At 63.3% G+C, this 55,913-nt stretch carries 55 protein-coding genes (2 of these 55 cut by a window edge); 29 read left to right on the plus strand and 26 right to left on the minus strand.

Features of this window, described 5'->3' with window-relative positions; genetic code table 11:
* From ACFQ3C_RS15830 to ACFQ3C_RS15855, 6 genes are all read left to right on the plus strand, one after another.
* Window positions 1-337, plus strand: the final stretch of a protein-coding gene (locus ACFQ3C_RS15830; RefSeq protein ID WP_380793784.1) for a class I adenylate-forming enzyme family protein. 1,190 nt of this gene lie to the left of the window's left edge; only the last 337 of its 1,527 coding nucleotides appear in the window; its start codon lies off the left edge, out of view; it ends in the stop codon at window positions 335-337.
* Complete coding sequence (locus ACFQ3C_RS15835; protein WP_380793786.1) at window positions 324-980, plus strand: DsbA family oxidoreductase; 657 nt, start codon at window positions 324-326, stop codon at window positions 978-980. The genes ACFQ3C_RS15830 and ACFQ3C_RS15835 overlap by 14 nt, the downstream gene beginning before the upstream one ends.
* A gap of 7 nt (window positions 981-987) precedes the next feature.
* A complete protein-coding gene (locus ACFQ3C_RS15840) occupies window positions 988-2,259 on the plus strand; it encodes a multidrug effflux MFS transporter (protein ID WP_380793789.1) in 1,272 nt (423 codons plus the stop codon).
* A 96-nt stretch (window positions 2,260-2,355) separates the two neighbouring features.
* A complete protein-coding gene (locus tag ACFQ3C_RS15845; protein ID WP_380793791.1) occupies window positions 2,356-3,570 on the plus strand; it encodes an NADP-dependent isocitrate dehydrogenase in 1,215 nt (404 codons plus the stop codon).
* A 187-nt stretch (window positions 3,571-3,757) separates the two neighbouring features.
* A complete protein-coding gene (locus ACFQ3C_RS15850) occupies window positions 3,758-4,603 on the plus strand; it encodes a hypothetical protein (RefSeq protein ID WP_380793793.1) in 846 nt (281 codons plus the stop codon).
* 76 nt (window positions 4,604-4,679) lie between these two features.
* Entirely contained in the window at window positions 4,680-5,009 is a 330-nt protein-coding gene (locus tag ACFQ3C_RS15855) for an SMR family transporter (RefSeq protein WP_380793795.1), read from the plus strand.
* A gap of 48 nt (window positions 5,010-5,057) precedes the next feature.
* On the opposite strand, the gene ACFQ3C_RS15860 is transcribed toward ACFQ3C_RS15855, so the two are convergent.
* Window positions 5,058-5,930: an NAD(P)-dependent oxidoreductase gene (locus ACFQ3C_RS15860; RefSeq protein WP_380793798.1), complete on the minus strand. Its 873-nt coding sequence runs from the start codon at window positions 5,928-5,930 to the stop codon at window positions 5,058-5,060.
* An 84-nt stretch (window positions 5,931-6,014) separates the two neighbouring features.
* Between ACFQ3C_RS15860 and ACFQ3C_RS15865 the strand changes: the two genes are divergently transcribed.
* Together ACFQ3C_RS15865 and ACFQ3C_RS15870 are read left to right on the plus strand one after the other, a co-directional pair.
* Window positions 6,015-8,492: a penicillin acylase family protein gene (locus ACFQ3C_RS15865; RefSeq protein WP_380793801.1), complete on the plus strand. Its 2,478-nt coding sequence runs from the start codon at window positions 6,015-6,017 to the stop codon at window positions 8,490-8,492.
* A 264-nt stretch (window positions 8,493-8,756) separates the two neighbouring features.
* A complete protein-coding gene (locus tag ACFQ3C_RS15870; RefSeq protein ID WP_380793803.1) occupies window positions 8,757-9,734 on the plus strand; it encodes a fatty acid desaturase in 978 nt (325 codons plus the stop codon).
* A 161-nt stretch (window positions 9,735-9,895) separates the two neighbouring features.
* Here the strand turns inward: ACFQ3C_RS15870 and hflX are convergent, their stop codons facing one another.
* The 4 genes from hflX to trkA form a co-directional block, all read right to left on the minus strand.
* Entirely contained in the window at window positions 9,896-11,170 is a 1,275-nt protein-coding gene (gene hflX, locus ACFQ3C_RS15875) for a GTPase HflX (protein WP_380793805.1), read from the minus strand.
* A complete protein-coding gene (gene hfq / locus ACFQ3C_RS15880) occupies window positions 11,170-11,409 on the minus strand; it encodes an RNA chaperone Hfq (RefSeq protein WP_068289798.1) in 240 nt (79 codons plus the stop codon). The genes hflX and hfq overlap by 1 nt, the downstream gene beginning before the upstream one ends.
* Window positions 11,410-11,582: 173 nt before the next feature.
* The gene (locus ACFQ3C_RS15885) at window positions 11,583-13,097 is read right to left on the minus strand and encodes a potassium transporter TrkG (protein WP_380793808.1); all 1,515 of its coding nucleotides are present in this window, start codon (window positions 13,095-13,097) and stop codon (window positions 11,583-11,585) included.
* Window positions 13,098-13,109: 12 nt separating this feature from the next.
* A complete protein-coding gene (trkA, locus tag ACFQ3C_RS15890) occupies window positions 13,110-14,486 on the minus strand; it encodes a Trk system potassium transporter TrkA (RefSeq protein WP_380793810.1) in 1,377 nt (458 codons plus the stop codon).
* 122 nt (window positions 14,487-14,608) lie between these two features.
* On the opposite strand from trkA, the gene ACFQ3C_RS15895 reads away from it, so the two are divergent.
* On the plus strand, window positions 14,609-15,112 hold the full coding sequence (locus ACFQ3C_RS15895) for a hypothetical protein (protein ID WP_380793812.1): 504 nt from the start codon (window positions 14,609-14,611) through the stop codon (window positions 15,110-15,112).
* An 84-nt stretch (window positions 15,113-15,196) separates the two neighbouring features.
* On the opposite strand, the gene ntrX is transcribed toward ACFQ3C_RS15895, so the two are convergent.
* From ntrX to dusB, 5 genes are all read right to left on the minus strand, one after another.
* Window positions 15,197-16,621 carry a nitrogen assimilation response regulator NtrX gene (gene ntrX / locus ACFQ3C_RS15900; RefSeq protein WP_380793814.1) on the minus strand — a complete coding sequence of 475 codons (1,425 nt, stop codon included), beginning with the start codon at window positions 16,619-16,621 and terminating at the stop codon, window positions 15,197-15,199.
* Window positions 16,622-18,955 carry a sensor histidine kinase NtrY-like gene (locus tag ACFQ3C_RS15905; RefSeq protein ID WP_380793816.1) on the minus strand — a complete coding sequence of 778 codons (2,334 nt, stop codon included), beginning with the start codon at window positions 18,953-18,955 and terminating at the stop codon, window positions 16,622-16,624.
* A gap of 100 nt (window positions 18,956-19,055) precedes the next feature.
* The gene (locus ACFQ3C_RS15910) at window positions 19,056-20,429 is read right to left on the minus strand and encodes a response regulator (RefSeq protein ID WP_380793818.1); all 1,374 of its coding nucleotides are present in this window, start codon (window positions 20,427-20,429) and stop codon (window positions 19,056-19,058) included.
* Between the two features lie 6 nt (window positions 20,430-20,435).
* Window positions 20,436-21,542, minus strand: coding sequence for a two-component system sensor histidine kinase NtrB (locus tag ACFQ3C_RS15915; RefSeq protein ID WP_068289821.1), 1,107 nt, complete (start codon window positions 21,540-21,542; stop codon window positions 20,436-20,438).
* Window positions 21,539-22,549 (minus strand): tRNA dihydrouridine synthase DusB, encoded by a 1,011-nt coding sequence (gene dusB, locus ACFQ3C_RS15920; protein WP_380793821.1) that lies wholly within the window; start codon window positions 22,547-22,549, stop codon window positions 21,539-21,541. The genes ACFQ3C_RS15915 and dusB overlap by 4 nt, the downstream gene beginning before the upstream one ends.
* 241 nt (window positions 22,550-22,790) lie before the next feature.
* Here dusB and ACFQ3C_RS15925 point away from each other — a divergent pair, with 241 nt between their 5' ends.
* Genes ACFQ3C_RS15925 through ACFQ3C_RS15935 form a run of 3 tightly spaced genes read left to right on the plus strand, consistent with a single transcriptional unit; the run spans window position 22,791 to window position 24,908 of the window.
* The gene (locus ACFQ3C_RS15925) at window positions 22,791-23,930 is read left to right on the plus strand and encodes a bifunctional 2-C-methyl-D-erythritol 4-phosphate cytidylyltransferase/2-C-methyl-D-erythritol 2,4-cyclodiphosphate synthase (RefSeq protein ID WP_380793823.1); all 1,140 of its coding nucleotides are present in this window, start codon (window positions 22,791-22,793) and stop codon (window positions 23,928-23,930) included.
* Complete coding sequence (locus tag ACFQ3C_RS15930) at window positions 23,927-24,427, plus strand: phosphatidylglycerophosphatase A family protein (RefSeq protein WP_380793825.1); 501 nt, start codon at window positions 23,927-23,929, stop codon at window positions 24,425-24,427. Before ACFQ3C_RS15925 ends, ACFQ3C_RS15930 begins: the two co-directional genes overlap by 4 nt.
* A 1-nt stretch (window position 24,428) precedes the next feature.
* Complete coding sequence (locus tag ACFQ3C_RS15935; protein ID WP_380793827.1) at window positions 24,429-24,908, plus strand: CinA family protein; 480 nt, start codon at window positions 24,429-24,431, stop codon at window positions 24,906-24,908.
* A 21-nt stretch (window positions 24,909-24,929) separates the two neighbouring features.
* Here ACFQ3C_RS15935 and ACFQ3C_RS15940 read toward each other — a convergent pair whose 3' ends face one another.
* Complete coding sequence (locus tag ACFQ3C_RS15940; RefSeq protein WP_380793829.1) at window positions 24,930-26,228, minus strand: MmgE/PrpD family protein; 1,299 nt, start codon at window positions 26,226-26,228, stop codon at window positions 24,930-24,932.
* 40 nt (window positions 26,229-26,268) lie between these two features.
* The gene (locus ACFQ3C_RS15945) at window positions 26,269-26,721 is read right to left on the minus strand and encodes a type II toxin-antitoxin system RatA family toxin (protein ID WP_380793831.1); all 453 of its coding nucleotides are present in this window, start codon (window positions 26,719-26,721) and stop codon (window positions 26,269-26,271) included.
* Window positions 26,722-26,815: 94 nt separating this feature from the next.
* Here ACFQ3C_RS15945 and hpt point away from each other — a divergent pair, with 94 nt between their 5' ends.
* A complete protein-coding gene (hpt, locus tag ACFQ3C_RS15950; RefSeq protein WP_380793834.1) occupies window positions 26,816-27,358 on the plus strand; it encodes a hypoxanthine phosphoribosyltransferase in 543 nt (180 codons plus the stop codon).
* A 46-nt stretch (window positions 27,359-27,404) separates the two neighbouring features.
* Here the strand turns inward: hpt and lipA are convergent, their stop codons facing one another.
* The 4 genes from lipA to ACFQ3C_RS15970 all read right to left on the minus strand — a co-directional run bounded on the left by lipA (window position 27,405) and on the right by ACFQ3C_RS15970 (window position 31,480).
* Window positions 27,405-28,355 carry a lipoyl synthase gene (gene lipA / locus ACFQ3C_RS15955; protein ID WP_380793836.1) on the minus strand — a complete coding sequence of 317 codons (951 nt, stop codon included), beginning with the start codon at window positions 28,353-28,355 and terminating at the stop codon, window positions 27,405-27,407.
* Between the two features lie 81 nt (window positions 28,356-28,436).
* On the minus strand, window positions 28,437-29,369 hold the full coding sequence (locus ACFQ3C_RS15960) for a LysR substrate-binding domain-containing protein (RefSeq protein ID WP_380793838.1): 933 nt from the start codon (window positions 29,367-29,369) through the stop codon (window positions 28,437-28,439).
* A 61-nt stretch (window positions 29,370-29,430) separates the two neighbouring features.
* A complete protein-coding gene (locus tag ACFQ3C_RS15965) occupies window positions 29,431-30,069 on the minus strand; it encodes a hypothetical protein (RefSeq protein WP_380793840.1) in 639 nt (212 codons plus the stop codon).
* A gap of 79 nt (window positions 30,070-30,148) precedes the next feature.
* On the minus strand, window positions 30,149-31,480 hold the full coding sequence (locus ACFQ3C_RS15970; RefSeq protein ID WP_380793842.1) for a DUF6456 domain-containing protein: 1,332 nt from the start codon (window positions 31,478-31,480) through the stop codon (window positions 30,149-30,151).
* A 235-nt stretch (window positions 31,481-31,715) separates the two neighbouring features.
* Here ACFQ3C_RS15970 and ACFQ3C_RS15975 point away from each other — a divergent pair, with 235 nt between their 5' ends.
* On the plus strand, window positions 31,716-32,078 hold the full coding sequence (locus ACFQ3C_RS15975) for a DUF6477 family protein (RefSeq protein ID WP_380793844.1): 363 nt from the start codon (window positions 31,716-31,718) through the stop codon (window positions 32,076-32,078).
* 81 nt (window positions 32,079-32,159) lie between these two features.
* On the opposite strand, the gene ACFQ3C_RS15980 is transcribed toward ACFQ3C_RS15975, so the two are convergent.
* Window positions 32,160-33,704 (minus strand): trimethylamine methyltransferase family protein, encoded by a 1,545-nt coding sequence (locus ACFQ3C_RS15980; protein WP_380793846.1) that lies wholly within the window; start codon window positions 33,702-33,704, stop codon window positions 32,160-32,162.
* Between the two features lie 189 nt (window positions 33,705-33,893).
* Here ACFQ3C_RS15980 and guaA point away from each other — a divergent pair, with 189 nt between their 5' ends.
* The 10 genes from guaA to ACFQ3C_RS16030 all read left to right on the plus strand — a co-directional run bounded on the left by guaA (window position 33,894) and on the right by ACFQ3C_RS16030 (window position 42,971).
* The gene (gene guaA / locus ACFQ3C_RS15985) at window positions 33,894-35,456 is read left to right on the plus strand and encodes a glutamine-hydrolyzing GMP synthase (RefSeq protein ID WP_380793848.1); all 1,563 of its coding nucleotides are present in this window, start codon (window positions 33,894-33,896) and stop codon (window positions 35,454-35,456) included.
* Window positions 35,453-35,734: a putative quinol monooxygenase gene (locus tag ACFQ3C_RS15990; RefSeq protein ID WP_380793850.1), complete on the plus strand. Its 282-nt coding sequence runs from the start codon at window positions 35,453-35,455 to the stop codon at window positions 35,732-35,734. Before guaA ends, ACFQ3C_RS15990 begins: the two co-directional genes overlap by 4 nt.
* Window positions 35,731-36,627, plus strand: coding sequence for a DMT family transporter (locus ACFQ3C_RS15995; protein ID WP_380793852.1), 897 nt, complete (start codon window positions 35,731-35,733; stop codon window positions 36,625-36,627). Before ACFQ3C_RS15990 ends, ACFQ3C_RS15995 begins: the two co-directional genes overlap by 4 nt.
* Window positions 36,628-36,688: 61 nt before the next feature.
* Window positions 36,689-37,618 carry a DMT family transporter gene (locus ACFQ3C_RS16000; protein ID WP_380793854.1) on the plus strand — a complete coding sequence of 310 codons (930 nt, stop codon included), beginning with the start codon at window positions 36,689-36,691 and terminating at the stop codon, window positions 37,616-37,618.
* Between the two features lie 68 nt (window positions 37,619-37,686).
* Entirely contained in the window at window positions 37,687-38,547 is an 861-nt protein-coding gene (locus ACFQ3C_RS16005; RefSeq protein WP_380793856.1) for an ATPase, read from the plus strand.
* A 65-nt stretch (window positions 38,548-38,612) separates the two neighbouring features.
* Entirely contained in the window at window positions 38,613-39,536 is a 924-nt protein-coding gene (metA, locus tag ACFQ3C_RS16010) for a homoserine O-acetyltransferase MetA (RefSeq protein WP_380793858.1), read from the plus strand.
* On the plus strand, window positions 39,520-40,509 hold the full coding sequence (locus tag ACFQ3C_RS16015; protein ID WP_380793860.1) for an alpha/beta fold hydrolase: 990 nt from the start codon (window positions 39,520-39,522) through the stop codon (window positions 40,507-40,509). The genes metA and ACFQ3C_RS16015 overlap by 17 nt, the downstream gene beginning before the upstream one ends.
* Before the next feature lie 46 nt (window positions 40,510-40,555).
* Window positions 40,556-41,425 (plus strand): polyphosphate kinase 2, encoded by an 870-nt coding sequence (gene ppk2 / locus ACFQ3C_RS16020; RefSeq protein WP_380793862.1) that lies wholly within the window; start codon window positions 40,556-40,558, stop codon window positions 41,423-41,425.
* Window positions 41,418-42,035 carry a TetR/AcrR family transcriptional regulator gene (locus ACFQ3C_RS16025; RefSeq protein WP_380793864.1) on the plus strand — a complete coding sequence of 206 codons (618 nt, stop codon included), beginning with the start codon at window positions 41,418-41,420 and terminating at the stop codon, window positions 42,033-42,035. Before ppk2 ends, ACFQ3C_RS16025 begins: the two co-directional genes overlap by 8 nt.
* Window positions 42,036-42,329: 294 nt before the next feature.
* Window positions 42,330-42,971: a hypothetical protein gene (locus tag ACFQ3C_RS16030; protein ID WP_380793866.1), complete on the plus strand. Its 642-nt coding sequence runs from the start codon at window positions 42,330-42,332 to the stop codon at window positions 42,969-42,971.
* A 151-nt stretch (window positions 42,972-43,122) separates the two neighbouring features.
* Here the strand turns inward: ACFQ3C_RS16030 and rpsI are convergent, their stop codons facing one another.
* The 3 genes from rpsI to ACFQ3C_RS16045 all read right to left on the minus strand — a co-directional run bounded on the left by rpsI (window position 43,123) and on the right by ACFQ3C_RS16045 (window position 44,660).
* Complete coding sequence (gene rpsI, locus ACFQ3C_RS16035) at window positions 43,123-43,611, minus strand: 30S ribosomal protein S9 (RefSeq protein ID WP_380793868.1); 489 nt, start codon at window positions 43,609-43,611, stop codon at window positions 43,123-43,125.
* A 2-nt stretch (window positions 43,612-43,613) separates the two neighbouring features.
* Window positions 43,614-44,075 (minus strand): 50S ribosomal protein L13, encoded by a 462-nt coding sequence (gene rplM, locus ACFQ3C_RS16040; protein WP_380793870.1) that lies wholly within the window; start codon window positions 44,073-44,075, stop codon window positions 43,614-43,616.
* A 162-nt stretch (window positions 44,076-44,237) separates the two neighbouring features.
* Window positions 44,238-44,660, minus strand: coding sequence for a PaaI family thioesterase (locus tag ACFQ3C_RS16045; protein WP_380793872.1), 423 nt, complete (start codon window positions 44,658-44,660; stop codon window positions 44,238-44,240).
* 58 nt (window positions 44,661-44,718) lie between these two features.
* On the opposite strand from ACFQ3C_RS16045, the gene ACFQ3C_RS16050 reads away from it, so the two are divergent.
* From ACFQ3C_RS16050 to gluQRS, 3 genes are all read left to right on the plus strand, one after another.
* On the plus strand, window positions 44,719-45,504 hold the full coding sequence (locus ACFQ3C_RS16050) for an enoyl-CoA hydratase (RefSeq protein WP_380793874.1): 786 nt from the start codon (window positions 44,719-44,721) through the stop codon (window positions 45,502-45,504).
* A 336-nt stretch (window positions 45,505-45,840) separates the two neighbouring features.
* Complete coding sequence (gene trmFO, locus ACFQ3C_RS16055) at window positions 45,841-47,199, plus strand: methylenetetrahydrofolate--tRNA-(uracil(54)-C(5))-methyltransferase (FADH(2)-oxidizing) TrmFO (RefSeq protein WP_380793876.1); 1,359 nt, start codon at window positions 45,841-45,843, stop codon at window positions 47,197-47,199.
* Between the two features lie 43 nt (window positions 47,200-47,242).
* The gene (gluQRS, locus tag ACFQ3C_RS16060) at window positions 47,243-48,112 is read left to right on the plus strand and encodes a tRNA glutamyl-Q(34) synthetase GluQRS (RefSeq protein WP_380793878.1); all 870 of its coding nucleotides are present in this window, start codon (window positions 47,243-47,245) and stop codon (window positions 48,110-48,112) included.
* A 37-nt stretch (window positions 48,113-48,149) separates the two neighbouring features.
* On the opposite strand, the gene hisI is transcribed toward gluQRS, so the two are convergent.
* A complete protein-coding gene (gene hisI, locus ACFQ3C_RS16065) occupies window positions 48,150-48,512 on the minus strand; it encodes a phosphoribosyl-AMP cyclohydrolase (protein WP_380793880.1) in 363 nt (120 codons plus the stop codon).
* Between the two features lie 81 nt (window positions 48,513-48,593).
* Here hisI and ACFQ3C_RS16070 point away from each other — a divergent pair, with 81 nt between their 5' ends.
* Entirely contained in the window at window positions 48,594-49,046 is a 453-nt protein-coding gene (locus ACFQ3C_RS16070; RefSeq protein ID WP_380793882.1) for an iron-sulfur cluster assembly scaffold protein, read from the plus strand.
* 236 nt (window positions 49,047-49,282) lie between these two features.
* On the opposite strand, the gene ACFQ3C_RS16075 is transcribed toward ACFQ3C_RS16070, so the two are convergent.
* From ACFQ3C_RS16075 to sciP, 5 genes are all read right to left on the minus strand, one after another.
* Entirely contained in the window at window positions 49,283-49,405 is a 123-nt protein-coding gene (locus tag ACFQ3C_RS16075; protein WP_380793884.1) for a hypothetical protein, read from the minus strand.
* 124 nt (window positions 49,406-49,529) lie between these two features.
* Window positions 49,530-51,620: an ATP-dependent DNA helicase RecG gene (gene recG, locus ACFQ3C_RS16080; RefSeq protein ID WP_380793886.1), complete on the minus strand. Its 2,091-nt coding sequence runs from the start codon at window positions 51,618-51,620 to the stop codon at window positions 49,530-49,532.
* A complete protein-coding gene (ligA, locus tag ACFQ3C_RS16085; protein ID WP_380794122.1) occupies window positions 51,617-53,737 on the minus strand; it encodes an NAD-dependent DNA ligase LigA in 2,121 nt (706 codons plus the stop codon). Before ligA ends, recG begins: the two co-directional genes overlap by 4 nt.
* Window positions 53,738-53,910: 173 nt before the next feature.
* The gene (ctrA, locus tag ACFQ3C_RS16090; RefSeq protein WP_380793888.1) at window positions 53,911-54,627 is read right to left on the minus strand and encodes a response regulator transcription factor CtrA; all 717 of its coding nucleotides are present in this window, start codon (window positions 54,625-54,627) and stop codon (window positions 53,911-53,913) included.
* A 93-nt stretch (window positions 54,628-54,720) separates the two neighbouring features.
* On the minus strand, window positions 54,721-54,999 hold the full coding sequence (gene sciP / locus ACFQ3C_RS16095; protein ID WP_380793890.1) for a CtrA inhibitor SciP: 279 nt from the start codon (window positions 54,997-54,999) through the stop codon (window positions 54,721-54,723).
* Between the two features lie 161 nt (window positions 55,000-55,160).
* On the opposite strand from sciP, the gene mnmA reads away from it, so the two are divergent.
* On the plus strand, window positions 55,161-55,913 hold the 5' portion of the coding sequence (gene mnmA, locus ACFQ3C_RS16100) for a tRNA 2-thiouridine(34) synthase MnmA (protein ID WP_380793892.1). 390 nt of this gene lie beyond the right edge of the window; only the first 753 of its 1,143 coding nucleotides appear in the window; its start codon is at window positions 55,161-55,163; the stop codon falls past the right edge of the window.

Raw genomic sequence — 55,913 nt, forward strand, 5'->3', positions numbered from 1 at the left:
GATCACCTATCTGGGCCGCGCCGATGACATGATGAATGCAGGCGGCTACCGCGTCTCACCGCTGGAGGTCGAGGCGGCGCTGCTGGCCCATCCCGCGATCCGCGAGGTCGGCGTCACCGATATCGAGGTCAGGCATGACGCCCGCATCATAGCCGCCTTCTACGTGGGCGATCCGGCGGATGAGGCCGAATTGAAAGCCTTTGCCGAAGAACGCCTTGCCCGCTACAAACAACCGCGGGTATACATCCGCCTTGATGCGCTGCCCTCCGGGGCCAATGGCAAGATCCTGCGCCGCGCCCTGAAACCGTTATATGAGGCCCGCCATGGTCAAGCTTGATATCCTTTCCGATCCCATCTGCCCCTGGTGCCTGATCGGAAAGGCCCAACTGGAACGCGCGCTGGAGGCCCGGCCCAACCATCCTTTCGTGATCGAATGGCATCCCTTCCAGCTGAACCCCGACATGCCGCCCGAAGGCATGGACCGGCGCGCCTATCTGGAAGAGAAATTCGGCGGCAAGGACCGCGCCGTGCAGATCTATGCACGGATCGCGCAGAACGCCGAAGCCGCCGGGATCGCCATCAATTTCGAAGGGATCACCCGCACGCCCAATACGCTTGACGCGCACCGCCTGATCCATTGGGCCGGGATCGAGGGGGCGCAGCATGCTGTCGTGACCGCCCTCATGCGCGCCTATTTCCAGCAAGGCCGCGACATCGGCGACCGTGACGTGCTGGCCGATATTGCCGACAGCGCCGGGCTGGACGCGGCCGTGATCCGCAAGCTGCTGGACAGCCCCGCCGACCGGGACGAGATCAGCGCCCGCGACCAGGCCGCGCGCGACATGGGCGTGAACGCGGTGCCCACCTTCATCGTTGCCGGCAAACATGCCGTGCCGGGCGCGCAACCGACCGAGGTCTGGCTGAAAGTGATCGACGAGATCATGGCCCAATCCCCCGATGACGACGATGGTGCGGACTGACACCTGCATGGTCTCTCCTCGTACCAGTGACCGGCCCGGTTCGGGCCTGAAAAGGGCGCCCTCGCGCGCGGAATTCATCGCTCTGATCGCGATGCTTTTCGCCATCATCGCCTTTTCCATAGATGCGATGCTTCCGGCACTGCCGCAGATCGGCGCGGAACTCAGCCCGGCTGATCCGAACCGCGCGCAGCTGATCGTGATCGCTTTCGTGCTGGGGATGGGCGGGGCCACCCTGTTTGCCGGCCCGATGTCCGATGCGCTGGGGCGCAAACCCATGATCATCGGCGGAACCGCGCTTTATATCCTGGGCGCGGCGCTGGCCTGGGCCGCGCCTTCGCTGGAATGGCTGCTGCTGGGGCGGGTCATCCAGGGCGTGGGCGCGGCAGGCCCGCGGGTTGTGGGCATGGCCATCGTGCGCGACCTTTACAGCGGGCGCGACATGGCGCGCATCCTGTCGTTCGTGATGATGGTCTTCATGCTGGTCCCCGCCATCGCGCCGCTTGTCGGCAGCGGGATCATTGCCGCCGCGGGCTGGCGCGCGCTGTTCGGGGCTTTCGTGCTTTTCGCCGGGATCGCAACCCTCTGGCTGGCCCTGCGCCTGCCGGAAACCCTGCCCCGCGATGCCCGCCGCCCGATGCGCCTGCAGATCATCGCCGCGGCGACGCGCGAGGTTCTGACCCATCCGGTGGTCCGCCTGTCGATCATGGCGCAGACCATGGGCTATGTGCTGCTGTTCACCTCGATCAGCCTGATCCAGCCGGTCTTCGATCAGGTCTTTCAGCGCGCGGATCAGTTTCCGCTGTGGTTCGCGGGCATGGCCCTGATCTCGGGCAGCGCGTCGATCCTGAATGCCGCGCTGGTCATGCGGCTGGGCATGCAGCGCCTGGCGGGCTTTGCCTTCGGCATGCAGATCCTGTTGTCGGGGGGCATCACGGCCTGCTGGCTGGCGGGGCTGCGGGGCGACGCGATGTTCGCCATCTACCTGATCTGGCAATGCACGGTCCTGTTCCAGTCCGGCCTGACCGTGGGCAACCTCAATGCCATCGCGATGGAACCGATGGCCCATATCGCGGGCACGGCGGCCAGCGTGATCGGCGCCATCGCCACCATCTGCGGCGCGCTGATCGCGGCCCCGATCGCGCTGAGCTTCAACGCCACCCTGCTGCCGATGACCCTGGGCGTGGGCGGCGCCTCGGTGGTGGCCTTCGTGCTGCTGTGGCGCCTGCTTCGCATCGACAGGCGGACCCGGCGCATGGGACAGGCGGAAATGTTCAAATAATATCTGTATACAGTCGCATACCGTCTTTGCAGAAGCCCTGCTTTACGCTATGACCCGGCGCGAGAGCCGATTCACCAGAACAAGGGGATTTCCCACATGACCAAGATCAAGGTAGCCAACCCTGTCGTCGAACTCGACGGCGACGAGATGACCCGCATCATCTGGGATTTCATCAAGACGAAGCTTATCCTGCCCTACCTGGACATCGACCTGAAATATTACGACCTGGGCATCGAAGAGCGTGACCGCACCGATGACCAGATCACCGTGGACGCCGCCCATGCGATCAAGAAATACGGCGTCGGCGTCAAATGCGCGACCATCACGCCGGACGAGCAGCGGGTCGAGGAATTCGGCCTCAAGCAGATGTGGCGCAGCCCCAACGGCACGATCCGCAACATCCTGGGCGGCGTGATCTTCCGCGAGCCGATCATCTGCCAGAACGTGCCGCGCCTTGTGCCGGGCTGGACCCAGCCCATCGTGGTGGGCCGTCACGCCTTTGGCGATCAGTACCGCGCGACCGACTTCCGCTTTCCGGGCGCAGGCAAGCTGACGATCAAGTTCGTGGGCGAGGATGGCACCGTGATCGAACGCGAAGTGTTCGACGCCCCCGGCGCCGGTGTCGCCATGGCGATGTACAACCTGGACCAGTCGATCATCGACTTCGCGCGCGCGTCCATGAACTATGGCCTGGTCAAGGGCTGGCCGGTGTACCTGTCCACCAAGAACACGATCCTGAAAGCCTATGACGGCCGCTTCAAGGACCTGTTCCAGCAGGTGTTTGACGAGGAATTCGCGGACAAGTTCAAGGCCGCGGGCATCACCTATGAGCACCGCCTGATCGACGACATGGTGGCCTCGGCTATGAAATGGTCGGGCGGCTATGTCTGGGCCTGCAAGAACTACGACGGCGATGTGCAGTCGGATACCGTGGCGCAGGGCTTCGGCTCGCTGGGCCTGATGACATCCGTGCTGATGACCCCCGATGGACAGACGGTCGAGGCGGAAGCCGCCCACGGCACCGTGACGCGCCACTACCGCCAGCACCAGCAGGGCAAGGAAACCTCGACCAACTCGATCGCGTCGATCTTTGCCTGGACCGGTGGCCTGAAGCACCGCGCGAAACTGGACGGCAACGCCGAACTCGCGCGCTTCGCCGAAACGCTGGAGAAGGTGACGGTGCAGACGGTCGAGGACGGTTTCATGACCAAGGACCTCGCCCTGCTGGTCGGCCCCGACCAGAAATGGCTGAGCACCATCGGCTATCTGGAGAAGGTGGACGAGTATCTGAACAAGGCGCTGGCTGGCTGATTATCTCGGCTGAGGCTGTAGTTGGAGGGGGTCGCCGTTGGGCGGCCCCTTTTGCGTTTTGGGGAGCAACGCATAAAGAAAGCGAGAAAAAATGCTACAAACATTGATAATTGGTGTATTTGTTGACTGCGAGAGACGCGCGTGTAGGTTAGAGATTTGCTCCGTTACGTAATCAGGAAGTGTTTCTATGACAGAAGTAAAGCCTTTTGCCTTCGTTCTTATGCCATTTAGCCGAGATTTTGACGATATTTATCAATATGGGATAAAGCAGGTCTGCTCCGAAATAGGAATAATTGCGGAGCGAGTTGATGAGCAATTTTATTCTGAAACAATGCTTGAAAGAATTTATCGACAAATTGAGAACGCCGACTTCATAATTGCAGACATGACTGGAAAAAATCCAAACGTTTTTTATGAAGTTGGGTATGCACATGCAAAGAATAAACTATGCGCCCTTATAACTCAAAGTTCACAGGATATCCCATTTGACCTACAGCATCATTTTCATTTTATTTATGACGGCAACATAGGAGAGTTAAGATCCCAACTAATGCCAAGGCTAAGTTGGATGAAGGAAGAACTCACGCGGGCAAAACGAGAAACTTTCTCTGTGAGCATCGAGCCAACCATTGGTAACCTTGATGTAAATGAATTTTGGCACAATGGGGAATTCACACTTAAAATATTAATTAAAAATGTTTCAGGCGCAAGAAGTCCTGAGATAGACAATATATCCATCGCCGCAAACAATTCATGGAGGCTTTTTTCAAAAGGAGTTGAGTGTGTTTCAGAGGAGTTTGCAGATAAATTAAGAAGACTTTATGTGCCTGTTCCAAATGCCCGGATCGCGCCTGGTGCTCTGAGTCAGGCTGAGGTAGTTTTTAAGAAACAGTTTTGGTCAAAGTGGTCAGGAGCCGAAAAGAGTGAGAAGTATAGAGCGAAAGGGAGTTTGACAGTAGAAATTGCAACTGCTGAAGGCCTTTTACCATTTAACTTCGATTTAGATGTTGAGTTTTCTGAATTGCCTTTTTAAGTGAATTCATCTCTGTAAATTATTTGAAATTTGACTTTTGTCCCCCTGCCCCGACTCAACACAAAGGACCGCCGCCATGCCCTATCTCCTCCTCCTCCTTGCCGTGGTGGCGGAAACCATTGGCACGTCGGCGCTGCATGCCTCTCAGCAGTTCACGCGGCCCTGGCCCTCGGTTCTGGTGGTGGTGGCTTACGGCATCAGTTTCTACCTGCTGGCGCAGACGCTGGCCTTCATGCCGGTGGGCGTGGTCTATGCGCTGTGGTCGGGGTTGGGGATCGTGCTGATCGCGGTGATCGGGTTTGCCGTCTTCGGGCAAAGGCTGGATCTGCCCGCCGTGATCGGCATGGCGATGATCCTGGGCGGGATCGTGGTGATCCACCTGTTTTCAAAAGCCTCGCCGCATTGAGGGGCGACGAGGCTTTCTTGAGTATTTGAAGAACGATGAAAGGGCGGTTTACCCCATCGCGCGCAGGCGCTTGATCAGGGATGAGGTGTCCCAGCGCCCGCCGCCCAGTTTCTGCACGTCCTTGTAGAACTGATCGACCAGCGCCGTGACCGGCAGGCTGGCGCCGTTCTCATCCGCCGTATCAAGGCAGATGCCCAGGTCCTTGCGCATCCAGTCCACGGCAAAGCCGAAGTCGAACTGATCCGCGACCATGGTCTTGTAGCGGTTCGACATCTGCCAGCTGCCTGCGGCGCCCTGGCTGATCACCTCGACCACGGCCTCTCCGTCAAGGCCCGCTTTTTCGGCGAAATGCAGCGCCTCGGACAGGCCCTGCACCAGGCCCGCGATGGCGATCTGGTTGCACATCTTGGTCAGCTGGCCCGCGCCGCTGTCACCGATCCGGCGGCAGATGCGCGCATAGGCGGCGATCACCGGCTCTGCCGCGTCGAATTGCGCCTGCACCCCGCCGCACATGACCGAGAGCACGCCGTTTTCCGCGCCCGCCTGACCGCCCGACACGGGCGCATCGACAAAGCCCAGGCCAAGCGTTTCGGCGGCGGCGAACATCTCGCGCGTGACGGCGGCCGACACGGTGGTGTGATCGACAAAGACCGCGCCCCTGGTCATGCCCGCGAAGGCGCCATCCGGCCCGGTGCAGACCGCGCGCAGGTCATCGTCATTGCCGACGCAGGCCATCACGAAATCGGCGCCCTTTGCCGCGTCGCGCGGAGTGGTCGCCATCGCGCCGCCATGCTGCTTCACCCAGGCTTCGGCCTTGGCGGCGGTGCGGTTGTAGACCGTTACCTCATGCCCCTTGGCGGCCAGGTGCCCCGCCATCGGATAGCCCATTACCCCCAGACCCAGAAATGCCAGTTTTGCCATCAGCCTCTTCCCTTGCGTGATTGTCTTCCCTCTGTTTTGTGTCTAGCTAACGGGCGGAATGCAAGGGGCAAGGGTGGTTTCAGAATGGTGCGGGTCATCCAGTGGTTGCTGCGGATTGCCGGGGGGCTGATCATCCTGGCGGTGGCCGGCATCGCGCTGGTCTACTGGTTTGCCAGCCGTTCCTTGCCGGATTACGACCGTGTCGTCACGATCCCCGAGGGGGTCGCGCAGCCTGCGGCCGCGGTCGAGATCGTGCGCGACAATGCCAATGTGCCCCATATCTTCGGAGCCAGCGATGCGGATGTGTTCTATGGTCTGGGCTATGCCCATGCACAGGACCGGCTGTGGCAGATGATGACCATGCGCCGCACGGTGCAGGGGCGCCTGTCCGAGATTTTCGGCCCCCGCACCCTGCCCATCGACACGCTGATCCGGCGGCTGGATCTTTACACGCTGGCCCAGCGATCGGTCGAGGTGCAGGATACCCGCACCGCCGCGGCGCTTGTGGCCTATGCCAATGGCGTCAACGCCCGCCTGGCCGAGATCAATGAGGGCGCATTGGGGCGCGGCGCGCCCGAGATGTTCCTGTTCAACGCCCCCGTGGCGCCCTGGCAGCCCGCGGATTCCATCGCTATGATCAAGCTGATGGCCTTGCAGCTGTCGGGCCATATGGCCGCCGAGATCAAGCGCGCGCGCACCTCTCTGGCGCTGCCCGATCCGGCGCGGCTGGTTGATATTTTGCCCGATGCGCCGGGCAGCGGCGTGGCGGCCCTGCCCTCCTATGCCAACCTGTTCGAGGCCGATCTGCCGCGCTTTGCCATGACGGGCGAGATGCCCGCCGACCGGCTTTCCCCGTTTCACAGTTTCGAGATGGCCGGCGCGTCGAACGCCTGGGCGGCGGCGGGGCAGCGCTCGGCCAATGGCGGCACGCTGCTGGCCTCGGACCCGCATCTGGGCTTCAGCGCCCCCACGATCTGGTATCTGGCACGGATGGAATTGTCGGCGGGTGGCGTGATCGGCGGCACAATCCCCGGCATTCCCATCGTGCTGTCGGGCCGGTCCGAGGATCTGGGCTGGGGCATCACCTCGTCCTACCTGGATGATCAGGATCTGTTCATCGAACAGCTCAACCCCGACAATCCCGAGGAATACCTGACCCCCGAGGGGTACAAGACCTTTGAGACGCGCCCCTCGATCGTGAACATCAAGGGCGCGCCCCCCGTGACCCTGACCCTGCGCTGGACCGAAAACGGCCCCGTGCTGCCTGGCAGCCATGCCAACCTGGGGTCCATCACACCGCCGGGGCATGTGGCCAGCCTGGCCTGGACCGCGCTGACTCCGGCCGACACCACCATGAGCGCGGGCCTGGCGCTGATGTATGCCAGCACCGTGCAGGAGGCGCTGACCGCGGGCGAAGGGTTCATCGCCCCCTCGCAGAACCTGACCCTGGTCGACGGTGTGCAGATCGCGTTGAAAACCATCGGACTGGCCCCGCGGCGCGACGCCCAGCACCAGAGCCAGGGGCGCATCCCCAGCCCCGGATGGATCGCCAGCAATCGCTGGCAAGGTGCGCTGCCTTATGATTCCAATCCCGAATTCGTCAATCCGCAGGGCGGTATCCTGGGCAATACGAACAACAAGATCGTCAACCGCCCCTTCCCGCTGAACGTCAGCCACGTCTGGGGCGACAGCCAGCGCGTGCAGCGCTGGCAGAGGCTGATGCAGATGCGCGAGGTGCATACCCGCGACAGTTTCATCGAAGCCCAGCTGGACACGGTCAGCGTGACCGCGCAATCGCTGCTGTCACTGGTGGCGGCTGATCTGTGGTTCACCGGATCGGCGGCGCCAGAGGGCACGCGCACCCGGCAACGCCAGCGCGCGCTGGATCTGCTGGCCAACTGGAACGGCGAGATGAACGAGCATCTGCCCGAACCCCTGATCTATGCCGCCTGGTTGCGGGCGCTTCAGGACCGGCTGATCCGCGATGACATCGGCCCGCTGGCGGACGAGTTCACCCATGTCGAGCCGCTGTTCATCGAACGCGTCTACCGCGATGTCGACGGCGCCTCGGCCTGGTGCGACGTGATCCAGAGCGCACCGGTCGAAACCTGCACCGACATGGCGCGCCTGGCCCTGGACGATGCGCTGATCTGGATCGAGGAGCGTTACGGCCCCCAGATCGAGGCGCTGCGCTGGGGCGATGCACATCAGGCGACCCATGACCATCCCGCGCTGGGCGAGGTGCCGCTGCTGCGGTATTTCGTGAACATCCGCCAGTCCACCAGCGGCGGCGATCAGACACTGCTGCGCGGGCGCACATCGGGCAAGGGCAACGATCCCTTTCTGAACGTGCATGGCGCGGGGTATCGCGGGGTCTATGATTTCGCCGATCCGGACAGTTCGGTCTTTGTCACATCGACCGGGCAATCGGGTCACTTCCTGTCGCGCCATTATGACGACCTGGGAGAATTGTGGCGCCGCGGCGAATACATTCCCATGTCGCTGGACGAGGATCTGGCCCGCGCGGCCGCCGTCGGCGTGACCGTGCTGCAACCGCGCTGATCCGCTTTGCCCGCCTGCCGCGGCGCGCGCCTGCGGCATGTTGGCAAGGATGTGATGCGATGCGTCCTCGACTCGTGGGGCTTTCTGCTTTAGGACCACTGGCAACAGGCAAGAGAAACGACAATAAAGAGACCTATCCCTTCGATGAATGCGCCCGTCCAGCGTCTGAATGACGCCGCCCGCCCCGCTTCTACTGCGACTTTCGTCGCGTCCGCGCCCTCCGCCAACACAGATGCTAGCCCTGCACGCAGCGCGCAGGAATGGGTGAGAATCCTCGCACGCTACCGCGAACCCGACCCTGCGCGCAGCGCATTCGAGGTGGCTGTCAGCGTCCTGCCCTTCGTCGGGATCTGGGCCCTGGCACTCTGGGCGCTGTCCTTCAGCTATACCCTGGCCTTCGTGCTGGGCCTTGCCAATGCGGCCTTCGTGCTGCGGCTGTTCCTGATCCAGCATGACTGCGGTCATGGTGCGTTTTTCACCGACAAGCGTGTCGGGGACTGGGTCGGCCGCCTGCTGGGCGTCTTCACCATGACCCCCTACGATGTCTGGCGGCGCACACACTCCGCGCATCATTCCAGCACCGGGAACCTGGACAAGCGCGGCCTGGGCGATGTGCATACCATGACCGTGGCCGAGTATCGGGCCGCCAGCCGCTGGGAACGCTTTGTCTATCGGCTGTATCGTCATCCCGTGGTGCTGTTCGGCCTTGGACCGGGCTATCTGTTCCTGTTGCAGAACCGTATCCCCTACGGCTTGATGTCTTCGGGCTGGCTGTACTGGGTCAGCGCGATGGGCACCAATCTTGCGACCCTTGGCCTTCTGGTCGGGCTTTACGCCTATGCCGGCTGGGCGCCGATCCTGTTGGTCTTCCTGCCAAGCATCCTGCTGGCCGCGACCATCGGCATGTGGCTGTTCTATATCCAGCACCAGTTCGAGGAGACCTATTGGGAAGGCGACAGCGACTGGCAGATCCATGACGCCGCCCTGCACGGATCGTCGCATTACGACCTGCCGCCCCTGGCCCGCTGGTTCACCGCCAATATCGGCATCCATCACGTGCACCACCTCTATGCGCGCATCCCCTATTACAAGCTGCCCCAGGTGCTGCGCGATCATGGCGAACTGGCCCAGGCACAAAGGCTTGGTTTCCGCGAAAGCCTGTCTTGCGTGAAGTTCCACCTGTGGGACGAAACCAATCGGCGGCTGATCTCGTTCAAGGCGGAGCGCAACCTGCCCGCATGACCAAGATCCGCGCCCGCGTCACACGCGGGTCCGGCGGAATGGATATTTGAAGCAAGAAGAAACGAAAAAAGGGGCGCCCTGGCTACGGGGTGCCCCTTCTGCTTTCCGAATGCCGCGCGGATACTGATCTTGTGTCGGGCCTTGCCTCAGGGCCTGGCGGCTCAGATGTCGCGGAAACGCTTTTCCTGCCGCGCGGTCCAGAGCACGGTCATGTCAAAACCCGCGTCGGTTTGTGTCTCGGTCTCGACCACACCCTGCTCATGCAGCCAGGCGCGCTTGCGCCCTTCGGCGAATGTCAGGCTGATCGTCGACAGATGGCGCGCGGTCTCGAGCTTGGCGGTCATCGCGGCCAGCAGCGCATCGACACCTTCGCCGGTCACGGCCGAGATTGCCTGAACCTGCTCATGACGCGCGGCAGAGGCCAGAACCGCCTCGCGCGCGGCCGGATCCAGCCGGTCGATCTTGTTCCAGACCTCGATCGTCGGCACGTCTTCACGCACCCCCAGCGAGGCGAGGATGTCGCGCACGTCGCGCGCCTGCGCCTCGGTGTCGGGATGGCTGATATCGCGCACATGCACGATCAGATGCGCGCCCAGCACCTCTTCCAGCGTGGCGCGGAAGGCGGCGACCAGCTCGGTCGGCAGGTCACTGATGAAACCCACCGTATCGGACAGGATGATCTCGGGCCCGTTTTCGGACAGTTTGACGGATCGCATCGTCGGATCGAGCGTGGCAAATAGCATGTCCTTGACCAGCACATCGGCCCCGGTCAGCCGGTTGAACAGCGTTGACTTGCCGGCGTTGGTATAGCCCACCAGCGCCACGACCGGATAAGGCACCTTGGCGCGGGCGGCGCGATGCAGCGTGCGCGTCTTGACCACCTTGTCAAGTTGCCGGCGCAGGCGCACGAGCTGTTCGTCGATGGCGCGGCGATCCGCCTCGATCTGGGTTTCGCCGGGGCCGCCCACGAAACCCAGCCCGCCGCGCTGGCGCTCCAGGTGGGTCCAGGCCCGCACAAGGCGCGTGCGCTGATAGCTGAGGGCGGCCATCTCGACCTGCAGCACACCTTCGTTGGTGCGCGCGCGATCCGAGAATATCTCGAGGATCAGGCCGGTCCGATCCAGCAGCTTGACCTTCCATTCCTTTTCAAGGTTGCGCTGCTGCACCGGCGTCACGGGGCCATCGACCAGAACCAGTTCGACCTCGGCCGCCTTGAACTTGTCTTTCAGCTCGGCGATCTTGCCTTTTCCGAACAGCATGCCGGGATGCGGACGCTGCAGGCGCACGACATCTGCCCCCACGACCGCGAGATCGGGAAGTGCTGCGGCAAGGGCTACCGCCTCCTCGAGTTTGTGCTCGGGCGCGCGGCGATCCTGTTCGGATTTGAGTTCGGGATGCAGCACCCAGGCACGGGTGGCAACCCGGTCATGTTCCATCAATTGGTGTCTTCACCGTCATAAAGGTTGATCGGCTGCGACGGCATGATCGTCGAGATCGCGTGTTTGTAGACCAGTTGAGACTGGCCATCACGGCGCAGCAGCACGCAGAAATTGTCGAACCAGGTAATGACCCCCTGAAGCTTGACACCGTTTATCAGGAAAATGGTCACGGGAATCTTGGTTTTCCGCGTGTGGTTCAGAAATGCATCCTGAAGGTTCTGTTTGTCGGAAGCCATGTGAAAGCCTTTGTTCTTGCAGTGACCGCAATTCGGTTCTTTGTCCCTGTCCGTTCACTATGATCTGCGGTTGCCGAAGATTCCAGTCAAAAATCAGCCCTTTATGCCCGCGTCTGCCCGCAGATGCCGCCCCGGCAACCGGGCGCATGGGAACAGACATCAGCCTGGGGCGGTCAGTCGCGCCAGAAACCGCTGGTCAGAAGGGAAATGAAGGCCAGCAGTTCAAGCCGCCCCAGCACCATGCCCGCGCAGAACAGCAGCTTGGCCCCATCGGCCAGCCCGATCAGCGAGATCGGCACCTCGGCGCTGGCCGAGATCAGCGGCCCCGTGGTGGTCAGCGCCGCCACCGCCAGCACCATGGATTGCTCGAAACTGCTGCCAAGCGCCGCGAACCCCAGGATCAGCACCATCAGCGAGATGGCGAAGAACATGAAGAAGATCCAGGCGAAGAACGCGCCCTTGCGGGCGATCCGGCTGCTGCCCGACCGCGAATGCCCGATAGAGGACGGATGCACCAGGCGGTCCATCTCGCGCAGGCCATGCAGGTACAGCGCCCAGACCCTCAGCAGCTTGACCCCGCCCGCCGTTGTCGCGACACCTCCCCCCATCATCGCCAACCCCATCAGGATGATGCCGGATGTGCCCAGCCCCGACCAGCTCCGCGCGGCATCCCAATGCACGCTTTCAAAGCCGTTGGTGGTGAGAAAGGACAGGATCGTGAACAGGCTGCCCCAGAGCGCATAGAGCGGCGCGAAGGGATCGGTCTCTCCGCTGACCTGGAAAGAGGCCAGGTAATGGCGGATGAACAGGATTATTGTCACGCCCAGGGCAATCGTCATCCCAAGCCGAAACTCGGGGTCATGCTGGATGCCGCGCCGCGCCGTGGTGATCGTGTCGGATGAAAAGGTCAGCCGCGACAGGCCGAACATCAGAAACAGCGCGATCACCGCTTCGCCCGGCACGCCCGAGGCTGCCCCCTCGACCCCGCCCAGGGGCGAGATGCCGCTGGTGGCCAGCACGGACATCCCGTGCATCAGCGCCACAAGCGGCGGATCGCCCAGGACCAGCAGCAGGATCCACAGCGCCAGCGTCAGCCCGGTATAGATCGGCAAAAGCTGCCGCGTCACCCGGATGATGCGCTGCTGCGGATCGGCCAGCCCGCCCTGGTTGAAACGGGTCTCACCCTGGCCAGGTTCGGCCATGGCCGTGACCTCGAAGCCGCCCAGGTTCAGCGGCGCAAGGATCGCAGAGGCCGCGACCCAGATCAGGAAACCGCCCATCCAGCCCACCATCCCGCGCCACAGATGCAAGGTGTCCGACAGACGCCCCGGTTCGAACAGGCTGGCACCCGTCGTCGTCAGGCTCGAGACCATCTCGACATAGCTGTTGAGATAGGAGGTTGTTCCGATCGCCTCGTGAAACGGCACCGCAAGGATCAGCGGCAAGAGCAGATAGGCGGCCACCAAAGCCGCGAGATTACGCATGGAGCTGCGCCTGCGGGGTTGCGCGGCCATGGCAATGGCCACAAGCGTCACGATGGTCAGGGTCAGCGTGCCGGCATAGAAGAAGGCGCGCGCCTCGGCATGGCTTTGCAGCACGGTGGCATGGGCCGCCGGCAGATACATCGACAGGCCCGCCATGCCGATCAGCAGGATCAGAAGCGGTTGGTCGAAAAGACGCGCGCGCATACCCGGCCGACCTCAGAAGAAATCGATCGAGACCTGCAACAGCCTCTCGACCTCGGGGACATCCTTGGCCAGGCAGAACATCGCGACGATATCGCCCTCGTCGATCCGGGTATCGGAATTCGGCTTGATCACCTGGTTGCCCTTGAGCAGCCCGCCGACAAGAACGCCTTCGGGGAAATCAATGTCACGCACCTTCTTGCCCGCCATGGGCGAGGTTGACAGCACCTCGGCCTCGATCATCTCGGCCTCGGCATCGCCGATGGAATAGACGCCGCGCACACGCCCGTGACGGATGTGGCGCAGGATGGATGACACGGTGGTGGCGCGCGGGTTGATATAGGCGTCGATCCCCAGCGGCCCCATCAGCGGCACCATGGTCGGATCGTTGATCAGGGCGATCGCCATCGGGCAGCCTTCGGATTTCGCCCGCACGGCGGCCAGCATGTTGGTCTTGTCGTCATCGGTCACGCAGAGCACCGCATCGGCCCGGCTGATATTCGCCTCGGCCAGCAGCGCCGCATCCAGACCGTCACCATTCAGCACGATCGTACGCTCCAGCAGCTCGGCGGCGCGTTCGGCGGATTTGCGGTTCTTCTCGATGATCTTGGCGCGGATCTTCTGGGTGCCTTCCTCCAGCGCGCGGGCTACGGCCAGCCCGACGTTGCCGCCGCCCACGATCACCACGCGTTCCTGCTTGCGGGTGGTCTTTCCGAAGATTTCCAGTGTGCGGTGGATATCCTCGTTGACGGTGAAGACATAGCAGTCATCCCCGACGAACAGCTGATCCTCGGCCTCGGGGGCAAAGAGGATGCCATCGCGCCGCACCCCCACGACAATGGCGCGCAGGGTCGAGAACAGATCCGTCAACTGGCGCAGCGGCGTGTTCACCACGGGGCAGTCTTCCTCGATGGTGATGCCCAGCAATTGCGCGCGCCCGCCCAGAAACACCTCGGTGTCGAAGGCAGCGGGTGAATAGAGACGCTGCAAGGCGGCTTCAGCCACTTCGCGTTCGGGGCTGATCACCACGTCGATGGGCATGTGATCGCGGCGATAGAGATCGGAATAGATCGCATCCAGATAGGACTGGCTACGCAGCCGCGCGATCTTGCGCGGGATCGCGAAGACCGAATGGGCCACCTGACAGGTGACCATGTTGACCTCATCGGAATAGGTGGCCGCGATGATCATGTCGGCATCGCGCGCCCCTGCCCGTTCCAGCACATCGGGGTAGCTGGCAAAGCCCGCGATTCCCTGCACATCAAGCGATGTGGTGGCCCGGCGCACGAGGTCGGGATTGTTGTCGACGATCGTGATGTCGTTCTTTTCGCCCGCAAGGTGACGGGCAATCTGCCACCCCACCTGCCCTGCGCCGCAGATGATGATTTTCATGCCTGCGTTTCCCCGGTTTCAGAGGCCCTTGGATGGCAGATAGCCCCATCATGGTCAATTGAATTGTCATTTCCCGCGGGCCGCATCACACTGGGGCTGTCTCCATGCCAAGGTGCCCCGTCATGCCGCTTTTATCCCGTTACCTGTTCACCCCGTTTCGCCAGGCGCGGCGACTGTCCCTGCCGCTTGCGGCGCTGGCCCTTGCCGCCTGCACCCCGCTGGGGATCTATCACAAACCCGGCGCGACCGTTGCCGCAATGCAGGATACCCTGACCACATGCGAGGTCGAATCCCTGCAACGCGTGCCCGTGGATCGTCGGATCGAACGCGATCCGATCCGCATCGTGCCGCGCAAGATCTGCGACAGCGCGGGCAATTGTACCGTGGTCTATGACCGTGTCGGCGGCGAAATCCGGACCTGGGACGCCAATGTGCCGTTGCGTCAGCGTGTGCTGAACCAGTGCATGGCGACGCAGGGCTATGCCTTTGTCGAACTGCCGGCCTGTTCGCAGGGCGTCAAGCGTGCCGCACCTCCCGGCGCCACGACGATCCTGCCCCGCCTGTCACCCAATGCCTGCGCGATCCGCAATGGTGACGGCACCTGGCAGATCGTGACACCGGGTTAGGCGGAAGGCGGGCCAGGCGGAAGCCGGGCCAGGCGGAAGGCGGGCTGGGGGCCCGCCGTCAGCCCTCGCCGTCAGCCCTCGCCCTCAGCCTTCGTCGGCATCCGCCGTCTCGACCTCGTCATCCATCTGCGCCAGGCGCCCGCCTGCCTTGCCCGATGTCACCACGCCAAGCGACTTCAGCTTGCGGTGCAGCGCGCTGCGTTCCATGCCGACGAAATTCGCCGTGCGGCTGATATTGCCACCGAAGCGGTTGATCTGGGTCAGCAGATATTCGCGCTCGAACGCCTCGCGCGCCTCGCGCAGCGGCAGCGTGGCCAGCGTGCCGGACAAGACGACCCGCCCATCATCGGCGGGCTTGTCCTCGCTGGACGGCAGGTCGCGCACTTCGATCGGGCCGGTGCCTTCGCCAAGGATCAGCACGCGTTCGATCAGGTTACGCAACTGGCGCACGTTGCCGGGCCAGTCCATCGTCTGCATCAGGGCCACGGCCTCATCGCTCAGCGGGCGCAGCGGCAGACCCTGCGTGCGGTTGAACAACCCGATGAAATGCTGCGCCAGCAAGGGAATATCCTCGCGCCGGTCCACCAGCGGCGGCACCGCGATCGGCACCACGTTCAGCCGGTGATAGAGCTCTTGCCGGAACCGCCCCGCCTTGATCTCGGTCTCGAGGTTGCGGTTGGTCGAGGATATGACCCGCAGATCGACCCGCACCTTGTCGGATCCGCCAAGCCGCGTGAACTGCTGATCCACCAGGACCCGCAGGATCTTGGACTGCGTGCCGGACGGCATGTCCGCCACCTCGTCGAAATAGATCACGCCACCATGGGCCTGTTCCAGCAAGCCCGGCTCGACCCCGCGTTCGGCGCTTTCCCGGCCGAACAGCACCTCCTCCATCCGGTCGGCTTCGATCGAGGCACAGCCCACCGTGACGAAAGGCGCGCCCGCGCGGTTTGAATTGGCATGGATGTAGCGCGCGGCGACCTCTTTGCCCGATCCCGGCGCGCCGGTCAGCATGACCCGGCCATTCGACTTTGTCACCTTGTCCAATTGGCTGATCAACGCCCGGTAAGCCCCTGATGCGCCGACCATTTCGGCCGCCGTCACATCCTTGCGCCGCAGCTCGCTGTTTTCGCGACGCAGGCGGCTGGTTTCCATCGCGCGGCGGATCACGACCAGAAGCTGGTCGATGTTGAACGGCTTTTCGATGAAGTCGTAAGCCCCCTGCTTGATGGCCGCGACGGCGATCTCGATGTTGCCATGCCCCGAGATGATGACAACCGGCACATCCGGGTTGTCGCGCTTGACGGTCTTGAGGATGTCGATCCCGTCCATCCGGCTGTCCTTGAGCCAGATATCCAGAATCATCAGCGCGGGCGGTTCGGTGTTGATGGCGGCCATCGCCTCGTCCGAGTTGCCGGCCAGACGGGTGTCAAACCCTTCATCCTCAAGGATATCCGAGATCAATTCGCGGATGTCGCGCTCGTCATCGACAATAAGAATATCGCCCATCTATCTGCCACTCCTCTGTTTTCCTTGTCCGCGTGCGGGAACGGCAGGGCTGTGCCCCTCGTCCGGCGCAGGCGCGGCTCCATCCTCTGTATCCGGGCGCGTGGCGCTGCTTTGCGCCAGCGGCAGGCGGATCACGGCCATCGCTCCGGCCCATGTCTGCCCCTCGAGACACGGCGCATCCTCCAGTGACAGGGTGCCGCCATGTTCCTCGATGATCTTCTTGACGATGGGCAGGCCCAGGCCGGTCCCTTCGCTGCGCGTGGTCACGTAGGGCTCGAACAGGCGCGACCGGTCCTCGGGCAGGCCCACCCCATTGTCGATGATGCAGATTTCGGCCTGCGATCCGACCCGCGCCGATGTGATCCGCACCTGCGGCTTGTGCCCCTCTGGCGCGCCCTTGGCCTGAAGCGTTTCGATCGCCTCGCCCGCGTTCTTGATCAGGTTGGTCAGGGCCTGGTGGATCATCGTCGCATCCACCTCGGCCGCCAGCGGGTCGTCGGCCAGATCGGCACTGATCTCGACGCCCGGTTGCCCCGATTGCTGCAACAGCACCGCATCCCGCACCAGCGCGGTCAGGCTTTCCGGCCGCCGTTCCGGTTCCGGCATCCGGGCGAATTTCGAAAACTCATCAACAATGCGCCGCAAGTCATTGGTCTGGCGCACAATCACATCAGTCAACTGGTCAAGATCGGTGCCTGTCGCCTCGTCCAGATGCTTGCGGAACTTCCGCTTGATACGCTCTGCCGACAGCTGGATCGGCGTCAGCGGGTTCTTGATCTCATGCGCGATGCGCCGGGCCACATCGCCCCAGGCCGCCATCCGCTGCGCCGCGACCAGATCGGACACATCGTCAAAGGCGACCACATAGCCTTCAAGCCGCCCCTCTTCGCCGCGCCGGGTCGACATCCGTACCAGCAGGTTCTCAAGCCGCCCGGACCGGCTGACCTTGACCTCATCCTGCGCGGTTTCCGCCTGCGCCTGCTGCAAGCGTTCGAACAGCGGCCCGAACTCCGGCACGGCCACGGACAGGGCCACGGATTGCTGATCCTCCTGCCAGTCCAGCAGCCGTTCGGCAGAGCGGTTCACGAAGGTCACTCGCCCTTCGGCATCGACGCCCACAACCCCGGATGTCACCGAGCTCAGCACGGAATCGAACAGGCGCCGCCGCCGTTCGATCTGGCGGGTATTGTCCAGCAGCGTGTCGCGCTGGCCCTTCAGCTGCCGCGTCATCTGGTTGAAATACCGGCCCAGCATCGCGATCTCGTCATCGCCGGCCTCATCCGGCACCTGCACGTCCAGATCGCCCGCACCCACCCGCTGCGCGGCGCCCGTCAGCCGCCCGACAGGGCGCGACAGCCGTTCGGCGAACCACATGCCCAGCCAGACCGCGGCCAGGATCAGGATCACCGCGAACCCCAAGTAGACCAGGCCGAATTCGAACAGGACGCGCCCGCGTTCATTCTCGAGCTGCTGATAGAACCGCGCGGTTTCCTTGGTGTCATCCAGCAGGTTCAGAAGCTCTCCATCCACCTCTCGGCTGACGTAGAGATAGCGATCGACGAATTCTTCCAGCCGGACCAGGGCGCGAAACTCGTTGCTGTCCCAATCCTCGATGATCTGCACGCCGCCTTCGGATGCGGCCATGATCGATTCGGCGCCCGGCGGTTCGAAATCGAACAGGTAGGATCGTTCGCCACGCGCCCTGATCTCGCCGGTGCCATCGATCACATAGGCCTCTCGCAGGCCGCGCTGGATCTGCGCCTGACCGGTCGCCAGCACGCGGCGCACATCGCCATCCCCCATGAAGAACGTATTGCGCCGGTTGTTGTCCAGATAGGCGGCAAGCGCCATCGCATCATCGGTCAGATCGCGGCGATGCTCTTCCTCATAGGCTTCGGCGGCGGCCAGCGAACTGCCCACCACCTGCCGCACGCGGTCGGAAAACCACCCCTCAAGACCGACGTTGATCGTCAGACCCGCGAAAATCGCGACCGATACGGTGGGTATCAGCGCCAGCAGGGCGAAAACGCCCGTCAGCCGCAAATGCAGCTGCGATCCGGCAGACCGCGCGCGCCGCGCCGCGATCAGCCCCGCGACCTTTTGCAGGACCAGTGCCGCCACGACCAGCACATAGACCAGATCCACCAGCAGGATCAGCCGCAAACCGATCGCCGATGCGCCCTGGTCAAGCGGCCCGAGAACAAGGAAAGTGGCGACAGCCAGCACAGGTCCCAGCAACACCAGCCCAAGCGTGGCGGCATTCTGCACCTTTTTCAGGCGGCGCAGACGCGCAAGCCTGTTCCAGTCGATGCGTGCATGCGCCCGGGTGATCACCCGTTGCCCCCGTCCTGATTGATGCGGCGCCTGATGCGCCTGACCGCTTTTATCGGGCAGATCGGCGCCTCGGCCAATCTGCCACTTATCTGTTGCGGTTTTACATCAACTTCCGGCGCCGTGTCACGCGAATATCCAGATCCGTGATCTTCTTTCTCAAGGTATTGCGGTTGATCCCGAGAAGATCGGCACATTTGGCCTGGTTTCCGCCTGTCGCCTCAAGGGCGATTTCCAGCAGCGGGCCCTCGACCTCGCGCAGGATGCGACCATAAAGACCCGGTGGCGGCAACATGTTGCCATGCAGATCGAAGTAGCGGCGCAGGTGGCGATTGACCGAGGCCGAGAGTTTCTCGGTATCGTTGCCACCGCCCAGCACCGGCTCCATCTCGGGCTGGTTGCCCAGAACCGTTTCCACTTCCGCGCGGCTGATCTCATCGGCGCGGCTGGTCAGGACAAGGCGGCGGATGGCATTTTCCAGCTGGCGCACGTTGCCCGGCCAGCTATAGGCGCGCATCAGTTCCAGCACATCGCGCGACAGGCGGCGCTTGGGCGCGCCATCCTTTTCGCTACGCAACAGGAAATGTTCAGCCAGCAGCGGGATGTCATCGACCCGCTCGCGCAGTGCGGGCACCTCAAGCGTGGCCCCGCCCAGACGGTAATACAGATCCTGCCGCATACGGCCCTTTTCCATCGCCTGGGACAGGTTCGACTGGCTGGTGGCCATGAAACGCGGCACGTGATCGCCGGGGCTGTCCATCATCCGTACGATGCGGGCCTGGCTTTCCAGCTCGATATCGCCGATCTCGTCAAACAGGACCGAGCCCCCCTTGGCGCGCGCCAGCACCCGCGCCGGGCCTTCGATGTCCTGAAGATCGGTTGCGGTGACCGTGATGAACGGCAGCGTACGCCGATCCGAGAAATCGTGAATTGCGCGCGCGATCAATGACTTGCCGGTCCCGCTTTCACCAGAGATCAAGACCGGAAGATCGGTGTTCATGACCCGCGCCACCAGACGATAGAGCGCCTGCATCGCCGGCGTGCGCCCCACCAGTGGCAGATCGTCGGGACGATCCGCCCCCGCATCGACCGGCGCCGCGGGCGCCACACGACGGCGGCTTTCCAGCGCCCGCGCCGTCCGCTTCATCAGGTCGGGCAGATCGAAAGGCTTGGGCAGATAATCATAGGCCTCGGCCTCGGCGGCCTGGATGGCCGTCATGATCGTGTTCTGCGCTGAAATGACGATGACCGGCAAACCGGGCCGGTCCTGCGCGATCTTCGGCAGCATCTCAAGCCCGTTGCCATCGGGCATCATCACATCCGAGATCACCACATCGCCCTTTCCCTCGGCCACCCAGCGCATCAGCGTGGTCAGGCTGGATGTGGCATGCACCTTGCAGCCGGCCCGCGTCAGCGCCTGCGTCAGCACAGTGCGGATGGTGCGATCGTCATCGGCGACCAGAACGGTTCCGTCCATCGGCGTCTACTCCCTTGAGGACTTTGATATGTTTGGTTTGCGTGGCGGCGGCATGTCGCGCGGCGCGCGCGGCAGGGACATGCGGAACACCGTGCGTCCCGGCGCGGAATCAACCGAGATCCAGCCGTCATGGTCCGACATGATCTTGCTGACCAGCGCCAGGCCAAGACCGGTGCCGTTTTCGCGCCCCGACACGAAAGGATCGAAGATATCGCCCGCAATATCGGCCGGCAGGCCGGGGCCATCGTCGATCACCTCGACCTGCAGGGGCAGCGATTGCCCCAGGCCGTCGCTGCGGCGCATGCGGAAGGAATGCTCGTAATAGGACCGCAGCCGGATGGTGCCGCCATTCTTGTCAGCCGCTTCCGAGGCGTTCTTGACCAGGTTCAACACCACCTGCAACAACTGGTCAGGGTCGCCCCAGGCCAGCGGCAGCGACGGGTCGTAATCCTCGATGATCTTCATATGCGCGCCGAACCCCAACAGCGCGGAGCGCCGCGCGCGGTCCAGAACGTCATGGATATTGACCTCGCGACGGTCCGGCGGGCTGAGGTTGCCGAACTGTTCAACCTGCTCCAGCAGCTTCACGATGCGGCGGCTTTCCTCGACGATCAGATCGGTCAGTTCCATATCCTCGGGGCTGAGGCCCATGGACAGAAGCTGTGCCGCCCCGGTGATGCCCGCCAGCGGGTTCTTGATTTCATGCGCCAGCATCTCGGCCATGCCGATGGCCGATTTCGCCGCCGATTTCACCGATTGCGAATGCGTCACGCGCCCGGCCAGTTCACGTGGCGAAATCAGCAGGATCATGAAACCCGGCTGCCCCTGCATCGGTGAAATCTGAAGATTGCAGTGCAGCGGCACCCTTTCGCCGGTGCCGACATCGACATCATTCACGAAAAGCGGTGTCGAGGTTTCGCGCGCCCGATCGAAGGCTTCCTGCATCGGGGCATCGACCATCACCCGGTCCCAGACCGGATGCCCCCGGACCGACTTGACCGACGCGTTCAGAAACAGCTCGGCCGCAGGGTTGGCATCGGCGATGCGATCCTGCGGATCCAGCAGAATGGCGGGCACCGGCAAGGACGACCACAGCGCGGAATCGTCGATCATGCAGCAACCCTCCCGTCAGGCTGGCCCGCATCGGGCAGATCCGCCCCGATCAGCGCATCAGGCAGAAGGCGCAACACCTCCGCCGCCCTGTCTGCGCGCAGAATACGCTGCCGCAGCGGAGCGGCGGCCCCTGCCTCGTCCATGTACCAGCCCAGGTGCTTGCGCGCGACGCGCAGGCCCAGATCCTGCCCGTAGAATGTCAGCATCGCCTCGTAATGCCTTGAAACCATGTCGATAAAATCCTGCCCTACAGGTATGGCCGGTGCGGCTGTGCCATAAAGCGCATGCGCGATCTGCGCCAGCAGCCAGGGCCGCCCCTGCGCCGCGCGCCCCACCATCACCCCGTCGGCCCCCGACAGGCGCAGGGCGGCGGCGGCGGTGGGCGCATCGACGATATCGCCATTCGCGATCACGGGAATGCCGACCGCCTGCTTGACCGCGGCAATCGCCCCCCAATCGGCCTTGCCCTTGTAGAACTGGCAGCGGGTCCGCCCGTGGATGGTGATCATCTGCACACCGGCACCTTCGGCGCGGCGCGCGATATCCGGCGCATTCAGGCAATCATCATCCCATCCCAGACGGGTCTTGAGCGTGACAGGCACCTTGACCGCGCCGACGACAGCCTCGATCAGGCGCAGGGCGTGATCCGGCTCGCGCAGCAGCGCCGAGCCCGACAATCCGCCCACGACCTTCTTTGCCGGGCAGCCCATGTTGATGTCGATGATGCGCGCGCCCGAGGCTTCGATCATCCGCGCCGCCTCGGCCATCCAATGCGGGTCGCGCCCGGCGATCTGCACCGAGGTACCCGCGACATCCGCGCCCAGTTCAGCCCGCTCGCGCGCTTCGATCCGCCCGGTCACGATTTCACGGCACGCCACCATCTCGCTGACGACCAGGCCCGCCCCGAACGAGGCCACCAGAGAGCGAAACGGCAAATCCGTGATTCCGGCCAGCGGCGCCAAAAGCACCGGAAAGGACAGAGGATGATCTCCTACATGCAACGACACGTGCTTATTCCTTGTGCATTGGCTCTTGGCTACCGCAAGCCGAGGCCGGACGACAACGCTACCATCTTGGTGTCTGGGTCAAATATAGGCATGCCCCAGTCATTTGCCTAATTATTAAGCATAATGACCGGCAAACTGGCACATTGCCCTTTCGACACCCGCGTCCTATGCAGAAGACAGCACCAGACAGCAAGGTCGTACCCCACGTGACTCACGCCCGTTTTTCCAAGGATCACCGCGCATGACCACGGCCGCGATCATCGTGGCCGCAGGCCGCGGCACCCGTGCGGGGGGCGATCAGCCCAAGCAATGGCGCGTGCTGGCCGGACGCCGGGTGATCGACTGGTCCGTGGCGCTGTTTCACGGCACCGCCGGTATCGACCTGACGGTTGTGGTGTTGCATCCCGATGATCTGGACCTCTACACCCCGCCGCCGGGCGTGATGGTGACGACAGGCGGGGCCAGCCGCGACGCTTCGGTGCGCTGCGGGCTTTCCGCGTTGGAAGGGGCCGGTGTCACCCGTGTGCTGATCCATGATGTGGCCCGCCCCTGCACGCCGCCCGCGGTCATCGCGGCGGTCCTTGCCGCCCTGGACAAGGCCCCTGCCGCCGCACCCGGCCTGCCGGTGACAGATGCGCTCTGGCGTGCCGAGGACGGCACCGTCACGGGCCTGCAACCGCGCGACGGGCTTTACCGCGCCCAGACGCCGCAGGGCTTTGCCTATGCCGCCCTGCTGGCCGCGCATCGCGCGCATCAGGGGCCTGCCGCCGACGATGTGGAAGTGGCGCGCGCCGCCGGGATCGGGGTTGTCATCACCCCGGGACATGAGGACAATCTGAAGATCACCACGCCCGAGGATTTCGCCCGGGCCGAACGCATCCTGACGGGACAAGGAACAGGCATGGATATCAGGCTGGGCAATGGATATGACGTGCACCGCTTCGGGCCGGGGGATCACGTCATGCTGTGCGGGGTGCGGGTGCCGCATGGCCGGGGTCTGGTTGGGCATTCCGATGCCGATGTCGGCATGCATGCGGTCACCGATGCGATCTATGGCGCGCTGGCCATGGGCGATATCGGGCGGCACTTCCCCCCCTCTGACCCACAGTGGAAGGGCGCCGCCAGCCATATCTTCCTGCGCCACGCAGTCAAGCTGGCCCAGGAAAACGGCTTCATGATCAGTAACATAGACTGCACACTTGTCTGCGAATACCCCAAGATCGGGCCCCATGCGGCAGCCATGCAGGCCGCAATGGCCGCGATCATGGGGCTTTCGGGCGACCGGATCTCGGTCAAGGCGACCACCAGCGAAAGACTGGGCTTTACCGGACGCGAAGAAGGCATCGCCGCACTGGCCACAGCAACCCTGGTCAAACCATGAGCCGCGCCAGCCACCTGATCGCCACTTTCGGCCATGTCGGCCATCTGCGGCCTGCGCCCGGCACATGGGGGTCGCTGGCGGCACTTCCGGCGGGTTGGGCGCTTTACATGCTGGGCGGTGTGCCACTGTTCTGCGCGGGCATCGTGCTGGCCTTTGCCGCAGGATGGTGGGCCACGGCACTGGAAACAAAGGGTAAAGACGATCATGACCCGTCAGAAATCGTGATCGACGAGATTGTCGGCCAATGGATCGCGCTGCTGCCCGTGATGATCGGCGCCAGCCATTCCGGCGCGGGCGTGCTGGCGCTTTGGCCGGGTTGGATCACGGCCTTCGTGGCATTTCGCCTGTTCGACATCACAAAACCCGGCCCCGTCGGCTGGGCCGATCGGCAAGTCGGGCCGTTCGGCGTGATGCTGGACGACGTGATCGCCGGTATCCTGGCCGCGATAATGGTGGGCCTTGGCGCCGGCCTGTCGCATGGCGTGCTGGGGTTCTGAGATGCGCGCAGTTGCCATAGACATCCTGACCGTCTGCCGCGCCAAGGGCCTGCGCGTCGCCACCGCCGAAAGCTGCACGGGCGGCATGGTCGCCGCGGCGATAACCGATATCGCCGGGTCATCCGACGTCTTCGACCGCGGGTTCATCACCTACTCCAACGGCGCGAAAACCGACATGCTGGGCGTCTTGCCCCAAACCCTTGCAGACCATGGCGCCGTATCCGAGCCTGTGGCGCGAGAAATGGCTGAGGGTGCGCTGGCCGCATCCAAAGCCGATGTGGCGGTCTCGATCACGGGTATCGCAGGCCCCGGCGGGTCAGATGTCAAACCCGAAGGGCGCGTCTGCTTCGGGCTTGCGCAGCGGGGCCATGACACATGGACCGAAACGGTAGAATTCGGCGCGCGCGGCCGCGAAGCCGTGCGTGGCGCCGCAACCGAACACGCCCTCGCCCTGCTTCTGTCGGCCGGAAAGGCGCGTTAATAACGCCTCTCAAGGCAATGTTTAACCGAGATTTTTTGCAAATTCCCGCGCACTGGCCTGGCCTTCGATCAGGGACCAGATCTGATCGGCCCGCGCGGTACCCAGAAGGCTGCGTGCCTTGGCTGCGATCTTGGCCTGTCGCAGATCCAGCGTCATGGGCGCATTCAGATCATGGGTCGCGGTCCGCACCGCGCCATCGCGCAGGGTGACACGCAGCCGCGTGGCGGTTTCCGCCACGCTGTCATCCGCCGTCACATGCACGCGTGCGCGCAGGTCCTGCAGGGCCGGATCAGCGCAGACGGCATCGCTGTAGCTGTCCAGTACCGCCGTATCATGACCCAGAACCTGCATCGCCAGCACCGTGCCATAGCTGAACTTGGCCCCCAGGCCGGTCATGGGCGCGACCTGGTTGCACACCGTCATCCAGCGCGGATGCGTCGCAACCTCGATCCGGTCGATCGCCGCCGGATCCAGCGGCGCAAGGGTCAGCCCAGCCTCCAACACAGCATGCAGGCCATGGCAGCAGGCATGGAACTTGTGGCTGACGGTTTCAAAAACCCATGCCTGACCAATGCCTTGCATCGCATCCCTGATGTTCTGACCGGCATGGGTCGGCCCAAAGCCCTGCGGGCTTTCCAGCGCATCCGGATTGGCCACGAAACCGCGCGCCACCAATTGCGCCGCCTCAACCCCGTTGGCCGCGGCAAGCCCGGCATTGAACGGCTTGCCCATCGTGCCGAATTGCGACTTCAGACCCGAAGCGCGGGTCGCCAGCAAGCCAAGCACCATGGCGCAGCCCCCCGCATCCAGCCCCATCAGCCGCGCCGCGGCCAGACCTGCGCCAAAGGCGCCGGCAGTCGCCGTCTGGTGGAATCCGGTCTGGTAATGGTCGCGCCCCAGCCAGACGCCCACGCGGATCGACGCCTCCACCCCGATCAGGGCTGCCGCCTGCAAGGCCGCGCCATCGGCGCCCTGCACCTCGGCCACGGCCAGTGCGGCCGGGATCACCGCCACCGAAGGATGCCCGATATGGGCAAAATGCGTATCGTCATAATCCAGCGCATGGCTTGTCGCACCGTTTGACAGCGCCGCCGCGCGCGCCGGGACCCGCCCCGGATGCCCGATCAGTGCGGCCTGCTGTGCGCCGCCCTCGTCCAGCACCATGTCCCGGGTGATCCGCGCCACAGGCTCGTCACGGCCAGCCAATCCCACCGCCGCCCAATCCAGCATCGACAGCCGCATCATCCGAAGCGCCGATGCGGGCAGATCTGACGCTTTTGTTTGCGCTGCGAATTCAGCAAGTTGCGTGGTGATTGTCATCTATGCGGCTCCCCGGTTCGGCGGCCAGCATAGCGCGGTTTCAGGCCGCGTAAAGCTGCGCCGCGCGGCGTTCAAAGGCCCGCACGATCCGCTGCATCGCCTCGTTGAACACAACGCCGATGATCCCCTGCAAAACCGCGTTACGGAATTCGAAATCCACGAAGAAGGATACGTCGCACCCGCCATCAGGCGCATCCTTGAAAGCCCAGTTGGATTTCATGTAGCGAAACGGCCCATCCAGGTATTCGGTGTCGATCTGCATCTGCGCGGGCCAGAGGGTGACGCGACTGCCGAATCGTTCGCGAAACACCTTGAAGCTGATGACCAGATCCGCCTCCATCACCTGCGCCCCATCGGCGCGCGGGGTGACGGACCTGATCCGCGCCGCGGCGCACCATGGCAGGAATTGCGGATATTTCGCCACATCCGCCACCAGGTCATACATCTGCTGCGCGCTATAGGGCAGCCTGCGGGTTTCGGAATGGGTGGGCATTGCTGTAGGTCGTCCTGATCGTCTGTGAAGCATTTTCGCGCGTGACAGTGGGGCCTCATTTCGTAGAGTGAGCGCCGAATTGCAAGGAAAACCCATGACACAGCGTCCTTATGTCATCGACCGGATGATCTCGGCCAAGGCCATCGCCGCCCGGATCGAAGCCCTCTCCCATCTGATCGAATCCGAATTTGCCGATACGGACAAACTGGTTGTCGTGGGCCTTCTGCGCGGATCCTTCGTGTTCATCGCGGATCTGGTCCGCGAACTGGATCTGCCCGTCGAGGTCGATTTCCTCGAGGCGTCATCCTATGGAAACGCGATGGAAAGCAGCCGCGAAGTTCGCATTCTCAAGGACTTGCGGGGCGCAATTGAAGGGCGCGACGTGCTGGTGGTCGAGGATATCGTGGATACCGGCCACACCCTTTACCATGTGCGCCAGCTGCTGTTGTCGCGCGATCCGCACCGGCTGAAAACCATCGCCCTGCTGGACAAGCCCAGCCGGCGCGAGGCCCCGATCAAGGCCGACTGGACCGGCTTCGAGATCCCCGACGAATTCGTGGTGGGCTATGGCATCGACTTCGCGCAGCGCAACCGCAACCTGCCCTATATCGGCAAGGTCCGCTTTACCGATGTCTGACCTCTGCGTGAGGTTCAGGCGCGGTGACGTTCAGCCCCGGTGACGTTCAGGCGCGGCCCAGTCGCGCCTGACGTGCGTCGCGCAGCCGCGCGAAATCATCGCCCGCATGATAGGAGGATCGCGTCAGCGGTGTCGCCGACACCATCAGGAAGCCTTTGCCGAAAGCAGCCTTTTCATAGGCCGCGAATTCATCGGGATGCACGAAACGGTCCACCGCGTGATGCTTCGGCGTGGGTTGCAGATATTGACCGATGGTCAGGAAATCCACATCGGCCGCGCGCATGTCATCCATGACCTGCAGCACCGCCTGACGCCCCTCGCCCAGCCCGACCATGATCCCCGACTTGGTAAAGACCGACGGATCAAGCTCCTTGACCCGCTGCAACAGGCGCAGCGAATGGAAATAACGCGCGCCGGGGCGCACCTCGGGGTAAAGGCCCGGTACGGTTTCCAGGTTGTGGTTGAACACATCCGGCCGCGCCGCAACGACCGTTTCCAGCGCAGAGGGATCGCATTTCAGGAAATCGGGGGTCAGCACCTCGATCGTGGTGCCGGGGGCGCGATGACGGATGGCGCGGATGGTCTGGGCGAAATGCTCGGCCCCGCCATCGTCCAGATCGTCCCGGTCGACCGATGTGACCACCACGTGATTCAACCCCAGCTTGGCCACCGCATCGGCCACGCGGCCCGGCTCGAACGCATCCAGCGTCTGCGGCTTGCCGGTGGCGATATTGCAGAAGGTGCAGCCGCGCGTGCAGATCTCGCCCATGATCATCATGGTGGCGTGGCCCTGGCTCCAGCATTCGCCGGCATTGGGGCAGCCCGCCTCTTCGCAGACCGTGACCAGCTTGTGCTCGCGGATGATGTTGCGCGTATCCTTGTACCCCTGCGAGGTCGGGGCCTTGACCCGGATCCAGTCGGGTTTCTTCGGCTGGGCATTGTCGGGCCGGTGGGCTTTTTCGGGGTGCCGCTGGCCGGGGATCTTCAGATCGCGCATCTGGATGCCTTTCAGGCTTTGGTGACTTGCCTTCACATACGCGCAATTAGGGCCGGATTAAAGACCCGCAAGGCCGCAGCATCAGGGAATATCGCGCCGCGCCAGGTGAACCAGCCCGCCGCCCACATCGCGCAGGATCTCGGCCAGGGGCGCGCACCAGCCATCGTCCAGGCTGGATTCCCGCCGCACCAGCCCCACATGCCGTGCCGGTTCAGGCATGCTGAAACGCATCAGATGCATCTCGGGGGCGGCGCGCTGTTCCTGCAGCGCCGCCAGTTCGGGCATCAGCGTCAGCCCGAACCCCGCCGCCACCAGCCGCGACAGCGTACTCAACGACGACGCGCCCATGTTGATCTGCGCGTGGCCCCGGCCACGGCCGCACACCTCCAGAGCCTGGTCGGTCAGGCAATGCCCTTCCTCCAGCAACAGCAGTTGGCTGGCCCCCAGCTCTACCGGGCGCAACGCCTCGGCGCCGGCCCCCAGCGCGGCCAGCCGCGCCTTGGTCCCGGCCAGCAGGAACCGATCCTCGAACAACGGGATCTCGACCAGCCCGCCCTCGGCCGAGGGCAGCGCGATCACCGCCGCATCCAGACGCCCCGCGCGCAACTCGGCCAGCAGGCGGTCGGTCTTGGCCTCCTGCACCTGCACGTCCAGCGAAATATCGCGCGAGCGCAACGCCTCCAGCGCGCCGGGCAGGATATAGGGCGCGATCGTCGGGATCAGCCCAAGCCGCAATTCACCGGACAGCCCGCCGCGCCAGCGCGCCGCGTCGCTCAGCGCCTGTGTCGCCTCCAGCACCCGCGCGGCATGGGCCAGGATGCGCCGCCCGAAAGGTGTCAGCACCACATCGCGGGCTTGCCGTTCGACCAGCGGCGCACCAAGGCTTTTTTCCAACTCACGGATCTGCACCGACAGCGCAGGCTGCGACACGTGCACCACATCGGCCGCACGGCCGAAATTGCGCTGTTCCGCCAGGGCCTTGAAATAAGCCAGTTGTCGCAGGGTGATGTTCATAATGCGAAGTTATGCATCAGCCCCGTTCTTGACAACGCCCATTATGACAATGGCGCCCATGTCATTCTGACATCCTGAGAAGGACAAGCAGCGCGAAGGCACAGATGATGATCGCCGTAAGAGCCACCCATTCCCTGCGGTTCTGACGATGCAGACGGGCCTCTTGCACGGGCAGGGGTTTGGGCCTTTCGCCCGCGGCATGCCGGATCAGGGCTACAAGCGCCTCGGCCTCGGGCCTGGTTTTGACGAAGGGGCCCAGGGCAAGCATCTGCAGCTTGGCGCCCGGCGTCATCGGAACCGCTTCCAGCCGTGGTTGATAGCCCCTGGCAAGGACCGTCTCGCCAAGCGACACCTCGGCATAGTCGGACAGGCGAAGCACCTGAACCTTGCCGAGGATCGAGGTGAGCTGCACGATCCCGTGGTCGACATGTAGCCGGGGCAAGCCCCGCACCGCCGACCACAGAAGAAGCAGCGGGAAACTCAGCAGGAAAAGCCCCACGACCAGTGAGGTCACGACACCATCCCGAAGACCCGGATCGCTCGGCAGCGAACCACGGACAAGCCCCCAGGACGCCGCCCACAAGGAAAGCAGCGCAAGCAGAGACATCATTCCCATGGCGAACCAGACGAACCAGGGATAGCGCGGCCGGAAGGTTGCGGGCAGGTGCAGGCGTTTCACGCGGGAACGATCGTCAAACATGGGCATACCACTTATCAGGAGATGCCATGCTGCCCCCGGGATCCGGCCGTTTTAAGGCCGAACCGTGACAGTCCCCGGTCTAGCCGATCATGCCGCCACCCTTGCCCAGATCGTCATAGTGGCGGCGCAAGCGTTGCAGCGCGATACGCAGGACGATCTTGCCGGATCGCGCCGACCAGCCCATCCGCCGCTCGGCCTGTTCCAGCCCTTCGAGGTAGCAGCAACACCGCAGCGCCACATCCCCAAGCCCCGGCCCCAGATCGCGCAGCGCCGCGCTGATGCGCGCGCGGGCAGCCTCGGGGCCCCGCGCGACACCCGTTGCAGGCACCCCGCCCTGCACCCCTGCGGTCAGGAACCGGTCCCAGTTCTGCGCCACCTTCGGACCCATCTGCGCCAGTTCGAAATCCTCGCGCAGGCGTTCTCCGGCCGTCACAAGCTCATCCGACAGGAAAGGCTGGCCGGATTTGTCGCGCCGTCGCGCCAGCGCCAGCAATGGCGATTCGTTGACGCAATAGCGCATCCTGCGGCGGCTGGCCCCGGCGCTGGCACCCTCTGCGTCATGATCTGCGCCGTCCACCTGCACGCCCTGGGCAGCCTTGTCCACGAACTGGCGCCCGAACTGGTCACCGTACTGGCCCGCGAACTGCGCGCCGCCCTCGTTCATGCCCTGGCGGGCCAGATTTTCAGCCTCGGCCACAAGCAATCCCAGCGCCGCGCGCCCGGCCCCGGTGATCCGGTAGCGCGACACCCGGCCCGGCGTGTCGCAGACGATCCATTCCTTCAGCGCCATGGCCTGCGCGATGGCACGGTCCACGACGGCGGTACGCGTCGTTCCCCCGTCTATACTGTCCCGGACAACCACGGCCTTGTCCATTTCCGCAGCCACCGCCAGCACGGCCCCCGGTTCGGCAAGCCGCCGCAGCACGCGCCGCCCTTCGCGGCGCAACATCTCGTTCGATGGCGCGGCGGGAACTGTCGGTTCGCCCTGCGGGGAATCCGGCAGATCATGTCCTGCGGCCTGAGGGTCAAGTTTGGTTGTCATGGGCACATGCTCCTTCAGCGGGACCTGGGCAGGCGGCGGAGGCAGCAACGGGGACATTGCCGCCAGATCGGTTTCGGGATCAGTTGCGCGATCGGTCGGCGGAAATGGTCGGAAATGCAGGCCGCCAAGCTGGCGCAAGGCCTCATCCACCAGAAGATCGTCGCGCCGGTTCTCAAGCTTGCGGATCTGGCGCAGGATGGTCGAGGCATGACAGCCCGCATTGCGCGCCAATTCGCGGATCGGCAAGCCGGCCTCGATATGCGCCAGATAGCGCAGGGCGGTCTTTGGCACCCAACTTGGCGCCAATCCCCCGGCCAAAACCGCACGCGACCCATCATCCCCGGTCGAGGCGGTGTCAAAGGTAGTCATGTCAATCCTCCTGTCTTTCTTCTCCACAGGTTATCCCCAGGCGGACTTGCAACCTAAGAATGCAATTCTTACCAGTTCGTTAACATTCCCCTGTTTTGTTCATAATTGTTTCCAAATCTTGAATAATCGCAAAGACGGCGCGCGCTGCTTTTGCCCGAAGCGCAACATCCCCCCTGGTCGTGTTTCAGTCAGGCAGACCGGGCAATCCGCCCGGCCCTGCACAAGGAGCCACGCCATGAACGACATCCTGCACCGGCTTGACAGCCTGCGCCGCCCGCGCCTGCTGATCCGCACGGCCCGCATCGGCGCCGAGAATTACCGGCGCGATATCAATCTGCCGCGAATCCTTGGGCATGGCGGGCTGCCCCGGCCTGCCCCCGCGCTGGAACAGTTGATGGAAATCGAGGCCGGCATGGACGACAACCGCCGCATGGGCGAGACGGGTTATTCCACCATCCGCCATGTCGAGGTGATGATCGCCGTCATGGGCGAGGCGCGCCTGTTGCGTGCAACCCGCCCGATGCTGACAGTGGTGGGGGCGGATCCCGCGATTCCGGCGGGCGCGGCGGCCCATGCCGCGCTGGAACCGCTGGGCTAGGCCCTGGGCGGCTGCCAATGGGAAAGGAAAAAGGGCGGTCCGATGACCGCCCTGCCCGCTTTGTTGACATGTCGCACGGCCTTACATGAAGGCGTCGGCCATGCTGTCCTTCTTGCGCGCGACATAGTCGGCCAGACCTTCCGCGATTGAAGGATCAAGCGCCGGCTGCTGGTAATTGGCCAGCATCTGCTCGACCTTGACGGCGGCCAGCGCCATGGTGTCGCGCGCGCCTTCCTCGTGCCAGGTCTCATAGGGTTTGTAGTCGAACACATCCGAACGCCAGAAGGCGGATTTGAAATTCGCCTGCGTATGGGCGCAGCCCAGGTAATGCCCGCTGGGGCCCACCTCGCGGATGGCCCCCATGGCCTGCGCGTTTTCGTCAATGGCCACGCCTTCGGCGAATTTGTGCAAGGCGCCCAACTGGTCCGCATCCATCACGAATTTCTCGAAGCTCGAGACAAGCCCGCCTTCCAGCCAGCCGCAGGCATGCAGCATGAAGTTGACGCCTGACAGCAGCCCCATGTTCAGGCTGTTGGCCGTCTCGTAGGCTGCTTGTGCGTCGGGCAGTTTCGATCCGCAGAACGACCCGGCCGAGCGGAACGGCAGCCCCATGCGCCGCGCCAACTGCCCCGCGCCATAGGTGATCTGGCTGGCTTCCGGCGTGCCGAAGGTGGGCGCGCCCGAGTTCATGTCGATCGAGGTCACGAAGGCACCGAAGATCACCGGCGCGCCGGGGCGCACCAGCTGGCTGTAGGCGATGCCGGCCAGCACCTCGGCCAGAACCTGCGTCAGCGTCCCCGCCACCGACACCGGCGCCATCGCGCCGCCCACGATGAAGGGCGAGATGATCGCGGCCTGGTTGCTACGGGCATAGACCTCGAGGCTGCCCATCATCACGTCGTCGAAGGTCATGGGCGAGTTGATGTTGATCAGGCTGGTCATGACCGTGTTGTTCTGCACGAAATCGCGACCGAACAGGATCTCGCACATCTCGACCGAATCCTGTGCGCGCGACGGCTCTGTCACTGACCCCATGAAGGGCTTGTCGGACAGGGTCATATGGGCATGCAGCATGTCCAGGTGACGCTTGTTGACGGGAATATCCGTCGGCTCGCAAACCGTGCCGCCCGAATGGTGCAGCCATTTGGACATGTAGCCCAGTTTCACGAACTTGCGGAAATCCTCCATCGTGGCATAGCGGCGTCCACCCTTGATATCATGCACGAAAGGCGGGCCATAGACCGGGGCCAGCACCAGGTTCTTGCCGCCGATCACCACGTTGCGCGCCGGATTGCGGGCATATTGGGTGTATTCGCGTGGTGCGGTGGCGCAAAGCTGCCGCGCCAGGCCGCGCGGGATTCGCACACGCTCGCCCTCGATCTCGGCGCCCGCATCGCGCCACAGCGCAAGCGCGCCGGGGTTGTTGACGAAATTCACCCCGATCTCGGCCAGCACGGTTTCGGCATTGGTTTCGATGATCTCCAGCGCTTCTTCGGTCAGGATCTCGAAATTCGGGATATTGCGGCGGATATACTGGGCTGTCTCGAAGGACACGGCCCCACGCTCGGCGCGTCGCGCCGCCCCGCCACCACCCCGTGCCGGTCTGCGCGTCTGAACCTCTGTCATCTTTATCATCCTTCATGCCGAAACACACCGCCCCGCTGGCGGGTTTGCCACCTGATACCCGGTTCCATGCCCCCCTTGGGTGAGAAATCCGGCCATTGAGGGGAAAAAGCGACATTGCCGCCCCTGTCTGCGCCGTCGCACACCGCGCCGAGGCTTGCGCAAAGCCTGACCTTGGCCTAGGAGGCAGACATGAGCCAGACATCCCATGACCGCCTTCTCATCATCGACTTTGGCAGCCAGGTGACGCAGCTGATCGCGCGTCGTCTGCGCGAGTTGAACGTCTATTGCGAAATCCATCCCTATCAGAAGGTCACCGATGCCTTTTTGGCCGAATTCGCGCCAAAAGCCGTGATCCTGTCGGGGGGGCCGGACAGCGTGACGCGCGCGGGATCGCCCCGCCCGCCCGAAAGCGTCTTTACGCTGGGCGTGCCGCTTCTGGGGATCTGCTATGGCCAGCAGGTCATGATGCAGATGCTGGGCGGCATGGTCGAATCGGGTCATGGCACCGCGGAATTCGGCCGCGCCTATGTGACCCCCGCCAACGGGCGGATCGACCTGCTGAACGGATGGTTCCTTGAGGAACGCGAACAGGTCTGGATGAGCCATGGCGACCATGTCAGCCGCATCGCTCCGGGGTTCGAGGTCTATGGCACCTCGCCCAATGCGCCCTTCGCGATCACGGCGGATCTTGCGCGGAAATTCTATGCCGTGCAGTTCCACCCCGAAGTGCATCACACGCCGAACGGCAAGACGCTTTATGAGAATTTCATCCGCATCGCGGGCTTTACCGGCGACTGGACCATGGGCGCTTACCGCGAGGAAGCGATCCGCAAGATCCGCGAACAGGTCGGCGACAAGCGCGTGATCTGCGGCCTGTCCGGTGGTGTCGATTCATCCGTCGCGGCCGTTCTGATTCACGAGGCGATCGGCGATCAGCTGACCTGCGTCTTCGTCGACCACGGCCTGCTGCGCCAGAACGAGGCCGCCGAGGTCGTCACCATGTTCCGGGACAATTACAACATTCCCTTGATCCATGCGGATGAGGCGGACCTGTTTTTGGGAGAACTTGAGGGTGTTTCCGATCCGGAAACAAAGCGCAAGATCATCGGGCGTCTGTTCATCGACGTGTTCCAGAAATACGCAAGCGGGATCGAGGGCGCGGAATTCCTGGCCCAGGGTACGCTTTATCCTGACGTGATCGAATCCGTCTCGTTCAGCGGCGGGCCCTCCGTCACGATCAAGTCGCACCACAATGTCGGCGGCCTGCCCGAAAAGATGGGTCTGAAACTGGTCGAACCGCTGCGCGAGCTCTTCAAGGACGAGGTGCGCGCGCTGGGCCATGAGCTTGGCCTGCCGGCCAGCTTCATCGGGCGCCACCCTTTCCCCGGACCGGGCCTTGCGATCCGCTGCCCCGGCGAGATCACGCGCGAAAAGCTGGAGATCCTGCGCCGCGCCGATGCGGTCTTCATCGACCAGATCCGCCGCCACGGGCTTTACGACGATATCTGGCAAGCCTTCGTCGCGATCCTGCCTGTCCGCACCGTCGGCGTGATGGGCGACGGGCGCACCTATGATTTCGCCTGTGCCCTGCGCGCGGTCACATCGGTCGACGGGATGACGGCGGATTACTATCCGTTCAGCCATGATTTCCTGGGCGAAACCGCAACCCGCATCATCAACGAGGTCAAGGGCATCAACCGCGTCACCTATGACGTGACCTCGAAACCGCCGGGCACGATCGAGTGGGAGTGATACGGCTATCGGGGCAACTGATCTGCACGACCCACGCCCAGGCGCGGGCCGTGATGATGGGCCTGCCCGCGCATACCCGCCTGACCCGCGCAGAGCCTGGTTGCCTGTCATTTGACGTGATGGCCACCGATGACCCGCTGATCTGGCAGGTCGATGAGGCTTTCACCGACCGCGCCGCCTTCGACGCGCATCAGACCCGCACCGGGGCCAGCGACTGGGCCGTGCAGACCGCAGACATCCCGCGCGACTATTTGATCACCGAAGACGGTGCCGCATGACCAGTCCGATCCCCGCCATCCTTCCCGCGCCGCCGCCAGTGCTGCGCGCGGCGCTGTGGATGATCGGGGCCATCGCATCGTTTTCGGCCATGGCCGTCGCCGGGCGCGAGGCGGCCTTTGATCTCGATACATTCGAGATCATGCTCTACCGGTCCATTGTGGGCGTGATCATCGTCTTTGGCATCCTGACCCTGACCGGGCGCTGGGGCCAGGTCACACGCCGCCATCCCGGCCTTCAGATCATGCGCAATCTGGCGCATTTCAGCGGGCAGAACCTGTGGTTCTACGCGGTGACGGTGATCCCGCTGGCGCAGGTCTTCGCGCTGGAATTCACCTCGCCCCTGTGGGTTCTGGTGCTGTCGCCGCTGGTGCTGGGCGAACGCCTGACGCCGATGCGGACGCTGGCCGCCGTCATGGGGTTCATCGGCATTCTGATCGTGGCGCGTCCCAACCCCGAAAGCCTGAACCCCGGCGTGGTCACGGCGGCCCTGTCGGCGATCTGCTTTGCCTTCACCATCATGCTGACGAAAAAGCTGACACGCACCGAAAGCATCGCCTGCATCCTGTTCTACCTGACCACGACGCAAGTGGTCTTCGGGCTGATCGCGGCCGGTTATGACGGTGACATCGCCCTGCCCTCGGCCACCAGCCTGCCCTTCGTGGCGGTGATCGGCTGCGCGGGCCTGCTCGCGCATTTCTGCCTGACAAATGCATTGTCGATCGCGCCCGCAACGGTGGTGATTCCGATCGATTTCACCCGCCTTCCCGTGATCGCCGTGGTGGGCATGGTGTTGTACAACGAACCGCTGGACCTGTTCGTCTTTGCCGGAGCGCTGGTGATCTTCGCGGGCAACTACCTGAACATCTGGCACGAGACGCGCCGTCCGAAGTGACAGGTCACGCAACCACGGGAAACGGGTTGCGGGCATCCTGTCGCAGGCATAACACCGCCGCATGACACAGAAATCCATCTCACTCAGGGCCTGGGCCGAACTGCTGTTGCTGGGCGGCATCTGGGGCGCGTCCTTCCTGTCGAATGCCGTGATCCTGCGCGAGGTGGGTTTCGTCAGCGTGGTCGCATTCCGCGTGACCGGGGCCGCGTTGATCCTGTGGGCCTATGTGCTGCTGCGCCGTCTGCCGCTGCCGCGCGATCCGTTGGTCTGGGCGGCTTTCGTCTTTGCCGGCGCGCTGAACACGGCGCTGCCCTTCGCGCTGATCACCTGGGGGCAGACGCATATCCCCTCGGGGCTGGCGTCGATCCTCAACTGCTCCACCGCCGTGTTCGGCGTGCTGGTGGCCGCGCTGGTCTTTGCCGACGAGCGCCTGACCCGGCGCAAGCTGGCCGGCATCGGGCTTGGCTTTGCCGGGGCCGTCACCGTGATCGGCCCCGATGCGGTGCGCGGTCTGGACCTGACCGCACTGGCGCAACTGTCGCTGATCGGGGCGGCGCTATGCTATGCCTTTGGCAGTGCCTTCAACCGCGCGCGCCTGTCGGGGCTGGCGCCGCAAGTGGCCGCCGCCGGGATGCTGAGCGGTGCGACGCTGGTGATCCTGCCCCTGGCCCTGCTGCGCGACGGCCTGCCCGCGATGGATTATGCCGGTATCACCTGGATCGCCATTGCCTATCTGTCGATCGTGGCCACGGCCCTGGCCTATCTGCTCTATTACCGCGTGCTTGGCATGGCGGGGTCGGGCAATGTGCTGCTGGTCACATTGCTGGTGGCGCCCGTGGCGATCATGCTGGGGGCCATCTTCCTGGATGAGGCATTGCCGCTGCGCGCCTATGCCGGTTTTGCGCTGCTGGCGGCGGGGCTTGTGGTGATCGACGGACGCATCCTGAACCGTCGCCGCGCGGCAGGCGCCATGCCGCCCCCCGCACAGTAGACGTGCAAGAGCGTTGACCCCCCTTTGCGCCGGGGCTACCACAGCGACCAGGCAAAAGGGATGTGACCATGATCTATACATCTGCGGCGGAATGGCGGGACGCACCACGAAAACGGCTGCTGTTCTTCGGCATGTCAGGGCTTGGCAAGACCCATCTGGCCACGCTTCTGCGTGATCATGGCGACTGGTTCCACTACTCGATCGATTACCGTATCGGCACCCGCTACATGGGTGAATACATCGCCGACAATGCCAAGGCCGAGGCGATGAAAGTGCCCTTCCTGCGCGATCTGCTGCTGTCGGATTCAATCTATATCGGATCGAATATCACCTTTCACAACCTCACGCCCGTGTCCTCCTACCTGGGCAAACCCGGCAATCCCGCCAAGGGCGGGCTACCTTATGCCGAGTATACCCGACGCCAGGCGCAGTTCCGGCAGGCCGAGATCCACGCGCTGCTGGACACCGGCTATTTCATCGAACGCGCCGAGGCGCTTTATGGTTATCCGCATTTCGTCTGCGACACGGGCGGGTCGATCTGTGAATGGGTCGATCCCGAAAACACGGAAGATCCGGTTCTCAAGGCGCTGTCGCAGACCACGCTGATGGTCTGGATCAAGGGCGACGCGGCCCATACGGCCGAACTGATCCGCCGCTTTGACCGCGCACCCAAGCCGATGTCCTACCAGGCCGAATTCCTGGACCAGGTGTGGAACGAATACCTGGGCCAGAACAAGGTGTCAGAGGACGAAGTGGATCCCGACGCCTTCATCCGCTGGACCTATGCAAAGGCCCTGGCCCATCGCCAGCCGCGCTATGCCGCCATGGCGCGCAACTGGGGCGTGACCGTCACCGCCGACGAGGTTGCCGCCGTTCGGAGTGCGGCCGACGTGGACGCGCTGATCGCCCATGCGCTTGAGCGGGGCTGACCCGCACCCTATCTGCTGCATTCCGAAAGACCACCACGACACATGACCATCAAGGACTGACCGCAATGCCCATCAAGATCCCGTCCACCCTGCCTGCCTTCGACGTCCTGACGCGCGAAGGTGTCATGGTCATGGACGAGGATCAGGCCGCGCGCCAGGATATCCGCCCCTTGCGGATCGGGTTGCTGAACCTGATGCCCAAGAAGATCCAGACCGAAAACCAGTTCGCCCGCCTGATCGGGGCGACGCCCTTGCAGATCGAACTGTCGCTGATCCGCATGTCGGAACATCAGACCAGGAATACCGCTGCCGAACATATGGAAAGTTTCTACCGCCCCTTCAGCGAAGTGGCGCAGACAGGCGAGAAATATGACGGGTTGATCATCACCGGCGCGCCCATCGAACATCTTCCCTTCGAAGACGTCACCTATTGGGAGGAACTGTGCCAGGTCTTCGACTGGACGCAAACCCATGTCCAATCGACATTCGGCGTCTGCTGGGGCGGCATGGCGATGATCCACCATTTTCACGGCGTGAAGAAACACATGCTGGATCACAAGGCCTTTGGCTGTTTCCGCCATCGCAACATGGCGCCCGCCTCGCCCTATCTGCGCGGGTTCTCGGACGATTGCGTGATCCCCGTCAGCCGCTGGACCGAGGTGAAACAGACCGAGATCGACAGGATCCCCGGCCTGATCACCCTTCTGGCCAGCGATGAGGTGGGACCGGCCCTGATCGAGGACCCGGCCCATCGCGCGCTCTATATCTTCAATCATTTCGAATATGACAGCGATACGCTGAAGCAGGAATATGACCGCGACGTCCACAGCGGCACACCGATCAACGTGCCGCTGAACTACTACCCCGATGACGATCCCGCGAGGACGCCGCTCAATCGCTGGAGAAGTCACGCGCACCTTCTATATGGCAACTGGATAAACCAGATTTATCAGTCAACCCCGTTCGACCTGGATGCCATCGGTACTTAAAGTGATCAGCTTCATCGCCACAGTCGCGCTTCTGGGCGGATGCGGGGCCATCGTGGACCGCCGCGCCGACACGCGTGAGGCCGGCGCAGAGGCCAGCTTCCCTCCGACGGGGCAGCTGCTGGATGTCAACGGGCGGCAGGTACACGCCCATGTCGAAGGGCGCGGGCCCGATCTGGTGCTGATCCACGGCGCATCGGGCAACACGCGCGATTTCACCTTTTCCTTTGTCGAGCGGCTCAAGGATGACTACCGCGTGATCGTCTTCGACCGGCCCGGCCTGGGCTGGACCGACCGGGTATCGGACGATTTCGGCGGCCCGTTCAACACAGCCGCCGAAAGCCCGACACAGCAAGCCGCATTCCTTCAGGCGGCCGCCGATCAGCTTGGCGTGAACCGTCCCATCGTGCTGGGCCATTCCTATGGCGGCGCGGTGGCGCTGGCCTGGGGGCTGAACCGGCCGCAAGACACCGCGGCCCTTGTGGTGCTGGCGGGCGCGTCCAACCCCTGGCCGGGCGGGCTTGGGGCCTTCTATGACATCGCGTCTTCATCGCTGGGCGGGGCGGCGGTGGTGCCGCTGATCTCGGCCTATGCGCCCATGGCCCGTGTCGATGCAGCGCTGGACGGTATCTTTGCGCCGCAATCCCCACCGCCCGGCTATGCCGATTACATCGGCGCCGGGCTGACCCTGCGGCGGGAAACCCTGCGCGCCAATGCCCGGCAGGTCAATTCGCTGCGCCCCCATGTCGTCGAGATGGCCGCGCGCTATCCGACGCTGCCGATGCCGGTCGAGATCGTGCATGGCACCGCAGATGACGTGGTGCCGATCCATATCCATTCCGAACCGCTGGCCCGCCAGATCCCCGACGCCGTGCTGACCCGGCTGGATGGAATAGGCCACATGCCCCACCACGCGGCCCCCGACGCTGTGCATGAGGCGATCCACCGCGCCGCGGTCCGCGCCCGATTGCGTTGATCCGGCCGCTGGGCCATAGTCAGGTAAAACAAGGGGGTAGCCCGCCATGAGCCTGCCATTCGACGGCGCGATCAGCGATTTCTTCGAACATCACGCGCCCGCGCATATCCGCGCCGCGATCCGGTCGGCCGACAAGAACGCGCTGATCAACCCCGATTACCCCTATCCCGCGGAAATGAGCGGCAAGGCCTATGACAAGCAGATGGAGGCGCTGCAGATCGAACTGGTCAAGATGCAGCACTGGGCCCGCGCGTCCGGGGCCCGCATCGCCATCATCTTCGAGGGCCGCGATGCCGCCGGCAAGGGTGGCACGATCGGGCGCTTCACCCAGAACCTCAACCCGCGCGGCGCGCGCGTGGTGGCCCTGTCCAAGCCATCGGATACCGAAGCCACGCAATGGTATTTCCAGCGCTACATCGACCACCTGCCTGCCGGGGGTGACATCGTTCTGTATGATCGCAGCTGGTACAATCGCGGTGTCGTCGAACATGTCTTCGGCTTTTGCACGGACACCCAGCGCGAGCATTTCTTCCGCCAGGTACCCGAATTTGAAAACATGCTGGTGGATGAAGGCGTTCACCTGTTCAAGATCTGGCTCAACGTGGGCCGCGCCGAACAGCTACGCCGCTTTCTGGCGCGCGAATCCGATCCGCTGAAACAATGGAAACTCAGCCGGATCGACGTGGACGGCCTGCATAAATGGGATGCCTACAGCGACGCGATCCGCGAAACCCTGCACCGCAGCCATACCGACGCCGCCCCCTGGACCATCGTGAAATCCGATGACAAGAAACGCGCCCGCCTGGCCGTGATCCGCCATGTTCTGTCGGCCCTCGATTACGCGGGCAAGGACAAATCCGCGATCGGCGCTACAGATCCGTCGATTTGCGGCGGGCCGGACCTGTGGGATGCGTAAGCAGGGCTATCACCACGGGAACCTGCGCCAGGCCCTGGTGGATGCCGCGCTTGAGTTGATCACGCGCCAGGGCCCGACCGGCTTCACCCTCTCGGAAGCCGCGAAACAGGCAGGCGTCACCCCTGCCGCCGTCTATCGCCACTTTGAGGGCCGCGAGGATCTGATCGCCGAAGCCGCCCGCCAGGGCTACGAGATTTTCGCAGAGGTGATGCAACGGGCCTACGAGTCGGGCCAACCCTCGGCCCTGGCCGCCTTCGAGGCGACGGGACGCGCCTATCTGGCCTTTGCCCGCAAATATCCCGGCCATTACATCGCGATGTTCGAAAGCGGCATCTCGGTCAATCGCAATGCCGACCTTGCCCTTGCCGCATCGCGCGCACGCGCCGTGCTGGAAACGGCGGCGTCCGAGCTCAGCCAGCATATCCCGCCGGACAAACGCCCCCCCGCCAGCATGTTCTCGGCCCATATCTGGGCCATGTCGCATGGGGTTGTCGAACTCTTTGCCCGCAACTCGCCCGGCACGGTCGCCCCCTTCCCGCCCGAAGACCTTCTTGAGTCGGGGATCGGCATCTACCTGCGCGGATTGGGCCTTATTGCGCCCGACAAGTAATCAAACTCCGATCACTTTGCCTGCTTTTCAGGCAAAGTCAGGCATTCTGACCTTTCTGACTGATGAACAAAGCCTCAGCAGCCATGCGGCTCTGGACCTCGAATCTGTAACCGGAATATGACAGTCCCAAGGTCGATGCTGCACTGCCGCATCGCACCAATTGACAAGGATCATGAAGCGCCACATAGAGCGGCTAAACCCGCATTTTTAAGCGGTAAAAGCGATACCGGCGCCCGTGATCCGGTCGGAAAAAACGAAGTTTAACATTCAGCACCAAGAACGAAGGGACGTTCCATGAAAAAGACAACGATGCTCGGAGCAGCCGCAGCCCTGCTGGCCCTGCCGGTCGCCGCGCAAGCCGAAAGCTTCAGCCTGGATGCAGGCGTGGCCGCAACCTACACCGTGACTGCCGACGGTTTCGACCATGTCGAGAACTACGGCGAAGGTTATGTCGAAGGCTCCTACAACGGCCTGTTCGGCGGTATCTGGGTTGCCAGCCTCTACGAAGATCCGACCTATGACTACGAGCTGGAACTCTATGCCGGTTACGGCAACGAACTGGCCAGCGGCCTGTCCTACAGCCTGACCGCAACCGCGTACTACCTGGAAGACAACTACGACGACTATTACGTCACGCTGGAACTGGGTTATGGCCTGTCCGACACCCTGTCGCTGGGCGGCGCGGTCGAGTTCTATCCGGACTCCGACATCACCGATGTCAGCGCAAGCGTCGAATATGCCTTCTCGGACGCAATCAGCGCCTATGTCCTGCTGGGCACCGTCGATGACGCGGTCGATTACAACTACGCCGAAGTTGGCGCCAGCTACGGCTTCGCCGAAGGCGCTGCCTTCTCGCTGCTGTATGAAGATGCAGACAACGCCGATGCGACGCTGTCCTTCATCCTGTCCTACGATTTCAACGTGTTCGGCGGCTGAGCCCTCGGTTCGGACGAACAACGAGGGGCGGATCCTGCGGGATCCGCCCTTTTTTCATGCCTGGTCTCTGGCCGATGCCCCGGACAAATATGACACCGCACAAAGAAAAAGGGCCGCCCGAAGGCGGCCCGATTTCTGACATGGCAATATCTTAGCGCTTGGAGAACTGGAAGCTCTTGCGCGCCTTGGCCTTGCCGTACTTCTTGCGCTCGACCACGCGGCTGTCGCGGGTCAGGAACCCGGCGGCCTTCAGTGCGGCACGCAGGCTGGGATCATAAAGCTGCAACGCTTTCGAGATACCGTGCTTGACCGCACCGGCCTGGCCCGACAGGCCGCCGCCGGCCACCGTGGCCATGACGTCGAACTGATCGGTGACACCAGCGATGGTGAACGGCTGGCGCAGGATCATCTGCAGCACCGGACGCGCGAAATAGGCAGCCATTTCCTTGCCGTTCACGGTGACCTTGCCGGAACCCGGCTTGATCCAGACGCGGGCAACCGCGTCCTTCCGCTTGCCGGTCGCATAGGAACGGCCCAGCGAGTCGCGAACGGGCTCACGGGGGGCGGCAATCTCTACAGGTGCTGCGGCAGCGCCGGTGGCGGCGCCCAGCTCTTCAAGGGAATTGATCTGATCAGCCATCATTACACCCGCGTATTCTTGGAGTTCATGGATTTCACATCCAGCACCACAGGCGCTTGCGCCTCGTGCGGATGGGCGGCACCGGCATAGACGCGCAGGTTGGTCATCACCTGGCGCGACAGCTTGTTGCCGGGCAGCATCCGCTTGACGGCGGCAGTCACGACACGCTCGGGATGGGCGCCTTCCAGGATCTGCGCCGCGGTGCGGTGCTTGATCCCGCCGGGATGCCCGGTGTGCCAGTAGTATTTCTTCTCGGCGCGCTTCTTGCCGGTCATCTGCACCTTGTCGGCGTTGATGATGATCACGTTGTCACCCATATCCATATGGGGCGTGAAGGAAGGCTTGTGCTTGCCGCGCAGGCGCATGGCGACGATCGAGGCAAGACGGCCCAGAACAACGCCCTCGGCGTCGATCAGGATCCATTTCTTGTCGATATCCGCCGGAGTAGCAGAAAAGGTTTTCATTGCGGGGTTACCCTTGTTCAGTTCGGGACAGAACCGTTCGGGGCCTGTCCAATGCGATTGCGGGGTTATATCCGCCCGCAACGCATAGTCAAGCACCATACACCGCAATTAATACTGCAAATTCAGTGACTTGCAAAATCGGTATCAGAATACCCCATTTTTTTACCCCTTTGGAGGGATCGAATAGGTCATCGCGGCCCGCGCAACCGGTTCGGCCATCCCTTCCGAATAGAGCAGCACATCCCCCACGGCCAGAACGCGGCCCAGCTTCAGCAGGCGGCATTTGGCGATCAGATCCACCCCCGCCGCGGGTTTGCGCATGAAATCCATGCTGGAGTTCGTTGTCACAGCCAGCGCCTTGGGGCCGATCATGGCCATGATCGCAAGATAGATCGACACATCGGCCAGGCTGAACATGGACGGTCCCGATATCGTACCGCCGGGGCGAAGATGCCGCTCACCCACGTTCAGGCGCACGGTTATCTCCATGGGCGCCACCTCCATGACCGTGAAATCCTCGGCCACCTGCGGAAACACCTGGCTGACGAACTCTTCCAGATCCTCGCGCGTCATCTTCAACGCCATGCTTGTTCTCCCTTTCGACTTGCGCCTAGAGTTGGACGGAACATCGCGGGAGGACAAGATGGCATTGCTGGAACGTAACGACACGGGCGCGGTCGCGCATTTGCGGATGAACGCCCCGGATAAGCTGAACGCGCTGTCAGACGCCATGCTGGCGGCCCTTCAGGGGGAATTCGACGCGCTGGCCGAAGATCGCAGCATCCGCGCCATCATCCTGTCGGGCGAGGGCAAAGCCTTCTGCGCCGGTCACGACCTCAAGGAAATGACGGCAGGCCGGCAGGCCGAAGATGGCGGCAAGGCCTATTTCAAGGACCTGTTCGATCGCTGCGCCAGGATGATGACCTCGATCCAGCGCCTGCCCCAGCCTGTCATCGCGCAGGTCCATGGCATCGCCACGGCGGCCGGCTGCCAGCTGGTGGCAAGCTGCGACATGGCCGTCGCGGCAGAAGGCACGCGCTTTGGCGTCAATGGCGTCAACATCGGCCTGTTCTGTTCGACCCCGATGGTCGCGCTGACCCGCAACATCCCGCGCAAGCAAGCCTTCGAGATGTTGACCACCGGACAGTTCATTCCCGCCACCCGCGCCGAGGCGCTGGGCCTGGTCAACCGCGTGGTGCCGCCCGAATCCCTGGCACAGGAAACCGCCGCCCTGGCAGGCATGGTAGCCGAAAAACTGGGCGCGGCCGTCAAGATCGGCAAGCAGGCGTTCTACACCCAGATCGGCATGCCGATAGACCAGGCCTATGACTATACCGGCGAGGTGATGGTGCAGAACATGCTTTATCGCGATACGGCCGAAGGAATAAGCGCCTTCCTGGAAAAGCGCCCCCCCGACTGGACGCAATAAGTGCATCTTTGGCAGGGCTTCGCCGACGATCGGCGGGCGCTTGCCAGTCAGGGCGTCATTCAGGCAATTTTCGGTAAATGTTTCCCATTTACAGCCCTATAATTTCCACATTTGCCACTTGGCTGCCGCAATCATCGCTGATACTCCATCCAAAGGCGGTTGAATGATCGCCATACTGAAGCGGGTGTGGGTCACCTCCGGCAGTTTCCCTCCAGGTCAGCCTCTCTCTGACCGCCGAAACATGAAACGGGTGACCCACTCGACCTCCCTCCTCCTTGCAGACGCGGCCGTGCCAAGCCCCTTTTCAAAAGCCGGCACTTGGCCTAGATCAGCAGCATGGACAAAACCCTTCATATCATCGGCGGCGGCATGGCCGGATCAGAGGCCGCCTGGCAGGCCGCCAACATGGGCCTGCGCGTCGTCATTCACGAGATGCGGCCCAAGGTGGCAACCTTCGCCCATCGCACCGGCCATCTGGCCGAGATGGTCTGCTCCAACTCGTTTCGTTCGGATGATGACGAACAGAACGCCGTGGGACTGCTGCATTGGGAAATGCGCGCGGCCGGCGGACTGATCATGGAAATGGCGCAGAAACATCGCTTGCCCGCAGGCGGGGCCCTGGCCGTTGACCGCGACCCTTTCGCGGAATCGGTGACCGCCGCCCTGACCGCCCATCCCAATGTCAGCGTCGATTACAACGAGATCACCACCCTGCCCGATACCGGGCATTGGATCATCGCCACCGGCCCCTTGACCAGCGAGGGTCTGGGCCGCGCCATCGCGGCAGAGACCGGCACCGATGCGCTGGCCTTTTTCGATGCGATCGCGCCCATCGTCTACGCCGACACCATCGACATGTCGATCGCCTGGGAACAATCCCGCTATGACAAGGGCGAAACCGAAGCCGAACAAAAGGCCTATATCAACTGCCCGATGACCAAGGACCAGTACGAGGCCTTCATCGACTCGCTTCTGGCCGCCGACAAGACCGAGTTCCACGAGGGTGAGACAGCCGGCTATTTCGACGGCTGCCTGCCGATCGAGGTGATGGCCGAACGCGGCCGCGAAACCCTGCGTTTCGGGCCGATGAAACCCGTGGGCCTGACCAATCCGCATCAGCCGGACAAGAAACCCTATGCCGTGGTGCAACTGCGTCGCGACAATGCGCTGGGCACGCTCTACAATATCGTGGGCTTCCAGACCAAGATGAAGTACGGCGCACAAACCGCTGTTTTCAAGATGATACCTGGCCTTCAGGATGCCAGTTTCGCCCGCCTTGGCGGCATCCACCGCAACACGTTCATCAACTCTCCGACCTTGCTGGACGATCAGATGCGGCTGCGCTCGCGCCCGCATATCCGCTTTGCCGGACAGATCACCGGGGTTGAGGGCTATGTCGAAAGCGCCGCAATGGGCCTTCTGGCAGGCCGCATGGCCGCAGCCGAAATTCTGGGACACCCGTTGATCAGCCCGCCGCAGGACAGCGCCATGGGCGCGCTGATCCATCACATCACCGGCGGGGCCGAGGCCAAGACCTTCCAGCCAATGAACGTGAACTTCGGCCTGTTCAGACCCATCGACGGCCTGAAAGGCGGCCGACGTGGACGCAAGGACCGCTATAAGGCCTATACCGACCGCGCCAAGGCCGCCTGGACGGAATGGCTGGCAGGGTCAAACGCGATGGCCGCGCAGTAACAGCGCGGCCAAGCTGCATCATGTTCAACCCGCAAGTCATTGAATGAAAACAAAGGTCATCACCAGATTCGCACCTTCCCCGACGGGGCCCCTGCATCTGGGCCATGCCTTTGCTGCCACTGTCGCACATGACATGGCCCGCGCGGCGGGTGGTGATTTCCTGCTGCGGATCGAAGACATCGACCAGACACGCGCCCGCCCCGAATGGGAGGCCCTGATCAAGGAGGACCTGCTGTGGCTTGGCCTGCGCTGGGATGGCCCCATCATGCGCCAGTCGGATCGCATGCCGGCCTATAGCGCGGCCTTGCGGGGCCTGTGGGCACGTGGCCTGATCTATGACTGCCACTGTTCGCGCCGCGACATCCTTGATGCCGCCGCGGCGCCGCAGGAAGGTGCCACGCCGCCGATCGGCCCGGATGGCCCGGTCTATCCGGGCACCTGCCGGCGCGATCATGACGGCGCCGCCCCGCTGCCGCAGCAGGCCTTGCGCCTGAACATGGCGCGCGCGCTTCAGACCCTGTCCAACCCCTTGACCTTTACCGAGACAGGCACAGTCCGGAATATACAAAGCGGCCTGCAACATATTGATACAGAGTATCTTTTAGACAGTGTTGGCGATGTGGTCCTGGCCCGGCGCGATATGGGCACATCCTATCATTTGTCGGTGGTGCTGGATGATGCGGCACAGCAGATCACCCATGTCACGCGCGGCGCCGACCTGTTCGAGGCCACCCCGATCCATGTTCTTCTGCAACGCCTGCTGGGTCTGCCGACCCCGATCTATCACCATCACCGCCTGATCCGGGATGATCGCGGCAAGCGCCTGGCCAAGCGGGATGATGCCCGCGCCATCGCCACCTACCGCGCGGAAGGCAAGACCCCGGACCAGGTCTGGCAGATGATTAATACCTGAAGATAGACGCGTAGATTGCTGTAATTACGACAGTTACTCAGTTCGCAACCGGCGCCATCAGCTCCACCTCGGCCCCGTCGCGTACCGCCGTGTAAAAACAGCTGCGCCGGTTCGTGTGACAGGCGGGCCCGGTCTGGCGCACCCTGACCAGCAGGCAATCCCGGTCACAATCCACCCGCAGCTCGACCAGTTCCTGCCGGTTGCCGCTGCTTTCCCCCTTGATCCAGAAGGCCCGGCGCGACCTGCTCCAATAGGTCACATGCCCGGTCTGCAAGGTCCGCGCGACAGCCTCGGCGTTCATCCAGGCCATCATCAGGATCTCGTTCGTCGCATCGTCCTGTGCAATCACCGGGATCAGCCCTGCGTCGTTGTAAACCAGTGTGGCCGGATCGAATGTCATCGTAAAAGCCTTTGCTTCGGACAGGTTGCGCCCTATTTAGGGGCAAGGGACGAAAAGGGAAAGCGTCGAAAGGACCAAGGCATGAGCAGCGACACCGATCTGATCAAGCTGTATTCCTCGCGTATTCTGGCACTTGCCGCGGATATTCCGCATACTACGCGGCTGGCCCATCCCGATGCCACGGTCAAGCGCCGCTCTCCGCTTTGCGGATCCACGGTCACTGTGGATGTGGTTCTGAAGGATGGCAAGATCGCCGACTATGCCCAGGATGTGAAGGCCTGCGCGCTTGGTCAGGCTGCGGCGGCCGTCGTGGGCCATGCCGTCATCGGCTGCGATCGTGCCCAGATCGAAGCCGCGCTTGAAGCTCTCAAGGCAATGCTGAAGTCCGACGGCCCGACCCCGCCCGCCCCCTTTGACGGGCTTGAGGTGCTGCGCCCGGCGCGCGAATACAAGAACCGTCACGCCTCGATCCTGTTGTCACTTGAAGCCACCGCACAGGCCGTGGCCGAGGCGGAACAGGCCCACTGCGCCTGACTGGGCCTGACTGTGCCTGACTGGGCCTGAACCTACGCATAAAAAAACCGCCGCACTTCCAATCTGGAAGGCGGCGGAAAGTGGCGTGTCCTGTTTGGGCGGAGCAATGCATCAGAGCGGGGGATCGCCCTGAATGATGTCGGAACAGGCAGTATCCGTCAGGCTGGCATCAGGTTGGGACAGAGATGCCGCATGCCACCGGATCAGGACCGCAGGCAGAAACTGGAATGATCCTTTCAGGAAAAACTGGGAAGGTGCAGGCCGACCACCAGAATGACCATCAGCGCCATGGCACCGATTGCATCCGACAACAGCGTGTCGCGGGAACGTTCGATGACGGTTTTGATCTGTGCGAACATCTGGCTGACCTTTCACATGGCTATCTGGTGTCTGTTGCTCCTTTGTTCTCATATTCTTCACATCCTGTAAAGAACTTTATGAGAACATTTGAGAACAAAACAGCATTTCACCGATAAAAGGGGGTTAACCCACGGAAATCAACCGTATCGCCTGATCCTGCTCCATCAGCCACAGAAGCACCCGCGCCGCGTTGCCGCGCGGGCTCTCCAGTGTGGGATCGTCCGTCATCAATTTGCGCGCATCGCTTTGCGCGATCGCCATCAGGGCAGCCTGCCGTTCCAGATCGGCCACCCGGAACCTTGGCAAGCCCGATTGCGCGGTGCCGATCAGATCGCCCGCGCCGCGCATCTCAAGGTCGGTTTCGGAGATGCGGAAGCCGTCCTCGGTATCGCGCAGGGTGGTCAGGCGGCGCTCGGCGGTTTCGGACAGGGGCGCACGATATAGCAAAAGGCAGGTGGACGCACCTGCCCCCCGCCCGACGCGGCCGCGCAACTGGTGCAGCTGTGCCAGCCCGAAGATCTCTGCCTGTTCGATCACCATGATCGTGGCATTCGGCACGTTGACGCCAACCTCGATCACCGTGGTTGCCACCAGGACCGCGACGCGGCCTGACTGGAAATCCGCCATCGCCGCGTCCTTGTCGGCCGCCGGCATCTGCCCATGTACAAGACCGACATTGCCTTCACCCAAGACCGCCCGCAGATGCTTGAAACGCTCCTCGGCGGCGGTCAGATCGACTACTTCGCTTTCATCGACCAAGGGGCAGACCCAATAGGCCTGCCGCCCCTCCAGTATCGCGCGCCGCAGATGGCTGACCACCTCCTCCATCCGCGCGGTCGAGACCATGGCCGTCTTGATCGGCTGACGGCCGGGCGGTTTTTCATCCAGAACCGAGACATCCATGTCACCATATTGGGCCAGCGCCAACGATCGCGGGATCGGGGTGGCAGTCATCACCAGAACATCCGCCGCGTCACCTTTCCGGCCCAGTTCCAGCCGCTGCCGCACCCCGAAGCGATGCTGCTCATCCACCACCGCCAGCCGCAGATCGGCAAATTCCACGTCCTTCTGAAAGACGGCATGCGTCCCTACAAGGATCCGGATATCACCGCGCGCCAGCGCCTCTAGCTTGCTGCGCCGCTCTGCGCCCTTGTCGCGACCGGTCAGGATCTCCAGCACCACACCAGCGGCCTCGGCCATCGGACGCAGGCTTTCCAGATGTTGACGCGCCAGGATTTCGGTAGGGGCCATCATCACACCCTGCCCGCCGGCCTCGACCGCGATCAGCAGCGCAAGGAAAGCGACAAGCGTCTTGCCCGCCCCGACATCGCCCTGCAACAGCCGGTTCATGCGCTGCGGCATGGCCATGTCGCGCGCGATATCCTCGATGGCGCGCATCTGCGCCCCTGTCGGCGCATAGGGAAGTGACGCCAGAACGCGCTGCTGCAACTGCCCGGTTCCGTGGCTTTCGCGCCCCTTGGCCCGCCGCAACCGCGCCCGCGCCAGGGCAAGCGTGATCTGATGGGCCATCATTTCATCATAGGCCAGCCTTTCGCGGGACGGTGCCGTCGCGGCCAGGTCCTCGGGGCGGACAGGCGCGTGCGCTTGACGCACCGCATCGGCCCAATCCGGCCAGCCCGCACGCTTTTTCTGGGCGGGATCGATCCATTCGGCAAGGTCGGGAACACGCGTCAGCGCGGATTGCGCCGCCTTGAACATCTGCTTTTGGCTGACCCCGGCGGTCAGCGGATAGACCGGTTCGAAAGCGGGAATCTCTCCGGCCTCTTCGGGGCGCAGGATATGATCGGGATGCACCATCTGCGCGATCCCGTCGAACAGCTCCACCCGCCCGGACACCACGCGCCTTTGCCCGGTAGGCAATTGTTTTTGCAGATAATCCCCGCGCGCATGGAAGAACACCAACTGGAACGAGGTCGCCGCATCCTCGACCACGATCCGGTAGGCGCCCGATTTGGTGCGCGGCGGCATGTGCTTGCCGATCTCGACCTCGACCGTGACAACCTGCGGCAGCACCGCATCGCGCACAGAGGCGCGGCGCGCGCGATCCACACCGGAATGCGGCAGCGTGAAGATCAGATCGCGCGGGCGCGCGATCTGCAGATGCTCCAGAAGTTGCGCGGTCTTGGGCCCGACCCCTTCAAGCGTCTCGATCCCGGCGAAAAGCGGGAACAGGATTTCGGGCCGCCCGCTCATGCCGCGCCGATCAGGCTCAACCAGCCGTCCTCGTCCAGGGTTTCGATGCCCAGCTCCTGCGCCTTTTTCGCCTTGGACCCCGCGCCCGGACCGGCCACAAGAATGTCGGTCTTGGCGCTGACGGACCCGGCCACCTTGGCCCCCAATGTTTCCGCCCGCGCCTTGGCCTCGGCTCGTGTCATCTTTTCCAGCGTCCCGGTAAAGACGATGGTCTTGCCGGCGATCGGGCTGCCATCGGCCACGATGCGCCTTGCATCCTGCACATCCAGCTGCGCGACAAGCCGGTCGATGCTTGCGCGCTCTCCCTCCTGCGAGAAGGCGGTCACAAGCGCCCTGGCCATGACCTGTCCGACCCCGTCGATGGACAGCAGGTCATCCCAATCCGCGCCCTCAAGATCCGCGGCCCCGTCCATCGCCCGCATGAATGCGTCCCATGTGATGTAATGGCTGGCAATCAGGTTCGACGCGGCCTCGCCGACATGGCGGATGCCAAGCGCGAACAGCAATCGTCCAAACGGTATTTTGCGTTTATCCTCAATGGCCTGGAACAGGTTGCTCGCGCTTTTTTCGCCCCAGCCCTCGCGGTTCTTCAGGCGCGCCAGGCTGGCCGCGTCCCGCTGTTGCAGCGTGAAGATGTCGGCCGGCTCACGAATTGCAAGCTGGTCGTCGCGATAAAACATCTCGACCTGTTTGGCCCCCAACCCTTCGATGTCAAAGGCGGCGCGGCTGACAAAATGCTTCAACTTTTCAACAGCTTGCGCGGGGCACACCAGACCGCCGGTACAGCGGCGCACCGCGTCGCCCTCCTCGCGGATCGCGACGGATCCGCACTCGGGGCAATGGTCCGGGAAAACGAAGGGGATCGCGTCATCCGGGCGTTTGGACAGATCGACATCCGCGATCTTGGGGATCACATCGCCCGCCCGGTAGACCTGCACCCAGTCACCGATGCGGATATCCTTGCCCTCGCGGATCGGATTGCCGCGCGCATCGCGCCCTGCGATATAATCCTCGTTATGCAGCGTCGCATTGGACACGACAACGCCCCCCACGGTGACGGGCAGCAGCCGCGCAACCGGCGACAGCGCGCCGGTCCGCCCCACCTGGATGTCGATCCCTTCAAGCCGGGTCCAGGCCAGTTCGGCCGGAAACTTGTGCGCGATGGCCCACCGCGGCGTGGTCGAGCGAAACCCCAGCCGCGCCTGCAGCGCGAGATCGTTCACCTTGTAGACAACCCCGTCGATATCATAGCCCAGCGTGGCGCGCCGTCCCTCGATTGCGCGGTAGTGGGTCAGCATCTCCTCGGGTCCCCGGCACAGGCGGGTCAGGTCATTTGTCACGAAACCCAGCGCGGCCAGCCTGTCGATCGCGCCCATCTGCGTTTCGGCCAGCGGTTCGGACAGGGCCCCCCAGCCATAGGCGAAGAACCGCAACGGTCGCGCGCGGGTCATCGCGGCATCCAGCTGACGCAGCGATCCGGCGGCGGCGTTGCGCGGATTGGCGAAAACCTTGCCTCCGGTTTCGGCCTGGCGGGTGTTCAGCGCCGCAAAATCGGCATGGCTCATATAGACCTCACCGCGCACCTCAAGCAGGTCTGGCGCCCCTGTCAGCCGCGCGGGAATGTCGGCAATCGTGCGGGCGTTTTCAGTAACATTCTCGCCCACCTCGCCATCGCCGCGGGTGGCGGCCTGCACCAGCACACCCTTTTCATAGCGCAATGACAGGCTGAGCCCGTCGATCTTGGGTTCGGCCGTATAGGTCAGATCGGTCTGACCGAGGTTCAGGTATTTGCGGATATAATCATCGAACTCCGCAATATCTTCATCAGCGAAAGCGTTCCCCAGCGACAGCATCCGTACGGCATGGGTAACCTTGCCAAACCCTTCGGCCAGCCGGGCGCCCACCTGGTCGCTGGGGCTGTCGGCGCGCTTCAGGTCGGGAAACAGCTCCTCGATCCGGGCATTGCGCTGCTTCAGACGGTCATAGTCTGCATCCGAAATCTCAGGCGCATCCTGCTGATGATAGGCGATATTCGCAGCGTCGATCAAAGACGCCAGCCGCGCGAGTTCCGCCTCCGCCTCGGCGGGGGTCAGGGCCTCGGGCGCGCGATCTTCCACCGCAGCATTTGGCTTTGCGTTGTCCGTCACATCTGCCCCCTGTCACAAGGCTGCTTCACAGCCGAAGTGATAGGGTGGCTTGCCGTCAAGGTCCAGTCCACCCGTGTGGCCGTGCCTGCCGCACAGGCAAACAGGTCACTGGCGGTGCATGACCGCCAGACAGGCGTTACACATCAGGCGCCGATGGCCATGCGATGATCGCTCAGGGTTGCCGGGTCGGGATCGCGCAACACATAGCCCCGGCCCCAGACCGTTTCGATGTAATTGTCCCCGCCCGTGGCCGTGGCCAGTTTCTTGCGCAGCTTGCAGATGAAAACATCGATGATCTTGAGTTCCGGCTCGTCCATGCCGCCATAAAGATGGTTCAGAAACATCTCCTTGGTCAGCGTCGTGCCCTTGCGCAGGCTCAGAAGTTCCAGCATCTGGTATTCCTTGCCGGTCAGATGCACGCCCTTGCCATTCACATCGACGGTCTTGGCATCCAGGTTGACGCTGATCTTGCCGGTGCGGATCACGGATTGCGAATGCCCCTTGGACCGACGGATGATGGCATGGATCCGGGCAACCAGTTCTTCGCGATGGAAGGGTTTCGTCAGGTAGTCATCGGCGCCGAAGCCGAAGCCCTTGATCTTGTTGTCGGTATCATCATCCGCGGACAGGATCAGGATCGGTGTTTCGATCCGTGCCAGACGCAATTGGCGCAACACCTCATGCCCGTGCATGTCCGGCAGGCCCAGATCGAGAAGGATCAGATCGTAGTCATAAAGCTTGGCAAGATCGATCCCCTCCTCGCCCAGGTCTGTCGTGTAGACGTTCAGATTGGCATGGGTCAGCATCATCTCGATGCTTTTCGAGGTCGTAGGATCATCTTCAACAAGCAGCACTCGCATAAATATTCTCCGTAAAGGGTCACGATCGATCCCGACCCTGACCAAAAATAGTTAATTCGCCGTTACCTAATCCCAGCAAACTATCACCCCAACCTAAAGTTGTCGATATTTTTGCGTGGCCGTCGCTTTCAGGGCCGCAACGCCATGGTCGCGGATCGCGCGCAACCAGCAGTCGAATTCATCATCACTCAGCCCGTAACGCTCCAGCGCTTCGGCCCGCGTGATCAGACCGCAGAGCACACCGCGCACCACGGCAGCCTTGCGGCTGGCCACCCAACGCCGCGTATCGGGTGGTGGCAGATCGGCGCGTGTCATCACCGACCCGTCAGGAAGCGTCACCGCGCGCGGTCCATCGATCTTCTTGAGATACATGCCTGTTTTTCCTTTCATGCCGCATGAATGCGCCAGAGCGTTTAACAGCCGGTGAAACAGGGGGTTGAGAGTATCTTGGATTTTCCTATATTCTCGCAGACTTTACGCGGCACAGGCACAGCCCCGCACAGCCGCCGCACCCCAGGACCAAGGAAGCCATGATGGCCCTCGATACCGATCACCCGCTGAACTCGCTGGGCTTTGCCAAGCCGCCCTCGCAAACGCGGGTGGTTGTGGCGATGTCGGGCGGCGTGGACAGTTCCGTGGTCGCCGCACAACTGGCCGAGGAAGGCTATGACGTGGTCGGCGTCACGCTGCAGCTTTACGACCATGGCGCGGCGCTGGCCAAGAAAGGCGCCTGCTGCGCGGGCCTTGATATCCATGATGCGCGCCGCGTGGCCGAAACCATGGGTTTTCCGCATTATGTGCTGGATTATGAAAACGTCTTCAAGGACGCGGTGATCGACGAATTCGCCGACAGCTACCTTGCGGGCGCCACGCCGGTGCCCTGCATCCGCTGCAACGAACGCGTGAAGTTCAAGGACCTGCTGGAAACCGCCCGCGATCTTGAAGCCGATTGCATGGCGACGGGTCACTACATTCAGCGCAAGATGGGCCTGGCCGGCGCCGAACTGCACGCGGCGGCGGATGCGGCGCGCGATCAAAGCTATTTCCTGTTCTCGACCACGGCGGAACAGCTGGATTACCTGCGGTTTCCCCTTGGGCATCTGAAATCAAAGGCGGAAACCCGTGCACTGGCGGCCCGCTACGGCCTGCCCGTGGCCGACAAGCCCGACAGCCAGGACATCTGCTTTGTGCCCAACGGCAACTACGCCGCCGTGATCGAAAAACTGCGCCCCGGCGCCGCCGAACCCGGCGAGATCGTGGACAGCGAAGGCCGTGTGCTGGGCACA

Source organism: Seohaeicola saemankumensis (assembly GCF_042678485.1).
Lineage (GTDB): Bacteria > Pseudomonadota > Alphaproteobacteria > Rhodobacterales > Rhodobacteraceae > Seohaeicola > Seohaeicola saemankumensis.

Excerpts from the sequence above, each read along its gene's own strand:
- hisI (WP_380793880.1), bottom strand. The coding sequence starts at position 48,512 with ATGACATTCGATCCGGCCACACTGGTTTACAACGACGCAGGGCTGATC.
- ACFQ3C_RS15860 (WP_380793798.1), bottom strand. The coding sequence starts at position 5,930 with ATGGCAAAACTGGCATTTCTGGGTCTGGGGGTAATGGGCTATCCGATG.
- hfq (WP_068289798.1), bottom strand. The coding sequence starts at position 11,409 with ATGGCTTCCGACAAACAGAACCTTCAGGATGCATTTCTGAACCACACG.
- recG (WP_380793886.1), bottom strand. The coding sequence starts at position 51,620 with ATGAGCGGGCGGCCCGAAATCCTGTTCCCGCTTTTCGCCGGGATCGAG.
- lipA (WP_380793836.1), bottom strand. The coding sequence starts at position 28,355 with ATGCGCGATCTGAAGATCCCCGGCCAGCGGCACCCCGAAAAAGCCCAC.
- trmFO (WP_380793876.1), top strand. The coding sequence starts at position 45,841 with ATGGACAAAACCCTTCATATCATCGGCGGCGGCATGGCCGGATCAGAG.
- ctrA (WP_380793888.1), bottom strand. The coding sequence starts at position 54,627 with ATGCGAGTGCTGCTTGTTGAAGATGATCCTACGACCTCGAAAAGCATC.
- metA (WP_380793858.1), top strand. The coding sequence starts at position 38,613 with ATGCCCATCAAGATCCCGTCCACCCTGCCTGCCTTCGACGTCCTGACG.
- ACFQ3C_RS15910 (WP_380793818.1), bottom strand. The coding sequence starts at position 20,429 with ATGGACGGAACCGTTCTGGTCGCCGATGACGATCGCACCATCCGCACT.
- gluQRS (WP_380793878.1), top strand. The coding sequence starts at position 47,243 with ATGAAAACAAAGGTCATCACCAGATTCGCACCTTCCCCGACGGGGCCC.
- ppk2 (WP_380793862.1), top strand. The coding sequence starts at position 40,556 with ATGAGCCTGCCATTCGACGGCGCGATCAGCGATTTCTTCGAACATCAC.
- ACFQ3C_RS15940 (WP_380793829.1), bottom strand. The coding sequence starts at position 26,228 with ATGACAATCACCACGCAACTTGCTGAATTCGCAGCGCAAACAAAAGCG.
- ACFQ3C_RS16025 (WP_380793864.1), top strand. The coding sequence starts at position 41,418 with ATGCGTAAGCAGGGCTATCACCACGGGAACCTGCGCCAGGCCCTGGTG.
- ACFQ3C_RS15840 (WP_380793789.1), top strand. The coding sequence starts at position 988 with ATGGTCTCTCCTCGTACCAGTGACCGGCCCGGTTCGGGCCTGAAAAGG.
- hflX (WP_380793805.1), bottom strand. The coding sequence starts at position 11,170 with ATGGAACATGACCGGGTTGCCACCCGTGCCTGGGTGCTGCATCCCGAA.
- ACFQ3C_RS15865 (WP_380793801.1), top strand. The coding sequence starts at position 6,015 with ATGGTGCGGGTCATCCAGTGGTTGCTGCGGATTGCCGGGGGGCTGATC.
- ACFQ3C_RS15850 (WP_380793793.1), top strand. The coding sequence starts at position 3,758 with ATGACAGAAGTAAAGCCTTTTGCCTTCGTTCTTATGCCATTTAGCCGA.
- ACFQ3C_RS16070 (WP_380793882.1), top strand. The coding sequence starts at position 48,594 with ATGAGCAGCGACACCGATCTGATCAAGCTGTATTCCTCGCGTATTCTG.
- ACFQ3C_RS15915 (WP_068289821.1), bottom strand. The coding sequence starts at position 21,542 with ATGATCGACGATTCCGCGCTGTGGTCGTCCTTGCCGGTGCCCGCCATT.
- ACFQ3C_RS15835 (WP_380793786.1), top strand. The coding sequence starts at position 324 with ATGGTCAAGCTTGATATCCTTTCCGATCCCATCTGCCCCTGGTGCCTG.
- ACFQ3C_RS15845 (WP_380793791.1), top strand. The coding sequence starts at position 2,356 with ATGACCAAGATCAAGGTAGCCAACCCTGTCGTCGAACTCGACGGCGAC.
- sciP (WP_380793890.1), bottom strand. The coding sequence starts at position 54,999 with ATGTATCTCAAGAAGATCGATGGACCGCGCGCGGTGACGCTTCCTGAC.
- ACFQ3C_RS16045 (WP_380793872.1), bottom strand. The coding sequence starts at position 44,660 with ATGGCGTTGAAGATGACGCGCGAGGATCTGGAAGAGTTCGTCAGCCAG.
- ACFQ3C_RS15935 (WP_380793827.1), top strand. The coding sequence starts at position 24,429 with ATGCGCGCAGTTGCCATAGACATCCTGACCGTCTGCCGCGCCAAGGGC.
- ACFQ3C_RS16075 (WP_380793884.1), bottom strand. The coding sequence starts at position 49,405 with ATGTTCGCACAGATCAAAACCGTCATCGAACGTTCCCGCGACACGCTG.
- rplM (WP_380793870.1), bottom strand. The coding sequence starts at position 44,075 with ATGAAAACCTTTTCTGCTACTCCGGCGGATATCGACAAGAAATGGATC.
- ACFQ3C_RS15930 (WP_380793825.1), top strand. The coding sequence starts at position 23,927 with ATGAGCCGCGCCAGCCACCTGATCGCCACTTTCGGCCATGTCGGCCAT.
- guaA (WP_380793848.1), top strand. The coding sequence starts at position 33,894 with ATGAGCCAGACATCCCATGACCGCCTTCTCATCATCGACTTTGGCAGC.
- ACFQ3C_RS15960 (WP_380793838.1), bottom strand. The coding sequence starts at position 29,369 with ATGAACATCACCCTGCGACAACTGGCTTATTTCAAGGCCCTGGCGGAA.
- rpsI (WP_380793868.1), bottom strand. The coding sequence starts at position 43,611 with ATGGCTGATCAGATCAATTCCCTTGAAGAGCTGGGCGCCGCCACCGGC.
- ntrX (WP_380793814.1), bottom strand. The coding sequence starts at position 16,621 with ATGGGCGATATTCTTATTGTCGATGACGAGCGCGACATCCGCGAATTG.
- hpt (WP_380793834.1), top strand. The coding sequence starts at position 26,816 with ATGACACAGCGTCCTTATGTCATCGACCGGATGATCTCGGCCAAGGCC.
- ACFQ3C_RS15925 (WP_380793823.1), top strand. The coding sequence starts at position 22,791 with ATGACCACGGCCGCGATCATCGTGGCCGCAGGCCGCGGCACCCGTGCG.
- ACFQ3C_RS15975 (WP_380793844.1), top strand. The coding sequence starts at position 31,716 with ATGAACGACATCCTGCACCGGCTTGACAGCCTGCGCCGCCCGCGCCTG.
- ACFQ3C_RS15945 (WP_380793831.1), bottom strand. The coding sequence starts at position 26,721 with ATGCCCACCCATTCCGAAACCCGCAGGCTGCCCTATAGCGCGCAGCAG.
- ACFQ3C_RS16005 (WP_380793856.1), top strand. The coding sequence starts at position 37,687 with ATGATCTATACATCTGCGGCGGAATGGCGGGACGCACCACGAAAACGG.
- ACFQ3C_RS15970 (WP_380793842.1), bottom strand. The coding sequence starts at position 31,480 with ATGACTACCTTTGACACCGCCTCGACCGGGGATGATGGGTCGCGTGCG.
- ACFQ3C_RS15995 (WP_380793852.1), top strand. The coding sequence starts at position 35,731 with ATGACCAGTCCGATCCCCGCCATCCTTCCCGCGCCGCCGCCAGTGCTG.
- ACFQ3C_RS16030 (WP_380793866.1), top strand. The coding sequence starts at position 42,330 with ATGAAAAAGACAACGATGCTCGGAGCAGCCGCAGCCCTGCTGGCCCTG.
- ACFQ3C_RS16015 (WP_380793860.1), top strand. The coding sequence starts at position 39,520 with ATGCCATCGGTACTTAAAGTGATCAGCTTCATCGCCACAGTCGCGCTT.
- trkA (WP_380793810.1), bottom strand. The coding sequence starts at position 14,486 with ATGAAAATCATCATCTGCGGCGCAGGGCAGGTGGGGTGGCAGATTGCC.
- ACFQ3C_RS15980 (WP_380793846.1), bottom strand. The coding sequence starts at position 33,704 with ATGACAGAGGTTCAGACGCGCAGACCGGCACGGGGTGGTGGCGGGGCG.
- ACFQ3C_RS16000 (WP_380793854.1), top strand. The coding sequence starts at position 36,689 with ATGACACAGAAATCCATCTCACTCAGGGCCTGGGCCGAACTGCTGTTG.
- ACFQ3C_RS15965 (WP_380793840.1), bottom strand. The coding sequence starts at position 30,069 with ATGTTTGACGATCGTTCCCGCGTGAAACGCCTGCACCTGCCCGCAACC.
- ACFQ3C_RS15885 (WP_380793808.1), bottom strand. The coding sequence starts at position 13,097 with ATGCGCGCGCGTCTTTTCGACCAACCGCTTCTGATCCTGCTGATCGGC.
- ACFQ3C_RS15895 (WP_380793812.1), top strand. The coding sequence starts at position 14,609 with ATGCCGCTTTTATCCCGTTACCTGTTCACCCCGTTTCGCCAGGCGCGG.
- ACFQ3C_RS16050 (WP_380793874.1), top strand. The coding sequence starts at position 44,719 with ATGGCATTGCTGGAACGTAACGACACGGGCGCGGTCGCGCATTTGCGG.
- ACFQ3C_RS15855 (WP_380793795.1), top strand. The coding sequence starts at position 4,680 with ATGCCCTATCTCCTCCTCCTCCTTGCCGTGGTGGCGGAAACCATTGGC.